The sequence below is a fragment of the Hyphomonas sp. genome (assembly GCF_037969335.1).
GTDB lineage: Bacteria > Pseudomonadota > Alphaproteobacteria > Caulobacterales > Hyphomonadaceae > Hyphomonas.
The window spans coordinates 1-46,430 of sequence record NZ_JBBKXE010000154.1; the positions used below are offsets into that span (position 1 = coordinate 1).

45 protein-coding genes and 1 pseudogene are annotated in these 46,430 nt (G+C 62.4%); 26 read left to right on the forward strand and 20 right to left on the reverse strand.

Annotation, left to right across the window (positions count from 1 at the left end):
• Positions 1-89: 89 nt before the first annotated feature.
• On the forward strand, positions 90-974 hold the full coding sequence (locus AADA04_RS11630) for an SDR family oxidoreductase (RefSeq protein ID WP_340693436.1): 885 nt from the start codon (positions 90-92) through the stop codon (positions 972-974).
• An 87-nt stretch (positions 975-1,061) separates the two neighbouring features.
• Entirely contained in the window at positions 1,062-1,949 is an 888-nt protein-coding gene (locus AADA04_RS11635) for an SDR family NAD(P)-dependent oxidoreductase (RefSeq protein WP_340693437.1), read from the forward strand.
• Here the strand turns inward: AADA04_RS11635 and AADA04_RS11640 are convergent.
• The gene (locus AADA04_RS11640) at positions 1,940-2,224 is read right to left on the reverse strand and encodes a hypothetical protein (RefSeq protein WP_340693438.1); all 285 of its coding nucleotides are present in this window, start codon (positions 2,222-2,224) and stop codon (positions 1,940-1,942) included. The two genes, AADA04_RS11635 and AADA04_RS11640, sit on opposite strands and share 10 nt — an antisense overlap.
• On the opposite strand from AADA04_RS11640, the gene AADA04_RS11645 reads away from it, so the two are divergent.
• Complete coding sequence (locus AADA04_RS11645; protein ID WP_340693439.1) at positions 2,223-3,161, forward strand: DMT family transporter; 939 nt, start codon at positions 2,223-2,225, stop codon at positions 3,159-3,161. The genes AADA04_RS11640 and AADA04_RS11645 overlap by 2 nt on opposite strands.
• A gap of 46 nt (positions 3,162-3,207) precedes the next feature.
• Positions 3,208-4,230 carry an aldehyde reductase gene (locus AADA04_RS11650; RefSeq protein WP_340693440.1) on the forward strand — a complete coding sequence of 341 codons (1,023 nt, stop codon included), beginning with the start codon at positions 3,208-3,210 and terminating at the stop codon, positions 4,228-4,230.
• 13 nt (positions 4,231-4,243) lie between these two features.
• Here the strand turns inward: AADA04_RS11650 and AADA04_RS11655 are convergent, their stop codons facing one another.
• Positions 4,244-4,468, reverse strand: a complete 225-nt coding sequence (locus tag AADA04_RS11655; protein WP_340693441.1) for a DUF1674 domain-containing protein — start codon at positions 4,466-4,468, stop codon at positions 4,244-4,246.
• A gap of 97 nt (positions 4,469-4,565) precedes the next feature.
• Between AADA04_RS11655 and htpX the strand changes: the two genes are divergently transcribed.
• From htpX to purH, 7 genes are all read left to right on the forward strand, one after another.
• Positions 4,566-5,465, forward strand: a complete 900-nt coding sequence (gene htpX, locus AADA04_RS11660) for a zinc metalloprotease HtpX (RefSeq protein ID WP_340693442.1) — start codon at positions 4,566-4,568, stop codon at positions 5,463-5,465.
• A 4-nt stretch (positions 5,466-5,469) separates the two neighbouring features.
• On the forward strand, positions 5,470-6,738 hold the full coding sequence (locus AADA04_RS11665) for an RsmB/NOP family class I SAM-dependent RNA methyltransferase (protein ID WP_340693443.1): 1,269 nt from the start codon (positions 5,470-5,472) through the stop codon (positions 6,736-6,738).
• Between the two features lie 206 nt (positions 6,739-6,944).
• The gene (locus tag AADA04_RS11670) at positions 6,945-7,442 is read left to right on the forward strand and encodes a glycine zipper 2TM domain-containing protein (protein WP_340693444.1); all 498 of its coding nucleotides are present in this window, start codon (positions 6,945-6,947) and stop codon (positions 7,440-7,442) included.
• Between the two features lie 94 nt (positions 7,443-7,536).
• A complete protein-coding gene (rpe, locus tag AADA04_RS11675) occupies positions 7,537-8,205 on the forward strand; it encodes a ribulose-phosphate 3-epimerase (protein WP_340693445.1) in 669 nt (222 codons plus the stop codon).
• Between the two features lie 11 nt (positions 8,206-8,216).
• Complete coding sequence (locus tag AADA04_RS11680) at positions 8,217-9,947, forward strand: heparinase II/III family protein (protein WP_340693446.1); 1,731 nt, start codon at positions 8,217-8,219, stop codon at positions 9,945-9,947.
• Positions 9,944-11,836: a polysaccharide biosynthesis protein gene (locus AADA04_RS11685; protein ID WP_340693447.1), complete on the forward strand. Its 1,893-nt coding sequence runs from the start codon at positions 9,944-9,946 to the stop codon at positions 11,834-11,836. Before AADA04_RS11680 ends, AADA04_RS11685 begins: the two co-directional genes overlap by 4 nt.
• A gap of 60 nt (positions 11,837-11,896) precedes the next feature.
• The gene (gene purH, locus AADA04_RS11690) at positions 11,897-13,501 is read left to right on the forward strand and encodes a bifunctional phosphoribosylaminoimidazolecarboxamide formyltransferase/IMP cyclohydrolase (protein ID WP_340693448.1); all 1,605 of its coding nucleotides are present in this window, start codon (positions 11,897-11,899) and stop codon (positions 13,499-13,501) included.
• 7 nt (positions 13,502-13,508) lie between these two features.
• Here the strand turns inward: purH and AADA04_RS11695 are convergent, their stop codons facing one another.
• From AADA04_RS11695 to AADA04_RS11715, 5 genes are all read right to left on the reverse strand, one after another.
• The gene (locus AADA04_RS11695) at positions 13,509-14,513 is read right to left on the reverse strand and encodes an NAD(P)-dependent alcohol dehydrogenase (protein ID WP_340693449.1); all 1,005 of its coding nucleotides are present in this window, start codon (positions 14,511-14,513) and stop codon (positions 13,509-13,511) included.
• 61 nt (positions 14,514-14,574) lie between these two features.
• Entirely contained in the window at positions 14,575-15,069 is a 495-nt protein-coding gene (locus AADA04_RS11700; protein WP_340693450.1) for a hypothetical protein, read from the reverse strand.
• Complete coding sequence (locus AADA04_RS11705) at positions 15,053-15,706, reverse strand: DUF5671 domain-containing protein (protein WP_340693451.1); 654 nt, start codon at positions 15,704-15,706, stop codon at positions 15,053-15,055. The genes AADA04_RS11700 and AADA04_RS11705 overlap by 17 nt, the downstream gene beginning before the upstream one ends.
• A 64-nt stretch (positions 15,707-15,770) precedes the next feature.
• Positions 15,771-16,736, reverse strand: coding sequence for an alpha/beta hydrolase (locus AADA04_RS11710; RefSeq protein ID WP_340693452.1), 966 nt, complete (start codon positions 16,734-16,736; stop codon positions 15,771-15,773).
• 65 nt (positions 16,737-16,801) lie between these two features.
• Entirely contained in the window at positions 16,802-17,104 is a 303-nt protein-coding gene (locus tag AADA04_RS11715) for an SCP2 sterol-binding domain-containing protein (RefSeq protein WP_340693453.1), read from the reverse strand.
• Positions 17,105-17,348: 244 nt separating this feature from the next.
• Here AADA04_RS11715 and AADA04_RS11720 point away from each other — a divergent pair, with 244 nt between their 5' ends.
• A complete protein-coding gene (locus tag AADA04_RS11720; RefSeq protein ID WP_340693454.1) occupies positions 17,349-18,896 on the forward strand; it encodes a carboxyl transferase domain-containing protein in 1,548 nt (515 codons plus the stop codon).
• Here AADA04_RS11720 and AADA04_RS11725 read toward each other — a convergent pair.
• Positions 18,893-20,155 carry a SulP family inorganic anion transporter gene (locus tag AADA04_RS11725; protein WP_340693455.1) on the reverse strand — a complete coding sequence of 421 codons (1,263 nt, stop codon included), beginning with the start codon at positions 20,153-20,155 and terminating at the stop codon, positions 18,893-18,895. The genes AADA04_RS11720 and AADA04_RS11725 overlap by 4 nt on opposite strands.
• A 161-nt stretch (positions 20,156-20,316) precedes the next feature.
• On the opposite strand from AADA04_RS11725, the gene AADA04_RS11730 reads away from it, so the two are divergent.
• Together AADA04_RS11730 and AADA04_RS11735 are read left to right on the forward strand one after the other, a co-directional pair.
• Complete coding sequence (locus AADA04_RS11730) at positions 20,317-20,691, forward strand: hypothetical protein (RefSeq protein WP_340693456.1); 375 nt, start codon at positions 20,317-20,319, stop codon at positions 20,689-20,691.
• Between the two features lie 157 nt (positions 20,692-20,848).
• Positions 20,849-21,736 (forward strand): DUF4349 domain-containing protein, encoded by an 888-nt coding sequence (locus AADA04_RS11735; RefSeq protein ID WP_340693457.1) that lies wholly within the window; start codon positions 20,849-20,851, stop codon positions 21,734-21,736.
• A 47-nt stretch (positions 21,737-21,783) separates the two neighbouring features.
• Here the strand turns inward: AADA04_RS11735 and gltB are convergent, their stop codons facing one another.
• Both gltB and AADA04_RS11745 read right to left on the reverse strand, forming a co-directional pair.
• Positions 21,784-26,325 carry a glutamate synthase large subunit gene (gene gltB, locus AADA04_RS11740; RefSeq protein ID WP_340693458.1) on the reverse strand — a complete coding sequence of 1,514 codons (4,542 nt, stop codon included), beginning with the start codon at positions 26,323-26,325 and terminating at the stop codon, positions 21,784-21,786.
• A gap of 6 nt (positions 26,326-26,331) precedes the next feature.
• A complete protein-coding gene (locus AADA04_RS11745; protein ID WP_340693459.1) occupies positions 26,332-27,777 on the reverse strand; it encodes an NAD(P)-dependent oxidoreductase in 1,446 nt (481 codons plus the stop codon).
• Positions 27,778-28,030: 253 nt separating this feature from the next.
• Between AADA04_RS11745 and AADA04_RS11750 the strand changes: the two genes are divergently transcribed.
• Together AADA04_RS11750 and AADA04_RS11755 are read left to right on the forward strand one after the other, a co-directional pair.
• Positions 28,031-28,879, forward strand: a complete 849-nt coding sequence (locus tag AADA04_RS11750; RefSeq protein WP_340693460.1) for an undecaprenyl-diphosphate phosphatase — start codon at positions 28,031-28,033, stop codon at positions 28,877-28,879.
• Positions 28,880-28,970: 91 nt separating this feature from the next.
• Positions 28,971-29,531: a DUF2383 domain-containing protein gene (locus AADA04_RS11755; RefSeq protein WP_340693461.1), complete on the forward strand. Its 561-nt coding sequence runs from the start codon at positions 28,971-28,973 to the stop codon at positions 29,529-29,531.
• A gap of 264 nt (positions 29,532-29,795) precedes the next feature.
• Here AADA04_RS11755 and AADA04_RS11760 read toward each other — a convergent pair whose 3' ends face one another.
• Positions 29,796-30,785, reverse strand: coding sequence for a complex I NDUFA9 subunit family protein (locus AADA04_RS11760; RefSeq protein WP_340693462.1), 990 nt, complete (start codon positions 30,783-30,785; stop codon positions 29,796-29,798).
• A gap of 236 nt (positions 30,786-31,021) precedes the next feature.
• Here AADA04_RS11760 and AADA04_RS11765 point away from each other — a divergent pair, with 236 nt between their 5' ends.
• Genes AADA04_RS11765 through AADA04_RS11785 form a run of 5 tightly spaced genes read left to right on the forward strand, consistent with a single transcriptional unit; the run spans position 31,022 to position 35,388 of the window.
• A complete protein-coding gene (locus AADA04_RS11765) occupies positions 31,022-32,299 on the forward strand; it encodes a DsbA family protein (RefSeq protein WP_340693463.1) in 1,278 nt (425 codons plus the stop codon).
• 23 nt (positions 32,300-32,322) lie between these two features.
• Positions 32,323-32,793 (forward strand): DUF1330 domain-containing protein, encoded by a 471-nt coding sequence (locus AADA04_RS11770; protein WP_340693464.1) that lies wholly within the window; start codon positions 32,323-32,325, stop codon positions 32,791-32,793.
• Positions 32,790-33,878, forward strand: a complete 1,089-nt coding sequence (locus AADA04_RS11775; RefSeq protein ID WP_340693465.1) for an MBL fold metallo-hydrolase — start codon at positions 32,790-32,792, stop codon at positions 33,876-33,878. Before AADA04_RS11770 ends, AADA04_RS11775 begins: the two co-directional genes overlap by 4 nt.
• The gene (locus AADA04_RS11780) at positions 33,875-34,489 is read left to right on the forward strand and encodes a TetR/AcrR family transcriptional regulator (RefSeq protein ID WP_340693466.1); all 615 of its coding nucleotides are present in this window, start codon (positions 33,875-33,877) and stop codon (positions 34,487-34,489) included. The genes AADA04_RS11775 and AADA04_RS11780 overlap by 4 nt, the downstream gene beginning before the upstream one ends.
• Positions 34,486-35,388: an SUMF1/EgtB/PvdO family nonheme iron enzyme gene (locus tag AADA04_RS11785; protein WP_340693467.1), complete on the forward strand. Its 903-nt coding sequence runs from the start codon at positions 34,486-34,488 to the stop codon at positions 35,386-35,388. The genes AADA04_RS11780 and AADA04_RS11785 overlap by 4 nt, the downstream gene beginning before the upstream one ends.
• Positions 35,389-35,406: 18 nt before the next feature.
• Here AADA04_RS11785 and AADA04_RS11790 read toward each other — a convergent pair whose 3' ends face one another.
• The 4 genes from AADA04_RS11790 to AADA04_RS11805 are packed head-to-tail and all read right to left on the reverse strand — an operon-like array spanning position 35,407 to position 39,117.
• Positions 35,407-37,071, reverse strand: a complete 1,665-nt coding sequence (locus AADA04_RS11790; protein ID WP_340693468.1) for a sulfatase — start codon at positions 37,069-37,071, stop codon at positions 35,407-35,409.
• 19 nt (positions 37,072-37,090) lie between these two features.
• Entirely contained in the window at positions 37,091-38,116 is a 1,026-nt protein-coding gene (locus AADA04_RS11795) for a glutathione S-transferase (protein WP_340693469.1), read from the reverse strand.
• Between the two features lie 13 nt (positions 38,117-38,129).
• On the reverse strand, positions 38,130-38,465 hold the full coding sequence (locus AADA04_RS11800; protein WP_340693470.1) for a hypothetical protein: 336 nt from the start codon (positions 38,463-38,465) through the stop codon (positions 38,130-38,132).
• The gene (locus AADA04_RS11805) at positions 38,440-39,117 is read right to left on the reverse strand and encodes a haloalkane dehalogenase (protein WP_340693471.1); all 678 of its coding nucleotides are present in this window, start codon (positions 39,115-39,117) and stop codon (positions 38,440-38,442) included. The genes AADA04_RS11800 and AADA04_RS11805 overlap by 26 nt, the downstream gene beginning before the upstream one ends.
• A gap of 160 nt (positions 39,118-39,277) precedes the next feature.
• On the opposite strand from AADA04_RS11805, the gene AADA04_RS11810 reads away from it, so the two are divergent.
• The gene (locus tag AADA04_RS11810; protein ID WP_340693472.1) at positions 39,278-39,667 is read left to right on the forward strand and encodes a DUF4345 family protein; all 390 of its coding nucleotides are present in this window, start codon (positions 39,278-39,280) and stop codon (positions 39,665-39,667) included.
• On the opposite strand, the gene AADA04_RS11815 is transcribed toward AADA04_RS11810, so the two are convergent.
• Together AADA04_RS11815 and AADA04_RS11820 are read right to left on the reverse strand one after the other, a co-directional pair.
• Positions 39,659-41,146, reverse strand: coding sequence for a glycerol-3-phosphate dehydrogenase (locus tag AADA04_RS11815; protein ID WP_340693473.1), 1,488 nt, complete (start codon positions 41,144-41,146; stop codon positions 39,659-39,661). The genes AADA04_RS11810 and AADA04_RS11815 overlap by 9 nt on opposite strands.
• Before the next feature lie 8 nt (positions 41,147-41,154).
• Positions 41,155-41,778 carry a J domain-containing protein gene (locus tag AADA04_RS11820; RefSeq protein WP_340693474.1) on the reverse strand — a complete coding sequence of 208 codons (624 nt, stop codon included), beginning with the start codon at positions 41,776-41,778 and terminating at the stop codon, positions 41,155-41,157.
• A gap of 13 nt (positions 41,779-41,791) precedes the next feature.
• Between AADA04_RS11820 and AADA04_RS11825 the strand changes: the two genes are divergently transcribed.
• Together AADA04_RS11825 and AADA04_RS11830 are read left to right on the forward strand one after the other, a co-directional pair.
• Entirely contained in the window at positions 41,792-42,082 is a 291-nt protein-coding gene (locus AADA04_RS11825; RefSeq protein ID WP_340693475.1) for a BolA family protein, read from the forward strand.
• Between the two features lie 77 nt (positions 42,083-42,159).
• Entirely contained in the window at positions 42,160-42,501 is a 342-nt protein-coding gene (locus AADA04_RS11830) for a hypothetical protein (RefSeq protein ID WP_340693476.1), read from the forward strand.
• Here AADA04_RS11830 and AADA04_RS11835 read toward each other — a convergent pair.
• Genes AADA04_RS11835 through AADA04_RS11845 form a run of 3 tightly spaced genes read right to left on the reverse strand, consistent with a single transcriptional unit; the run spans position 42,481 to position 45,468 of the window.
• Positions 42,481-43,743: an HlyC/CorC family transporter gene (locus tag AADA04_RS11835; protein WP_340693477.1), complete on the reverse strand. Its 1,263-nt coding sequence runs from the start codon at positions 43,741-43,743 to the stop codon at positions 42,481-42,483. The genes AADA04_RS11830 and AADA04_RS11835 overlap by 21 nt on opposite strands.
• Positions 43,744-43,768: 25 nt before the next feature.
• On the reverse strand, positions 43,769-44,899 hold the full coding sequence (gene aroB / locus AADA04_RS11840; RefSeq protein WP_340693478.1) for a 3-dehydroquinate synthase: 1,131 nt from the start codon (positions 44,897-44,899) through the stop codon (positions 43,769-43,771).
• Positions 44,896-45,468: a shikimate kinase gene (locus AADA04_RS11845; protein WP_340693479.1), complete on the reverse strand. Its 573-nt coding sequence runs from the start codon at positions 45,466-45,468 to the stop codon at positions 44,896-44,898. The genes aroB and AADA04_RS11845 overlap by 4 nt, the downstream gene beginning before the upstream one ends.
• Positions 45,469-45,576: 108 nt before the next feature.
• Here AADA04_RS11845 and AADA04_RS11850 point away from each other — a divergent pair, with 108 nt between their 5' ends.
• Both AADA04_RS11850 and AADA04_RS11855 read left to right on the forward strand, forming a co-directional pair.
• On the forward strand, positions 45,577-45,711 hold the full coding sequence (locus AADA04_RS11850) for a hypothetical protein (RefSeq protein ID WP_340693480.1): 135 nt from the start codon (positions 45,577-45,579) through the stop codon (positions 45,709-45,711).
• A pseudogene (locus AADA04_RS11855) lies at positions 45,701-46,430 on the forward strand (hypothetical protein); the annotation flags it as partial. The gene AADA04_RS11850 and the pseudogene AADA04_RS11855, both read left to right, overlap by 11 nt.

The window sequence follows — 46,430 nt, forward strand, 5'->3', positions numbered from 1 at the left end:
CCCCCACGCCACGGCCCCGTTTTCGGGTAATCGAGGGTGGCAAGCAGGCCGCAGACGACTGACCCTTTCCCCCGGACAAGAGGCGACACATGGCACTGGACACGACCCCCACCTCCCTCCGCACGGTTGTCGTGACAGGTGCCTCGACCGGCATCGGTGCCGCAACCGCCCGCCACCTCGCCGCGCAGGGCTGGTGCGTCTTTGCCGGCGTGCGCAAACAGGCCGACGCTGATCAGCTGAAAGACGGCGCCACGGGCGACCTGCGCCCGATCCTGCTCGACGTCACCCAGTCTGGCAGCGTTGAAGCGGCCGTCCAGACCGTTGCCGAAGCGCTTGGCAACGCCCGGCTCGCCGGGCTCGTCAACAATGCCGGTATCGCCAGAATGGGGCCGCTGGCAATCCAGCCATTGGCGGATTTCGAGGCCCACTTTGCCGTCAATGTGTTTGGCATGCTCCGCGTCACACAGGCTTTCGTGCCCCTGCTCGGATCCGACAAGTTCCGGACCGGCCCGCCCGGCCGGATCGTCAATATCACCAGCGTTGGCGGCCGGATCGCGGCCCCCTTTCTCGGTGCCTACACCGCCACCAAACACGCCAATGAAAGCATGACCGACACATTGCGCCGGGAACTCCTGATCTACGGAATCGACGCAATTGCTGTGGGTCCCGGCTCGGTGAAGACGCCGATCTGGGACAAGGCGGAAGCGGCCAATGACGAACAGCCCTATGCCAAAAGCGATTGGGGCGCGCCGCTGAAAACATTCGAGCAGGTCATGCTCAAGGGCGGTCGCTCCGGGTTCGATCCGGTCGAGATCGGCAAGGTCGTCCAGACCGCGCTGGAAGACCCGAAGCCCAAGGCCCGCTACGCGCCCGTGCCCAACAAGCTGACCAATTTCACGATCCCGACCCGCCTGCCAAAACGCTGGCTCGACAGGATCTTCGCCAGCCGGTTCGGCCTGCACAAACCGGACTAGGCGGCCCGGCCCCGAATCTTTTTCACCTTCCCTTGACGTCCCCGGCGGAAGCCCGGCGCATGGTGTAAAAAACGGGAGGATAACATCATGACGGATCTCAGCGGCAAGATCGCCATCATCACAGGCGCCGCCAGCGGCATCGGCCTTGCGGGCGTCGAAGTCTTCGTCGCCGCAGGCGCGAAAGTCATCGCCGGCGACGTGCAGGACGAAAAGGGCAAGGCGCTGGAAACGCGCTTCGGATCAGACAAGGTTCGCTTCACCCATTGCGACGTCACCGACATGGGTCAGCTCGAAGCCCTCATGCAATCCGCCGTCGATGCCTTTGGCGGCCTTGATATCCTTTGGAATAATGCCGGCCATGGCGGCACGCCGACCGGCGTCGAAGACCTCGATCTCGAGGGCTATGACACCACGATGAACCTGCTCCTGAAACAGGTCTTCGCGGGCACCAAGTTTGCCGTGCCGCACATGAAGGCGCGCGGCGCCGGGTCGGTGATCAACACGTCATCGATCAGCGCCGTCTGCGCCGGCTATGCCCCGATCACCTATTCGGTCGCCAAGAAAGGCGTCGCGCATTTCTCGAAACTGGCCGCCGCGGAGCTCGCCAAATACCAGATCCGGGTCAATTCGATCCTGCCGGGCTTCATTGCCACGTCGATCTTCGGCGCCTCCCTCGGCCTGTCGCGGGAACAGGCCGACCAGATGGCCGAAATGGTCGCCCAGAACGGCGGCAAGATGCAGCCCATCGGGCGCGTCGGTCGCGGCAGCGACATTGCCGAAATGGCCGCGTTCCTGGCCTCTGATGCAGCAGGTTTCATCACCGGCGGTGAGTTCCTGGTCGATGGCGGCATGACCGTCGGACCGGTGCACAGCTGGAACGAAGAAGCGGCCGGGCCACTCCTCGAAGCGCTGGGCCTCACGCCCGAACAGGCCGAACAGATGCGGCTTGCCCAGGCGGCCGGCACTCAGTCCTGAACGACGGCGTCCAGACCCGGGACCGCTTCGACGGCCTGCAGCAGGTCAGCCAGCGTCGACGCCCGGAACACGCGGCGGCCATGTTCGTCGGCAAGCACATAGCCCCTGGCCGTCTTGGTCAGGGGAAACCGGCGCCAGTGGGCGCGGGTGCGGAAGATCCAGACCTGTTCGGGCGCCTCACCTGCGGTTGCCCAACCGGTCCACATGTGTTCGATCGGCAGGCACCGCCACAGGCGGTCGATCTCATCAATCTCCGAGGCGGTGAATCGGTTCATGGCAACTAGTCCAAATGTGTCTGCAGCCCGCAAGGATAACCGTCCGCAACGCACGCGCAACCTGGAAGGTGCGTTGTGGATGGCCGCCTCGGGCGCTGTGTTCACCGCCTTCCTGACCCTCTCCAAGCTACAGTCAGCGCACTACGACCCCGGCTTCCTCGCCTTCTGGCGCGCGGCGGTCGCGCTGGCGATCACGCTGCCCGTCATCTTCCACCATGGCCTCGGCATCATGCGCGTGCAGCAGCCGATAATGGTCTTCGTCCGCAGCCTGTTCGGTACCGTCGGTTTCATCCTGAGCTTTTACGCCGTCTCGGATGCTGTTGGCCTGCCCTTGTCGGAATTCAACGCGATCAGCTTTTCGCGCGCCATGTTCATCACTGTCATTGCCGCCTTCATCCTGCGCGAGACGGTCGGCTGGCACCGCTGGGGCGCCACGCTGGCCGGTTTCGTCGGTGTGCTTATCATGACCCAGCCACAATCTGGCGTGAGCCTTGGCACGCTCCTCGCGCTTGGCGCCGCGTTCTGCATGGCCGGCGCGATCACGCTGGTCAAAGTCCTGTCGCGCCTGCACCGCCCGATGACGCTGCTGATCTGGGCCAACCTCCTGTCATCCATCCTCCTGCTGCCCCTCGCCATCTGGAAGTGGCCCGCTGTCGCGCCGTCGCTTCAGGACTGGGGCATGATCGGCGTAATGGGTCTCTGCGGGACGCTGGGGCAGTATCTCTACATTCGCGGCATGAGCATTGGCGACGCCTCCTTCCTCTCCCCCATCGACTATCTGCGCCTGCCAATGGCGGCCCTGGTCGACTGGTTGCTGTTCCATCTCCTGCCGGGTCCCTGGACCTGGGTCGGAACCGCTATCATCATCTCGGCAACCTTCTACATCACCTACCGGGAGCACAGGCTTAACGCCCGCACCCCAACCCCGCCCTTGTGAAAATTGGTGAATTCGTTCATTGTTCACAAAACAGTGGGAGTTTCACATGGCCAAGGTCCTCGTCACAGGCGCTACCGGCTTTATTGCGGGTCATGTCATTCTGCAGCTGATCGAAGCCGGGCATGACGTTCGCGGCACGGCCCGCTCGGCGAGCAGCGCGCCCAAGCTCAACGTAACGCTGAGTAAATACGCAGGCAAGCCCATCCATATCGAGCTTGTCGCCGCCAATCTCGGCAGCGACGAAGGCTGGGCTGAAGCCGTCGCTGGCATGGACTATGTCCAGCACGTTGCATCGCCATTCCCGAGCGGCGTCCCGAAAGACCCGGAAGACCTGATCCGCCCGGCCCGTGATGGCGCCCTGCGTGTCCTCAAGGCAGCGAAGGCCGCCGGCGTGAAACGAGTCGTTATGACGTCATCCATGGCGGCCATAGCCTATGGCTGGGGCGACGCCCGACCGGCCGTCCTGACCGAGGAACACTGGTCAAACCCCGACAACCTGAAAGACAACACCGCCTATACCCGCTCCAAAACCATCGCCGAGCGGGCGGCATGGGACTATGTGAACGGGGAAGGCAAGGGGCTCGAACTTGCCGTCATCAATCCGGCCGCCGTTCTCGGCCCGGTGATGAGCGGCGACCTGTCGACCTCGCTTGAACTCCTGTCCCAGCCCCTGTCAGGCAAGATCCCGGCCGTACCGCGTATCGGCTTCGGGATTGTCGACGTACGCGATGTCGCCGCCGCCCAGGTGGCGGCAATGACCGTCCCTGAAGCCGCCGGTGAGCGCTTCCTCGTCTCCCAGCCTTTCATGTGGTTCTCGGACGTGGGGGACATCCTGCGCGCGAATTTCCCGGCCTACAGCAAAAAGCTTCCCAAGGGCACATTGCCCGATTTCTTGACGAGGGTTTTGTCTGTGTTCAACCCGGCCTTGAAGCTCCTCATTCCAGAACTTGGACGCCAGCGGCAAATCTCCAACGAGAAGGCGCGCAAGGTTCTGGGCTGGAAACCCCGCACAGCAGAACAGGCCATCGTGGATGGCGCGCAAAGCCTGATCGACGCTGGCGTGGTCTGACGCAGATCAACGCTCAGAAATCGTAGGCAATTCCCTTGCGCTCCCAGTCCCCATAGCGGGTCGGTTCGATATTGCGGGGGCCGCCATTCTCATCCTCGGGCAGGGCAGCAGCATCGGCCTCCGCCGCCGCGCGCCGCGCGTCCGCTTCCTCCAACGCCCGGCGTGCCTCGGGGCTCAAGCCCTTGCGGCGTTCGGTCTCGTCCTGACTGCTGTCAGGGTTTGATGATTCTTGGTCCATGTGCCAGCAGACTCCTCAATTCGTTAATGGTCACCATATAGTTGGCAGTACCATCCGTAGAAACATCGAACTGCCGTATTAGTGGAGCACAAGTCCAATGGGGACTGCGAAAACCTTCATCCTGCTTGCCATGCTGACCGCCCTCTTCATGGCGATCGGGTATCTCGTTGGCGGCATGCTCGGCATGACGGTCGCATTCGTCGTCGCTGCGGGCATGAACGCATTTTCGTACTGGAACGCCGACAAGATCGTCCTGAAGATGCAGGGCGCGCGCGAGCTGACGCCAGAAACCATGACACCCATGCTGCGCACCTTCGCGAATGACGTTGCCTCGCTCGCCGAACGGGCTGGCCTGCCCACGCCGAAGGTCTACATCATCGAAACACCCCAGCCGAACGCCTTTGCCACCGGACGTGATCCATCGCATGCCGCCGTCGCCGCAACGACCGGCCTGCTTGGCATGCTGACCCGGGAAGAAGTCTCAGGCGTGATGGCCCACGAACTCGCTCATGTCGGCAACCGCGACACGCTAACCATGACCATCACCGCGACCATTGCAGGCGCGATCGGCATGCTGGCGAATTTCGCGCTCTTCTTCGGGCGCGACCGTAATGGCCTGATCGGCTCACTCGCGATCATGATTATCGCCCCCATCGCCGCTGGACTCGTCCAGATGGCGATCAGCCGCTCGCGCGAATATGTGGCCGATGCCAGGGGCGCTGAAATCTGCGGCAACCCGCTCTGGCTGGCCTCTGCGCTCGAAAAGATTGAACGCGGCGCCCGTGCGTCCGTAAACGTCCAGGCCGAGCGCAACCCCGCCATGGCCCATATGTACATTTCCAACCCGCTCAGCGGCCGGGGCGCCGACAACCTGTTCTCGACCCACCCGACCACAGCCAGCCGGGTTGCCGCCTTGCGCCGTATGGCGGGCGACCAGATGTCCGCCTCGACCGATGACGCCACCCCTGCCCGGCGCGCTGCCGGCCCGTGGGGTTGAGGCCGTGAGCGGAGCCGATATTCGCCGCGCTGCAGCCGACCTGCTGACCCTGACGCTGGACAGCCGTCGCACGCTCGACGATGCGATGGACACGAGCCAGATATTCAACACGCTGGAAGGGTCTGACCGCGGGTTCGCGCGCGCCATTGCCAGCGCCGCCCTGCGCAATCTTGGCCACATTGACGATGCCCTTGCCCCCCTCCTGTCGCGCCCGCTCCCGGCCGTCACCGCGCCCATACGGGCCCTGCTCCGCACCGGCGTCACGCAGCTCTGGCTGATGGATACGCCGCCCCATGCCGCCGTCGGCGAAACCGTGGAAGCCGCCAAGGCCTGGCCTGAAGCGCGCTCCGGCGGAGCCTTCCTCAATGCCGTCCTGCGCCGCGCCGACCGCGAGCGCCCTGATTTCTCGACCATGTCTCCGGTCACGATCTGGCCGGACTGGCTGCAAAAGGCCTTCACCGATGCACTTGGTGAGGACGCGGCAATGGCCCTCGCCAAAGCGCAGCTTTCCGAGCCTGTGCTTTACCTGACACCCAAATCCGACCCCGAAAAAGTCGCCGCCGAGACCGGCGGTGAGCTCGTGCCCGGCGGAGCTGTGCGCGTGCCGGGCGGATCAGTCGAAGACAAGGACGGGTTCGCCGCCGGTGACTGGTGGGTCCAGGACGTCGCGGCCATGATTCCTGCGCGGCTGCTGAACCCGCAAGCGGGCGACACCGTGATCGACCTCTGCGCCGCGCCCGGCGGCAAGACGCTCCAGCTCGCCGCATCCGGCGCCAGTGTCACGGCTGTGGACCGGTCTGCACCGCGCCTGCGGCTTTTGCAGGAAAATCTCGCCCGCACCGGCCTGTCCGCCGACGTGATCGCGGCAAATGCCGACGAATGGCGCCCGGATGCGCCCGTCGCGAAGATTCTGCTCGACGCGCCCTGCTCGGCGCTCGGCACGCTGCGCCGTCACCCGGAAGGCGCATGGATCAAGCGCGACGCCGACGTTGCCCGCTTTCCGGTGGCACAGGCCCGCCTGCTCGAATCAGCCCTCGAAATGCTGCAGCCCGGCGGCACGCTCGTCTATTGCGTCTGCACGCCCCTGCCAGCCGAAGGCGTCGATATTGTCAACGCCGCGATCATGGGGGGCCTCGCCCAGCGGGAACGAGTCAGCGCCGCTGAAATTCCCGGTTTTGAAAACGCGATCACGCCTGATGGAGACATCCTGACCCTGCCCGGCATCGCCGGCGATCATGACACATTCTTCATCGCGCGATTGACCAAGGCCTGATTCGCCTCCGGGTTCCGCACAGAGCGGGCGATTCGGAGGTAAATACGTGTTGACCACAGGTTGCGACATCGCGTCTGAACGGGGAGATCTAGCACTGGCTGCCATTGAATCGCCACCGATCACCCCGAAATTATTCACACGGGTTCATCTGCTATTCAGCTGAATACACGCAAAAAGCGTCCATTCAATGTGCAAGGAGCACTGATATGTCTGCAATTACTTCCTCCCGCGCTGTTCCTGGCAAGATCATGGCTGGCGCCCTCGCCGCGCTCACGCTCGCTCTCGCCGGTTGCGCCAACAATCCCGGCCTCGGAACGACGAGCACGCAGTCCGTCGGCCAGGCGTCGACCGTGTACCAGGGTACCGTGACCTCTGTCCGGGCCGTGACCATCAAGCCCGACCGTTCGATCATCGGCGTTGCAACAGGCGCTGTCCTCGGCGGCCTCGCAGGCTCCGAACTCGGCGGCGGTGACAAGGCCCAGACAGCTGGCGCCATTGGTGGCGCAGTCGTTGGCGGCGTGGCCGGCAACGCGGCCGGCAAGGCCATCGGCACCAAGCAGGGCTATGCCTACATCGTTCGCTTCAGCAATGGCGACGTGAAGGAAATCGTCCAGGGTGCCGACGTCTACATCGCACCCGGCACGCCGGTCGACATCATTGCCGGCGCTGACGGCTGGAAACTGGCGCCACGCGGCGGTTACTGATCCGGCATGCCCGGGTCCGGGCACACGGTTAAAACTTGATTCCCGGACAGCCGGCCGCCTTGTGCGGTCGGCTGTTCCCTTTTAGGGAGAGACGATGAGTAAGGTCCTGATTTCCCCTTCGATTCTCTCGGCGGACTTCGCCTGTCTGGGAGACGAAATTCGCGCGATTGATGCTGCTGGCGCCGATATGATCCACATTGACGTGATGGACGGACATTTCGTGCCGAACCTGACATTCGGACCGCCTGTCATCGAAAAGCTTCGGCCACACACGAAGAAACCCTTCGACGTTCACCTGATGATCGCGCCGGTTGATCCGTTCATTGCCGCCTTTGCCAAGGCAGGCGCCGACATTCTCACCGTCCATCCCGAGGCGGGGCCGCACATTCACCGCACCTTGCAGGCGATCCGAACGGCCGGCATGCGACCGGGCGTGGCGCTCAACCCGGGCACGCCAGCCTCGGTCGTTGAACCCTTGCTCGACAATCTCGACCTGATCCTCGTGATGTCGGTCAATCCGGGCTTCGGCGGGCAGAGCTTCATCGAGAGCCAGTTGCGCAAGGTCGAAGAACTCAGGCACATGATTGACCAGTCAGGCCGTGACATCATCCTGGAAATTGACGGGGGCCTGAACCCGGAAAACGCGCCCCGGGCCGTTTCTGCGGGCGTCACTGCGATTGTTGCAGGCTCCGCCGTTTTCAAGGGTGGACCTTCAGCCTATGGTGACAATATCCGGGCGCTCAGGCCGAGCGTCCAAGTATAGTAGGTTTCAGGATGGGGCGTGCCTTGGGTGGTGGAGACAGCGATTTCCGAGCTGACCGCACGCGTTCCAGCGCTGACGATGCAGCCCTTTGGCGCCGGTTTCGCGGCGTCGCCGGCGAAGACGCGCGAATCGGCGCGCGGCAACGACTGAAACTGACGGGAACGGCCCCCGCGAATTTCGACATCAATCTCCCTGATATCGTTCCGCCTGACACATGGCGCGGCGAAGCCCTGATGCGCGATGTCTGGCGCATCGGCATGGAACGCCTGACACTGGAACACGCTCAGGCACCCTGGTCGGTTCCGCCGCCATCGCGGCACTTCGCCGACCGGCTGCACCGGTTTGACTGGCTGCCTGACCTCCTCTCGCAAGGCCCTTCCGGCGCGAGCCGGGCCGGGGCGTTTATCGATTCCTGGATCGACGCATACGGTACGTTCAACGGCTTCGCATGGCGCGCCGAACCGACCGCAAATCGCATCTGGAACTGGATGCGATGCGCAAACGACATCTTCACCGCAGGCGACAGGCCCGAACGAATGGAATGCCTGGTCCGGCAATTGCGATTCCTGTCGGACGCCCTCGACCAGACGACTGATCCCAAGACCCGCTGGATGGGGTCATGCGTCATGGTCGCCCGTTCTGTTTGCCTTGATGGGGCACACAATCTGGATGAGGCACTGGCGCGGCTGGACGGCGAATGCACCGCACAGATCCTTCCCGATGGCGGCCATGTCAGCCGCAGCCCGTCTCGCCTGTTGGCGGCGCTGCTCAACCTGCTCACGCTCCGCGAGGTCCTGCAGGATGCCGGGCATGTCGTGCCGGAATATTTCGAAAAATGGATTCCGCGCATGGGGGCCATGCTGGCTTTCTTCCAGACCGAAGATGGCGCGCTGAATCCCTTCAATGACGGTGACGAGGGACGACCGGAGGCCGTGAATGCGGCGCTGGCGCGCCTTGGTACGCCACCCCGCCGCTTTACCGTTGCCCCAAAGTCCGGATTCCAGAAACTTCAAAAAGGTCCGGTCCGTCTTATGCTCGATTGTGGCGAAGCCCCGCCGCCACCGTTCGGGGATTTCGCTCATGCCGGCGCGCTCGGCTTCGAATTGTCGGATGGACCCGCCCGTCTGGTCACATCGTGTGGCTATAGCGCGGAAGTGAATCTCGACTGGCAGGCCGCCGTTCGCCGCACCGGTGCGCACTCAACCCTCGTCCTCGCAGGGCGGGACTCGGCCAGTTTCGTGGTCAATGAAGAATCCCGCCTGCTCGCAGCCAAGGGGCCGGAAGGCATCTCGGCCAAGCGGCTCGAGGAGGCCGACGAGACCTGGCTTGACGCGCAACATGGTGGCTACAAGGCCGCTTGCGGCCTCCTGCATCGGCGGCGCCTGTTCATGTCGGGTAACGGCAGCCGCCTGACCGGCGAGGATTCCCTAGTCCGCCCGATTTCTCAATCGCCGTCAGATGATTCCAAGTTCATCAATTTCGAAATCCGGTTCCACCTTCACCCAACGGTCACAGCCATGATGTCGCGCGATGCCATACGCCTTATCTGCGACAATGGTTCCGTCTGGCGGTTCAAGACCAGCCATGAGGGCACACGGCTTGAACGGACCGTCTATCTTGCGCGTGGAATCGTTGAGCAACCCGAACAGATTGTCATGGCTGGCTATGCCGATCCGAACAGTGACGGCAATGAGCCGCCCAACTGTATCCGCTGGGCCTTCCTGAAGGAGCCCGCAGCATGACCCCGCAGCGCGCTGCCCGGAGGGCCATGGTCCTGACTCTGGGATTCGATGTCACCATGGCGGCGATCGCGATGATCATGGCATCCGTTCTCGTCTGGTCGTCAGACGCCGTCACCGGACCGTTTTCGTTTGTGTCTGCCATCACGAGCACCTGCGCTTTCGTCCTCGCCGTCTTCGCCGGATTCGTGATTCGCGGTGTTCAGAAACAGGTCTGGCGCCATATGGGCTGGCCCGATGCCGTGATGACGGTACAGGCCATCGGCCTGTCGGGCCTGATCTACCTGCCGGTCATGCTGTTGCTCAATGGCAGGCTCGTCGCACCGTGGGCAACCTTCCTTGTTGCCACCTTGCTCTGGACGATCCTGCTGTTTGCCGGGCGCATGTTTGCCCTGTCGCGCTCGACGCACATGCCTCTGCAGATATTCAGCCCCGTCTCGCGATCGGGACAGCCTGTTCTACTTGTCGGCGATGCCGAAAATTGTGTCACGGTATTGCGCCGGCTCCAGAATGCGCCGCAGGGCAGCAAGGTGCGCGTACTCGGTGTTGTCGAAACGCGCGGGGCGAATCCCGGCCGCGCCATCCGCGGTGTGCCGATCATGGGGTCTCTGGAAGACCTCGGCAATGTCATCGACGTGCTGGAAGTCCGCTACGGCCAGACACCGTGGCTCGCAGTTACCGGTATCGCGCGATCACGCGAGAACATGCTCCAGATCCTGGAAATTGCATCAAGCCATGGCGCTGAAATCATGGCGCTTGGCGGTGACGAAGCCGCGCAGATACTCGAGCCCGTCCATCCTGCCGATCTTCTCGCCCGGCCAGAACGCCAGCTCGACATCGCGCCCGTTCGCAGCATCGTAACATCCGCCAACGTGCTCGTGACTGGTGGGGGCGGTACAATCGGTGCGGAGCTGACACGCCAGGTTGCCGCGCTCAATCCGGCCTGCCTGACGATTCTCGACGCATCGGAATTCAACCTCTACAGCATCGACATGGCGCTCGGCACCGAAGCGCCTGACGTCCAGATCATGTCGCGTCTGGGTGATGTGCGCGATGTCAGCCGGCTGGCGGATGTTTTCCAGCGCGCTCAGCCAGATCTCGTCATCCATGCGGCTGCGCTCAAGCATGTCCCCCTGATGGAACACAATCTCTGTGAAGCCATACTGACCAATGTCGGCGGGGCCGTGAATGCCGCGCGGGCCGCTGTCGCGGTTGGCGCGCGCCGGTTCGTCTTCATCTCTACCGACAAGGCGGTCGATCCGGACAATGTCATGGGCGCGACAAAGCGACTTGCGGAAATCGCGGTCAGCCGGATAGCGGCCGATTCCCGCATGTCGGCATCCATGGTGCGCTTCGGCAATGTGCTCGGTTCGTCCGGGTCTGTCGTGCCGCTGTTCGAACGACAGATCGCCGCTGGCGGGCCGGTTACGCTTACCGATCCGGGCGTCACGCGCTATTTCATGACCGTCGAGGAGGCATCATCGCTGGTGTTGCAGGCGGCAGGCCTTCAGGCCCTTGAAGGCGCCGCCGAGCTGTTTGTCCTCGATATGGGCGAGCCCATCCCGATCCTGCAACTGGCCGAGACCATGATCCGCCTCAAGGGCCTCGTTCCGGGTGTGGACATCGAGATTGTGACAACCGGCTTGCGGGACGGAGAAAAAATGCACGAAGCGCTGACCTATCGACATGAAGAGGTCAGCCCGACCACGGTCGACGGCGTCAACCGTGTGGCATCACCGAACGGACATGGCGAGTTGTTCGAGAAGCAACTTGCCGCTCTTCTCGAAGCGGCCGGTCGACGGGACCGGGGTGAAGCCCTGCGACTGCTCGGCGTTCTGGTGCCGGAATATGGCGCCAACCGGGCGGTGCGGGACCAACGCCACAGCGCTTGACGCCCCGGCCGGTCGTGCTACCCCGCGCGGTAGTTCAGCCAGCCGCCAGAGGATCCCCCCATGACCGACGCCGCCAGCCGCGGAGCGCCCGTTCGCATCCGCCGAGCCCTCCTGTCCGTTTCCGACAAGACCGGTCTCGTCGACCAGGCTCGCAAGCTTGCCGCCATGGGCGTCGAACTGGTCTCGACCGGCGGCACATCGAAACTGCTGAAAGACGCCGGACTTGCCGTGAAGGACGTCGCCGACCTGACAGGCTTCCCGGAGATGATGGACGGCCGCGTCAAGACACTCCATCCGGCCGTGCATGGCGGCCTGCTTTACCTGCGCGACAACCCGTCCCACGTGAAGGACGCCGAAACCCACGGCATTGGCGCCATCGATCTCATCTACGTGAACCTCTATCCGTTCGAAGCGACCGTTGCCTCTGGTGCAGACTTTGAAACCTGCATCGAGAATATCGATATCGGTGGCCCCGCCATGTTGCGCGCCGCCGCCAAGAACGGGGCGTTCGTGGCCGTCTGCACTGACGGCGGTGACGTCGATACCGTGATTGCAGAAATGGAAGGCCATGACGGCGAAGTGCCTGTCACCCTCTGCCGCAAACTCGCGGCGAAAACCTATGCTCGCACCGCCGCCTACGACGCCGCCATTTCAGGCTGGTACGCTCGCCAGCTCGGCGACACCGCACCCGACTGGGCCGCAATCGGCGGCAAGCTGCACGAAGCCCTGCGCTATGGTGAAAACCCGCACCAGAAGGCCGCCTTCTATGTGACCGGCGAAAAACGCCCGGGCGTCGCGACTGCGAAACAGCTGCAAGGCAAGGCGCTCTCCTACAATAATATCAATGACACCGACGCGGCCTATGAGCTGATCGGTGAACTGGGTGCCGAAACGCCCGCCGTGGCCATCATCAAGCACGCCAACCCGTGTGGCGTCGCCCAGGGCAAGACCATCATCGAGGCCTATCGCGCGGCCCTTGCCTGCGATTCAACCTCGGCATTCGGTGGGATCGTCGCCCTCAACCGTCCGCTGGATGGCGCGACCGCTGACGAGATCAGCCGGGTCTTCACCGAAGTCGTCATCGCACCCGGCGCCGATGCCGACGCCGAGGCGATCTTCGCGAAAAAGAAAAACCTCCGTCTCCTGATCACCGAGGGCTTGCCAGACCCGGCCTCTGCCGGCCATTTCGTCAAGACCGTCGCCGGCGGCTTCCTGATGCAGGACCGTGACTTCGGTCGCATCACGCGTGCCGACCTGAAAATCGTCACCCGTCGTGCCCCGACCGAGGAACAACTCGACGACCTCCTCTTCGCCTGGCGCGTTGCCAAGCATGTGAAGTCGAACACGATTGTCTATGCGAAAGATGGTGCCACGGTGGGCATCGGCGCAGGCCAGATGAGCCGGATCGACTCGGCCCGCATCGCCGCGCGCAAAGCAGAAGATGCCGCCGAAGTGGCCGGCTGGGACGTGCCGAAAACCAAGGGCTGCGTCGCCGCATCCGATGCGTTCTTTCCGTTCGCAGACGGCCTGCTTCAGGCCGCGTCAGCTGGCGCTGTCGCCGTGATCCAGCCCGGCGGATCCATCCGCGACGACGAAGTGATCGCCGCCGCAGATGATGCCGGTCTCGCCATGGTCTTCACGGGCATGCGCCATTTCCGGCACTAGGCCCGGTTCAGATCGAGACGACGATCTTGCCGAAATGCTTTTGCGACGCCTGATGGGCGAACGCGTCGGCAATCTTGTCGAGCGGGAATGTCTGGTCCAGCACAGGCTTGATACCATTGGCCTCGATCGCGGCGATCATGTCTTCCTGCATAGTCGCCGATCCGACCGTAATGCCTGACAGCGTAATGTTCATCGAGAACAGCGCCGCCGTCGGCACTTCGCCGGACACGCCGGTCAGCACGCCGATCAGCGAAATATGCCCACCCATTTTTGACGCCGCGATCGATTGGGCGAGCGTGCCCGGCCCACCGATCTCGACCACTTCATCGACACCGCGTCCGCCGGTCAGGGCCTTGGCTTTCTTGCCCCAGTCCGGCGTGGTCTTGTAATTGATCAGGTGGTCCGCACCGAGCGCCTTCATGCGTTCGAGCTTCTCATCCGATGACGATGTCGAGATAACCCGCGCGCCGGCCGCCTTGGCAAATTGCAGCGCGAAGACCGACACGCCGCCGGTGCCCTGGGTCAGCACCCAGTCGCCGGGCTTGATCTTCGCTTCCACCATCAGCGCACGCCAGGCCGTCAGCGCGGCGCAGGGCAGCGTGGCCGCCTCCTCGAAGGAATAGCCCTCAGGCATGCGCGTGAACGCCGTCTCGGGGGCTGCGACGAGCTCTGCGCCAAACCCGTCGGCACCATCGCCCGGTACGCTGGAAAAGCCGGCCATTTGCGGCGCGCCTGAATACCAGTTCGGGAAGAACAGGCTGAGCACCTTGTCGCCCGGCTTGAACCGGCTGGCGCCTTCACCGACGGAAACGACTTCGCCGGCGCCGTCCGACATCGGGATACGGCCATCGGGTGTCGGGATGCCGCCCATCACGACAACGAAGTCATGATAATTGAGACTGCTGGCTTTCACTCGGACAAGGATCTCGCCCCGGCCCGGTTTCGGGTCCGGGCGGTCTTCGATCACAAGGTTTCCGGGACCTCCGGGCTTTTTGACGGCGGCTGTTTTCATCGGGCGCTTCCTCTTCGCTTTGCCCGAACGTGGGTCGGCGACGCTAGGGAAGTCAAGCAGATCAGTCCGGTGACGCGACAAGATTGACCGTATAGCAAAACCGGCCGGGCTCGGGGCGCGCCGCTGCCAGGTCGATATAGTCCGCGCTGAATCCATAGTAGGACCGCCCGGGCTGGCGGTTTCCCGGCCGGGAGAAAACAGCACAGATTTGCGCTTGCCCATCGTCTACGCGGACGATCTCAAACGGCTCGCCTGAAATCGGATCATCCTGCCATTGCGCATTGCGACAGCCTGTTGCGAGCCGTGCCGCAGACCCGGAATCGTCAATCGCGGCTCGGACGCTCTCTATGTCGTCCGGCAGGGGTCCGATCCCACGGCGATAGCAGTTGAGAGCCATGGCCGTTTCCGCCAGCGCCTCCAGGCGGGCGTCATCCTGCTGCATCTCACGCGCCTGTCCCGGCCCGCCAATGATCGCGAGGCCCGCGACGATCGCGGCAACGGAAACACCAACAAGCGCAAGGGCCAGCCAGTCTCCGGATTCACGGGGTGTCCACATCGCCCTTGTCTCCCTTCTCCGCATCGCCGATGAAATAGGTAAAGATCGCCCCGGCAATCACGGCCACGACCACAGACTTGAGGACAAACCGCACGGTCAGGTCACCGCCGAGGAAATTGTACACGAGCGACATGCCGTCCCCGACCAGCGTGCACCCGGCCACGACTAGGCTGATATAGGTCAGCCATTTGCGAATGCGCGAGCGCTGCATTTGCGGGTTCCGGCGTCGCGCGCCGCGCAGGATATAACCGAGCCAGAGAAAGAGCGGCGTCGCCACCAGCAGGCCCGACACGCCGCTGCGTACCTGCGATTCCAGCCTGAACACACGATAGTCGTTCACGTCGGCCTTGTCGGGGAAGCCGTATTCAATCAGCGCGAACAGCAACGAGCCGAGGCTGAACGAGACAATGCCCAGCAGGATGAAGAAGAGCAGGTAGAAGAAGGCTTCGCGCGCCGACAGGTATGGCTGCGGCCGGGGCACGGCGACCGGGAAGGCGACATCGGAATAGGTCTCCAGCGCGGCATCCACCTCGGCCTTGCGCCAGCCCGCCTTGGTCAGCGCGTCGAGGATGGTACTGCGCGATTGCCCGTGCTCGAGGCTCTGCTTGACGAATTCCACGAGTGTCTTGTCGGCCATCGCGTCCTCACTCCCATGCTGTGGCCGCCAGCATAGCCCGTCTGTTATCCCGTCGCCAGCGGCATCAAATCCCGGCGCGTTGCAGCAGGCGCTGGAAGCCTTCCCAGAATTCGGCCCGGCGTTCGTCCGTTTCCATCAGGATTTCGTGCAGCGCGCCCTCGACCGTCACATGCTCGCAATCGGGAAGGCGGGCGCAGACAGCTTCATGCGACGCATTGTCGACCAGTTTCTCTTCGCCGGCCGACGCGATGAAGACCGGGATGTTCACGGCGTTGAGCGCCTTGGCCTTGCCAAAGGTCGACACGATGTTGAGCGACGCGCCGAGCCAGCCCCAGGTCACCGGCCCAAGTTCCAGTTCCGGCGCCGCATCACACAGGTCGCGCTGCATCTGCCAGCGGCGCTTGTCATGCGTCACGATATTGGTTTCGAACGTCTCCGCCGGGCCCGGCTGCTGCGCATAATTGTCCGAGCGCCCCGTCACGCGCATGGCCCAGACGAGATATCTCATGCCGAGGAACTTTGACTTGAGCCCCCACATCGGCGCGCAAAAGGCGGCAGCTTCGACCTTGACCAGGCCCTGCGCGATGGTCGCCAGCGCAATCGCCCCACCCATCGAATGGGCCAGCGACACGTAAGGGCGCGGCAGCCTGTCGTCGAGCTTCTCCAGCCCCTTGGCGAGCGCGCCCATGAATGTTTCGAACCGGTCGATATGGCCCTTTTTTGTATCGTCCAGCAGGCGCTCCGACAGGCCCTGGCCCGGCCAGTCGATGATGACGACGGCAAAGCCCATGGCCTGCAGCTCGCGGGCGACCTCGAAATACTTTTCGATGAATTCCGTCCGGCCCGGACAGACAATCACCGTGCCCCGCGGATTATTATAGGTCAGCGCCGGGGCAATACAGGCGCGCAGCGAGCGCCCGGCACTGCCCTCGAACCAGACAATCTCGGCGCCGTCGGGCGCAGGATTGCCGGGCACAATGACAAAGTCCTTGCGCTGATCGGCTTTGGCTGGGGCAGTCTTGTCAGGCATGAAAAAAAGCCGCCCTCAGGTTTCCCCGGGGCGGCCCCTTCTGGATTGGTAAGCCGTCGCGGATTCTACGAGAACTTCTGCATCAGGCTCTGCAGTTGCATCGCAACCGACATGTCGCCTTCAACTTTCAGCTTGCCCTGCATGAACGCCATGGTCGGGTCCATCTGGCCGCCGGAAATCTTCTGGAAGTCATCCCAGTCGACCTTGATCGTCGCATCTGCGGCGCCGTCGGAATTATCGACCGTGCCTGCGACGCCGTCGATGAAGAGTTTGCCGACGCTGCCGAAATCAAACTTCACCTTTTTGGTGAAATCGCCGCCCGGCTGGACAGCGGACGAAGCTTTGGATGTAAGTTCTGCAAGATCCATGATGGGTCCTCCTTGGAATGGGTCTGAATAGGATAAAGCAGAGGGACACGGGGAAATGCAAGGAAAGATTGAAGCGGGGCGGAATTGTTCAGCGCCACCGCTCAGGGCGATTATCGCTCCAACCACCTGCCAATGACTGTTTCATCGGCGCAGGGATTCAGTTGCACTTGCCCCAACGGCACCTCACGCCACCCCCCTACGAAGCCCTTGACCGAAGGGGCCTCGACCGCCGATTGATGGACGCATGAGCTGGAAAAAATCGATCGAGGAATTGCGTCGGCGCGAGCGCCTGTCCGAAAAAATGGGCGGCGAAGAGCCGGTCTCGCGCCAGCGTGGGCGCGGCAAGTTGACTGTCCGCGAACGTGTCGCCTTCCTGGTTGACCCCGGCAGCTTCCACGAAATCGGCAAGATTGCCGGCAAGGCCACTTATGGCGCCGATGACGAACTTGAATCCTTCACACCGTCCACATCCGTCACCGGCCGCGCCACGTTGAACGGCAAGCCCACCGTCATCCTGGCAGACGATTTCACCGTGCGGGGCGGCGCGTCGGACGCGGCGATCTGGCAGAAAATGGTCCAGTCGATCAAGATGGCGACCGAATACCGGATGCCGCTGGTCCAGATGATCGACGGCACGGGCGGCGGCGGCTCGGTCAAGAGCCTCGAAAAGGATCCGCGCACCTACATTCCCGAAACGCCCGGCTGGAACGAGATCGTGCATGGCATGACACAGGTGCCCTTCGTCTCACTCGCCCTCGGCCCCTGCGCCGGCATGGGTGCAGGCCGGGTTGCCGCGAGCCATTTCTCGGTCATGGTCAAGGAACTCAGCCAGGTCTTCGTCGCCGGTCCGCCTGTGGCCATCGCGCTTGGCGAGAATGTCACCAAGGAAGAACTCGGCGGCTGGAAAATCCAGGGACAGAACGGCACGGTCGACAATGTGGTCGATACCGAGGCCGACGCTTTTGAAGCGGCGCGGCAATTCCTGTCCTACCTTCCGCCATCGGTTCATGAATTGCCGGAACGCACGCCGCCGACGGACGACCCGAAGCGCAAGGAGGAGTTCCTCCTGTCGATCGTTCCGACCGACGGCAAGACGCCTTACAAGCCCCGCAAGATCGTCGAGGCGACCGTTGACCGGCACAGCTTCTTCGAGATCGGGCATGACTGGGGCCGGGGCATGGTCTGCGGTTTCGCCCGGATTGACGGCCACCCTGTCGGCATACTGGCCGGCGACCCTTTCTTCCTCGATGGCGCCTGGACCGCAGATGTCTGTGACAAGGTCACACGGCATATGGATCTCTGCTCCATGTTCCACCTGCCCGTCGTGCACTTCGTCGACTGCCCCGGCTTTGCCGTCGGCGTGAAGGCGGAAACCGCTGGTGTCACACGCGCGGGTGTGCGCGCCATGACCGCGATCTACCAGGCCAATGTTCCGGTCTGCTCGGTCGTCATCCGCAAGGCGTACGGCCTTGCCGGCTCGACCATGATGAACCAGTCGAAGACCAAGTGGCGCTATTGCTGGCCCAGTGGCGACTGGGGCAGCCTGCCCATGGCGGGCGGCATCGAGGCCGCCTTCCGCAAGGAACTCGCCGAAGCAGAAGACCCCGAAGAACTGAAAGCCGCGCTCTACAAGAAGTTCGAAGCGATCCGCTCACCCTTCCGCACGGCCGAAAGCTTCCTCGCCGAGGAAATCATTGACCCGCGCGACACGCGGCCCCTCCTCGTCGACTTCGTCCAGCACGCGTCGCGCATCGTCGAGACCGGCGAGTTCAGGCACGGCTACCGGCCTTAGCGTTCCGGTGTTTCCCAATCGGCCGAGGGCACGTTCCGGCGCTGCAGGCGGATGGCCAGTCCGACGGACACGCCGACACCAATCGCAATGGTCAGGTCGGCAACTACGGTCAGGACCAGCGTGAGCAGCAAGAGAAATTGGTCAGCCCGGGGCGCCGACAGGTAACCCTTCCACTTGTGCGGTTCGCTCATGTTCCAGGCGGTGAGGATCAGCAACCCGGCCAGCGCCGGCATCGCCAGGTAGCCCGCCAGCGGCGCTGCCACCAGCATCGCGATCAGGATCGTCAGTGCGTGGATGATGCCGGCGACCGGCGTCTTTCCGCCCGCGCGCACATTGGTTGCCGTCCGCGCAATGGCGCCCGTAGCAGGCAGTCCGCCAAACAGCGACGAGCCCACATTCGCGACGCCTTGTGCAATGACTTCCGCATTTGGCCGATGATGGCCACCGGTCATCTTGTCGGCCACCATGGCCGACAGGAGCGATTCGACACCGGCGAGGAAGGCAATCACGAAGGCTGACGGCAGCAATTCCAGAATGCGGTCCATCGACAGGGACGGGAATGATGGCATGGGCAAGTGACTTGGCAGGGCGCCGAACTGCGATTCAATCGTATTCACCGGCAAAGCCATGAAAGCGACGACCGCTGACGTCGCAGCCACAGCGAGGATCAGGCCAGGCGCCCGGGGCGCAGCGCGCCGCAGGCCGACAATCAGGATCATCGTGGCGCCACCGAAGGCCAGTGCGGCCAGGCTCAGCGTGCTCCGCGCCTCCCACAGGGCAGGCAGTTTCTCGAGGAAATCTGCCGGAAGGGCGGTCATGGAAAGGCCCAGCAGGTCCTTCACTTGGCTCGTCGCAATGATCACCGCAATGCCGATCGTGAAGCCGTTCACGACGGCCTCCGGTACGAAGCTGATCAGGTTGCCAACCTTCAGCAAACCCGCGGTGATGAGAATAATGCCGGCCATGAATGTGGCAATCACCAGTCCGTCATAGCCGTGTTCGGCGATGACGCTGAAAACGACAACGATGAAGGCGCCTGTCGGCCCACCGATCTGGACGCGGCTACCGCCGATCAACGAGATCAGGATCCCGCCAACAATTGCAGTGACAATTCCTTTGGCCGGATCGGCGCCAGACGCAATGGCAATCGCGAGGCTGAGCGGCAATGCCACCATCGCAACAGTAATGCCCGCCATCAGGTCAGCGCGGAACAAAGACCAGGAATAAGTTTGGAGTGTTGTGAGGATCTTCGGTTTCATGCCATGCCCGACTGCCAGAGTTGAACTACCCCGCTAGCATAAATGCATGGCTTCGTATCTGCGCGTCTTGCCTCACCTAAGAGAGAGGATGACGGCGATACAACGCCAGATGGAAGACAGCTTATCCACCCCCTCCCGCACCTGGCGTATAATGCGCCGCAATGTTCTCCCTCCTCACCCCCATGCCGGGCCTGCCCTGGTACCTTCTGCCGATCTGGCCGCTGATCTTCTGGCGTATCCAGCGTCTCAAGAAATGGTTCCGCGCGGCAGGCGGCCCCGGCAGTCAGATGCTCTGGGGCGTGATGTGGAATGGCCGCATCGTGGTGTTGCAGCTGTCGGACGATCTCTCCGGGCATCGTTCAGGCATTTTCCGGGCACCTGTCTCGAACAGGCTAGGGCGGGTCCTCTCAGGTGAAGACCCGCTTTCCCCTCTCGGGCGAAAGCCGGGGCCCAGGGCCATACGGGCCGGACTTGAGGCACTGGGTCCCGGCTTTCGCCGGGAAGAGCGGGAGCTGGGAGTGATCCCCGACACCTGACCCATACCTCACCCCCAGCACACCCATACCTCACCCCAAGCGCCCCCTCAGGCGCCGCACGCGTTAACCCTCCTCAAGCCCTCCACATTTCCAGCCTGATATTGCCTTTATTCAGGTTTCATGATGGCTCTCTGTTATCGGTGGAGGGACCAAGATAATGAAGACTCAATCAATCCTGCTAGCGACAGCGGCCATGATTCTGGCCGCCTGTGGCGGCACTGGCGGATACGACAAAAGCGAAATGGCGCCATCGATGGCACCGCCGGCACCTGCCGCAATGATGAGCCAGGACGCCTACAATGAAGAGAGCAATGTCGGCGGCGCGCCAGCCGAAGCGGACGTTCAACAGTACATTGCCTATTCGCATTCGCTCGGCCTGCGCCTGCCGGTCGCCGCAATCGAGCCCGTGATGCAGGGTCATATTGCCAATTGCAATGCTGCCGGCCCCGCCAAGTGTATTGTCACCAATTCCTATCTCAACGCCTGGTCGGAAGATGAAGCGTCGGGCTCACTGAATATCCGGGCCACGCCGGACTGGATCGAAACCTTCATGAACGGCGTCGAGGCCGAGGCTGAAGCTGCCAAGGGTGACGTCACCAGCCGCCAGACCACGGCGGAAGACCTGACCGTGACCATCATTGATACCGATGCCCGGCTGAATGCGCAGCAAGCCCTGCAAAAGCGGATCGAAGACCTGTTGGAGAATCGCCCCGGCGACCTTGGTGACCTGCTCGAAACCGAACGGGAGCTGGCGCGCGTCAACGGCGATATCGATTCGCTGAAATCCAGTATGAAGGCGCTGATGCAGCGCGTGAACATGAGCCAGTTGGCCGTCAGCTACGAGACCAAGCGCAATCCGGTCTCGCGCGGCGCGCTGAGCCCGCTCGGCGACGCCTTTGGCGGCTTCTTCTACAACCTGTCGAGCGCGCTCGCTGCGGTTATCACCGCGTTTGCCGTCGGCCTGCCATGGCTCATCCTGATCGGCGTGTTCCTGTGGTTGTGGCTGAAACTGATCTGGCCACGCATCCGCCGCAACAAGACCTGAGCCCGTCCGACGGGCCTCATCCTGCGAAGGACGAGGCCCGGTCACGGTCAGGCCTTTTCGGCCACCTTCTTCTTCGCCTTGGGCTTGTCCTTTGGCAGGAGAAGGTGGGCGATTTCTTTCGGAACAATCATCAGGATCTGGCTGAGTGCGACATCCCATTCGGCCAGAAGGTCGATGGCCCGGATCGAGCCCGTCCGGTCCGCGTGTTCCTGGACCAGCGCCCGGCATTGCTCGATATGTTCGGTTGGCATGTCGGCCAGCGGATACCAGTCGATACCATCAGGGTTGGCAACCCGTTCGAACCGGCTTTCCGGATCCCAGACAAAAGCAACGCCGCCCGTCATGCCGGCACCGAAATTGTCGCCGACCGGACCAAGGATCACTGCCCGGCCACCGGTCATGTATTCGCAGCCATTGGCCCCGCAGCCTTCGACCACCGTCTTGGCGCCTGAATTGCGCACGGCAAACCGCACGCCTGCCGTCCCTGACGCGAACAGCTTGCCCGCCGTCGCCCCATAAAGGCAGGTATTGCCAACGATCGCATCACCGATCGACGAGCGGCGTTCACGCGGTTTCGGCGCAACAACGATCGTCGCGCCCGACAGGCCCTTGCCGACATAATCGTTGGCATCGCCAACCACTTCGAGCAGCAGGCCCTGCACGCTGAAGGCGCCCAGCGATTGGCCAGCCGACCCCTCCATCCGGATATGAAGGCGGCCTTCTGGCAAGGCACTCATCCCGAACTTCCTTGTGATCGCCGAACTCGACCGCGCGCCGATGGCCCTCATCGTGTTCTGGACATTGTATTCCAGCTGCATCTTCTCGCCGCGCTCGAAGAACGGTTCCGCGTCACGCAGGATCTGTACGTCGAGCGAGTCCGGCACTTCTTCCCGGCGCGTCGGCTGGTAGACGACCGGATGATCCGTATCGACCTGAACGAGCAGCGGGTTGAGATCGAGGTCGTCGAGATGCGATGCACCGCGGCTGACCTGAACCAGCAGGTCCGTCCGGCCAATCGCTTCATCCAGAGATGTCAGGCCGAGCGACGCCAATACTTCCCGCACGTCTTCCGCGATGAAGCTCATCAGGTTGACCACTTTCTCAGGCGTGCCTGTGAAGTGGGCCCGAAGAGCCTCGTCCTGGACGCAAATGCCGACCGGGCACGTATTCGAATGGCACTGACGCACCATGATACAGCCCATGGCAATCAGGCTCGCAGTGCCAATGCCGTATTCCTCGGCACCCAGCATGGCTGCGATAACGATATCGCGTCCGGTCCGCAGGCCGCCATCGGTACGAAGGGTCACCTTGCCGCGCAGATTGTTCAGCGACAGGATCTGGTGGGCCTCGGCCAGGCCAAGCTCCCAGGGCAGGCCGGCATATTTGATCGAGGTCTGCGGGCTCGCGCCGGTGCCGCCGACACCGCCGGCGATCAGGATGATGTCAGCCTTCGCCTTCGCCACGCCGGCCGCAACCGTGCCGACGCCCGATTGGGCGACGAGCTTCACGCAGACCCGGCATTCCGGGTTGATCTGCTTGAGGTCGTAGATCAGCTGGGCGAGGTCTTCGATCGAATAGATGTCATGGTGCGGCGGCGGCGAGATCAGCATCACGCCCGGCGTCGCGTGGCGCAGCTTGGCGATGAATTCGGTCACCTTGAAACCCGGCAACTGGCCGCCTTCACCAGGCTTGGCGCCCTGGGCGATCTTGATTTCGATCTCGCGGCACTGGTTGAGGTATTCCGCCGTCACGCCAAAACGGCCTGAGGCGATCTGCTTGACCGCAGAGTTCATTTTGTCGCCATTCGGCAGCGTCCGGTAACGCGCCTTTTCCTCGCCGCCTTCGCCGGACACCGACTTCGCGCCGATCCGGTTCATGGCGACGTTCAGCGTGCCATGCGCTTCGGGGCTGAGCGCGCCCAGCGACATGCCCGGCGTCACGAAACGCTTGCGGATCTCGTTGATCGACTGGACCTGCGACAGAGGCACCGCCTCTCCGGCCGGTTTGAAATCCAGCAGGTCGCGCAACTGGATCGGGTCACGCGCATGCACGGCTTCGACATATTTGCGGAAGATCGCATAGTCGCCGCGATTACAGGCCGCCTGGAGGGTGTGGATCAGGTTGCCGTCCAGCGCATGCGGCTCTTCGCCGGCCCGCAGGCGATAGAAGCCGCCGACCGGGAGCGAAACAACATCTTCGTCGAACGCCAACTCATGGCGTACCAGCGCATTCTCCTCGAGACCGGCAAGGCCAAGCCCGGAGATACGGCTGCTCATCCCGGGGAAATAGTCGGCCACGAGCGCACGGGAAAGCCCGAGGGCTTCGAAATTATAGCCGCCGCGATAAGAGGAAATCACCGAGATTCCCATCTTCGAGATGATCTTGAGCAGCCCGGCTTCGACCGCGTCCTTGTAGTTCTTGACGCATTGATTCAGCGACATGTCGCCGAACAGGCCGCGCGCATGACGATCCGCGATCACGTCCTGCGCAAGATAGGCGTTGACGCAGGTCGCGCCGACGCCGACCAGAACCGCAAAATAGTGCGTATCCAGGCATTCAGCCGACCGGACAGTTATCGAGCAGAACGTCCGCAAGCCCTGGGCCACGAGATGCGAGTGCACCGCGCCTGTCGCAAGGATCATCGGGATCGCAATCTTGCTCGTCGACTGGTACTGGTCCGTCAGCACGATATGCTCACGCCCCTCACGTACGGCTTCTTCAGCCTCGCGACGAATGCGGCTCAGCGCATCCTTCAGCGCGCCGCCATCCGACGTCGCATCCGCCTCGTTGAACGTACAATCGATCTCGGTCATGCCGACGCCAAGCCGCGTGATCAGGCGTTCGTACATGCCCGTGGTCAGGATCGGGCTTTCAAGCACGAAGACTTCTTGTTGCGACTTGTCCGTGTCGAGCACGTTGCCGAGGTTCTTGAACCGCGTCTTGAGACTCATCACACGCGCTTCGCGCAAGGGGTCGACAGGCGGATTGGTCACCTGGCTGAAATTCTGGCGGAAGAAATGGCTCATCGGCCGATAGGAATAGGACAGGACAGCGGGCGCCGTATCGTCACCCATGGACCCGAGGGCCTCCTTGGCCATCTCCGCCATCGGCGCGAGAATCAGTTCCAGCGTTTCCAGCGAATAGCCGGCCGCCGTCTTCCGCCGCAGGAGCTCTTCCTTGCTGAACAGTTGTGGCTCAGGTCCGGGGCCGATCTCAGGCTCGAGTTCAGTAACGCTCGAAAGCCATTCTTCATATGGATTCTGGGCCGCCAGGAAATCGACCAGTTCACGGTGCTCGTAGAACTTGCCGGTCTGGAGGTCAGCCGCGATCATGCCGCCAGCGGGAATCGAGCCGCGCTTGGCCACTTCGTGATCACCCAGCGGACACATGCCGGCTTCCGAACCGACCGCAAGAATGCCGTCCGTGGTCAGTGCATAGCGCAGCGGGCGAAGGCCGTTGCGGTCAAGGCCTGCGATGGCCCAGCGCCCGTCATAGGCCGCAATCCCGGCCGGCCCGTCCCAGGGCTCCATCACCGAGTTGCAATAATCATACAGCGCGCGGTGCGCTGTCGGCATGACCGAATCGCGCTTCGACCAGGCTTCCGGAATCAGCATCGCCTTCGCCATCGGCGCCGGGCGACCTGACTTGCAGAGAAGTTCGAACACGGAATCGAGCGCGCCGGAATCCGACGATCCGTCGGGGATCACCGGCTTGACGTCATCGACATGCTCGCCGAATGCCTCGGAGACCATGCGGATCTCGTGGCTCTTCATCCAGTTCTTGTTGCCGCGCAGCGTGTTGATCTCGCCATTGTGCGCGATCATCCGGAATGGCTGGGCAAGCGACCATTGCGGGAACGTGTTGGTCGAATAGCGCTGGTGATAGATCGCGAAATTCGAGATGAAGCGCGGATCCTTGAGATCGAGATAGAAATTGTCGATGTCCTCGGCCAGGAACATGCCCTTGTAGATCAGCGAGGCGTGGCTAAGCGAACAGACATAGAAGCCCGGAATCGCCATTTCGCGCGCACGCCGTTCGATGCGCCGACGGCAGATATAAAGCGCCCGCTCAAGGTCTTCCGGCGAGCGTCCCTGCGCATCGCGGAACATGATCTGCTCAATGGCCGGACGCGTGTCCTTGGCTTTCTGGCCGATCACCGACACGTCCACCGGCGGCTGGCGCCAGCCATAGATATAGAAGCCGAAATGCAGCACTTCGGTCTCGACAATCGTACGGGCGGATTCCTGCGCTGCAAAGTCGGTACGTGGCAGGAATATCTGTCCGACGCAGATGGGGTCGTCGGTCGGCGTATGGCCCGTCCGGGTCACGTGCTCACGGAAGAAGTCCTGCGGCACGGCCACGCGGATACCGGCGCCGTCGCCCGTCTTGCCATCGGCGTCAACCGCGCCACGGTGCCAGACATTCTTGAGCGCCATGATGCCCATCTCGACGATCTCACGGCGCGGCTTGCCATCCAGCGCGGCGACAAGGCCGACGCCGCATGCATCATGCTCGTCAGCCGGGTCATAGGCATGACCGTCGACAAGCTTCTGACGGTTGGCTTCGTATTGTTTCACATAATCTGACATCTGATCTTACTCCGCCGCCACTTTCGAGGCTTTTTCAGCCGATTTCATTGCCCGGTGCATCGCCTCGGCTGCATCCCGGCCATCCTTGATCGCCCAGACGACCAGCGACGCGCCACGTACGATATCGCCAGCGGCATAGACGCCTGACAGGCTCGTTTCCATCGTCGCGTAATCGACACGGACCGCGCCCCAGCGGTTCACTGTGAGCGCCGGTTCGCCGAACAGTTCCGGCAGGTCTTCCGGATCGAATCCGAGCGCCTTGATCACCATGTCGGCCTTGATGTCCACCGTGTCGCCGGTCTTGACCGGGCTCTGGCGACCGGACGCATCCGGCTCGCCGAGTTTCATGCGCGCCGCGCGGACCGCCTTGGCCTTGCCCGCCTTGGTGTCGAGGATGGCTTCCGGGGAGGCCAGCCATTCGAACACGACGCTTTCTTCTTCGGCATTGGCCACTTCGCGCTGGCTGCCCGGCATGTTCGCACGGTCGCGGCGGTAGAGGCAGGTCACGGACTTGGCGCCCTGACGCACGGCCGTTCGGACACAGTCCATCGCCGTGTCGCCACCGCCGATGACGACCACGCGCTTGCCCTCGGCATTCAGCGTGCCGTCATCATACGCGGGCACCGCGTCGCCAAAGCTCTTGCGGTTGGATGCCGTCAGGAAGTCGAGCGCCGCGAGGACGCCAGTCGACCCCACGCCCGGGCATTTGAGGTCCTTCGCCTGGTACACGCCAGTGGCGATGAGGACCGTGTCATGCGCCTTGCGCACGTCTTGGAGCGACATGTCCGGACCAATCCGCGTATTGAACTTGAACGTCACACCGCTGTCTTCGAGATGCTTGATGCGCCGCGCAACAATCGGCTTTTCCAGTTTGAACCCGGGAATGCCGTAGACCATCAATCCGCCGCCACGATCATAAGCGTCATAGACGGTCACCTGGTAGCCTTTACGTCGCAGCTGCTCGGCCGCAGCCAGGCCGCCAGGACCCGCGCCGATAATGCCGGCAGACTGGGCGCGCTCGCGCGGTGGTGTGATCGGCTTCACCCAACCTTCTTCCCAGGCTGTGTCGGTGATGAATTTCTCGACTGAGCCGATCGTCACGGTACCGTGGCCCGATTGCTCGATCGTGCAGATGCCCTCGCACAGCCGGTCCTGCGGACAGATACGGCCGCAGATTTCCGGCATGTTGTTGGTTGCAGTAGAGACCTGCCAGGCCTCTTCCAGCCGGCCTTCGGCAGCCAGTTTCAGCCAGTCGGGGATATTGTTCGAGAGCGGGCAGCCCTGCTGGCAAAAAGGCACGCCACATTGCGAGCAGCGCGCCGCTTGCGCACCGGCCGCTTTCAGGCTGAACTCGGAATAGATTTCGTCAAAGTCGTGCGTGCGCGCATCCGGATCGCGCTTGGCCGGCATCGCTCGTTGCACATGCGTAAACTGCAGCATTTTCTCAGCCATTCAGACCTCCACTCATTTGACACTCAATCTACACTGACCAAAAGCAACGCGACAAGCTCAAAGCTCCATATAAGTATTATTATGGTATTCAATAACAAAAAATAGAACAGATTCGCGTTCTGATTTTGGAAAACACGGAACTTTAAAGATCGTTTTGATACTAATCGCTATAGGTGCTCGTTTGACCAAACTGCGATAGACGAAAAACGTCCCGCAAGCGCGCCATCCCGCTGCAAGTCGTGAAGAGGTCACCATGTCCCTGCTCCAACTCATCATAATCGCGACACTTCAGGGCTTTACCGAATGGCTTCCCATTTCGTCATCTGCCCACGTCCTGCTGGCCTCCGACTATTTCGGGCTGGTCGGGCGGGATGAATTGCTCATCAATGCGGTGTCCAATCTCGGCACGCTGGCGGCCATGCTGCTCTATTTCCGCAAGGATGTCATAAGCGCGGTTCTGGGCGGATTTGAACTGGTGGCCGCACCCGTCACGAAGAAACCGCTCTCACCCGGCGCACGCCTGGCGCTTTGCATTCTCGTCGCCACACCCATCGCACTCGTCGTCGCGGCGCTTTACGAAAGCTTCCTGCCGCAGGACATGCAGGATGCCTTGCGAAGTGTTTACACTGTTGCCGGCGCCACCATCGTCTTCGGCGCACTGCTCTGGTGGGCCGACGTCCGGGGGGGCCGTGAGCGCAAGGAAGCCGACATGACGCTTGGGCACGCTTTCCTGATTGGTGCGACACAGGCCATCGCCGCAATCATCCCCGGCACCAGCCGGTCCGGGATCACCATGACCGCCGCACGCGCACTCGGCTACGAGCGCTCCGAAGCTGCGCGCTTCTCGATGCTCATCGGCGCACCCATCCTGGCCGCCGCTGGTCTCTACGGCGCGCTCGGCCTGATGGATGCAACGACAGAAGGGGTTGTGACATTCCAGGACGGGATGATCGTCGCCGCTGTCGCCTTCATCACCGGTCTCGCGTCCATCGCCGCGCTCATGGCGATCCTGCAACGCATGAGTTTCCTGCCCTTTGTGTTGTACCGGTTTGTGCTCGGCATCGCACTGATCCTGACCACGCCCATGATCGGACTACTTTAGACGACCCCGCCACCTGCGCGTCGCCAAAGCGCAACCTTTCCTGCCCCGACGAGTTGGTCCGGTGTCCAACAACTCTGGAAAGGAAACATCTATGAGACTTCACATTTACGCCCTCACGGCCATCGCGGCTCCCTTGGCCCTTGGCGCCTGCGCCAATGCCGGCCTGAACCAATCTGAAACGGCTGCTGCCTCGCAAAGCACGGCCACGGCTGATTATCTGAAGACGGAAGTGTCAGCGCTCAACAAGCTGACGTCGATCTATATCGACGCGGCAGCCCTGTATAAGCAGGCCGCCGACATTCCGGATGAGAACAATGGGCTCAAGGAAATGCTGCTGGAGCTTCACGACTATCGCAATGGCGAGCGCGAAGTGATTCAGGACCGCGTGATTGCGCTAGGCGGACAACCCGCAACCATGGGCGAGGCACTGGGCACAGGCCACCGCACCTTCACTGCTCTGCGCACGGCTGTCGATGACGACACCGAAGTGGCGATAGAGGAAGTGCTGCGCGGCGAGGAATATATTCGCGACGAACTTGCCAAGGTCGCTAAGACGGATCTGACGCCACAAACCGCTGCGCTGATCGGCAAGCTTCAGGTTTCGGTGAACGCAGAAATCGCCAAGCTGACGAAAACTGACAAGGCACTCTGATCTGATTGCACTTGTATGACGGAGTCAGGTCGCCCTTTCATGTAATGCGGGAGGGCGGCTTTTCTTGTGCCAAACAAAGCAACACGCGTCGCAAGGGGTGTGAGCCTCCTGCCGCGTGCTGCCCTCTCGCATCGTGCGTCCCTAACGCCTGCGGAGATGCCCATTTCGGACACCAATCAGGCGCGCAAAACGGCGCCTATCAGGCAATTTGCGGGCATTTTCGTTCGGACTGGGTTCAGGTGCGCCGCGTTAGGCGCCGCTCACTCAGGCGTCAGCCGTCTTGTTGAACTCGCCATACGGACGGAACCGCCAAAGATAAGTCGGCGCAATCGACTCGATGGTCTCCAAACTGGTTAGACCGAGGTCCTGCGCCGTCAGGGCATCGTCAGCCACAACATTGTCCGACTTCAGCATGAGGACCTGGTCACCTGTAATCGGCGGCTTGCCCAGCATCCCCCACGAGAACGGCGGAATGTAGCGCCACACCGCCCCGGCGATATAACCGAGCGGGCGCGCCAGAAAGAACGGAAGCGAAATCTTGAATCGCCGACGGTCCACCTGTCGCAGGATGAAATCGTAAATCTCGTTGAACGTGTAGGTGCGCGGTCCGCCGAGTTCGTAAGTCTTGCCCGCCGCGCCTTCAAGGTCGACCGCTTGGGCAATCGCGTCTGCCACATCGCCCGCATAGATGGGCTGCACCCGCGTCTTGCCGCCGCCGATGGCAGGCAGGGCCGGCGAGAATCGCGTCATCTGGGCGAATTTGTTGAGGAAACCGTCCTCTGGTCCGAAGACGACGGACGGACGCAGGATCGTCGCCGTCGGCAGCGCCGCGCGTATAGCCGCTTCTGCTTCAGCCTTCGTGCGACCATAGTTTGACTTGGATTCCACATCCGCGCCGATAGCTGACACCTGAACGAATGTCTTGATGCCCTTTTCGGCCGCAACCTCAGCCAGAAGCGCCGCGCCGTCACGCTGGGTCGATTCGAAACTCTGCTGGCCGCCCTCGAACAGGATACCGACCAGGTTGACCACCGCGACAGCGCCATCCAGCGCGCGCTCGATCGATTCCCGGTTGCGAATATTTGCCTGCATGATGTCGACCCAGCCAGGCGCCCCGGCCAGCCGCACATCAGCCGCCGTATTTACGTGCCGGCAGGCCACCCGGACCCGGTAGCCCTTTTCCACGAGCGTGCGCGCCGCATAGCGCCCGATAAAGCCCGAACCGCCGAATATCGTCACCAAACCCTTGGTCATGTCACGCTTCTCATCTGCCGGCAGCGCCGGAATTAACGTTGCCGCCTTTGACCATACAGCCTCGCCCATGTCCATGCGGCATGAACGGATCAACGCGCCTGAAACAGGATGCTTTTCCAACCCGTTCCCGGCAAGCCCGCCGCCCAAATCCGATATTCATTGCCCGCGCAGATATGTTATGGCATACATTATGCCATTAGTTATCCTGTATCGGCTAGGAAAGGCGCGAGAAAGACGTGTCACTGAAAACAGCGCTCGTTTCCCGAATAGCGGAACGCCTGACCGGCGAACCGCGTCTGCTTGCCCTGCGCGCAAAGGCCGAACGGCAACGTGTGTCGGACGGCGCGCCGCATGTGGTCGAGTATTTTCATCAGGCCGACGATCCCTATTCCCATCTTGCCGCGCAGGTCCTGTCTGCATTCACCGAGCGCTTCGACATCGATCTCAAGGTCCATCTGGTTGGACCCCCACCCGACTGGGCGGCGCCCGAACGGAGCCGTCTCGAAACCTATTCCCGGCGGGACGCTGATATTCTTGCGAAGAAGGCCATCCTTTCTTTCCGGGACCCCGGCAAACAGAGCGGCGCAGATCAACAACACGCCGCCGAGGCTGCGCTCGCCGCCGCCATCGCTGACGGAACATTCGCCGCGCAAGCGCCCCAGATCGGCAACGCTTTCTGGTCCGGCAGCCTGACGCCATCCGCCACCCCGAATCCGGCAAGCCTGACAGCGGCTGGCGACGCGCGCCGGGCGGAACTCGGCCATTACCTTGGCGCGACGTTCCACTATGGCGGCGAATGGTATTGGGGCATCGACCGGCTCCATTACCTGGAATCCCGCCTGACCGAGCTTGGCGCCCGCACGGTCCCCGGCGACACGCCCCTCTTTGCCCCACCGCTGGTGCCGTCGACCCGCAGCGCGTCAGCCGCGGCGTCCGGCAAGGAATTGCACTACTATCTCTCCTTCCGCAGTCCCTACACATACATCGCCGCCCAGCGGGCAAAGGCACTGGCCGATGCCTATGGCGCCGACCTGAAGCTGCGCTTCGTGCTGCCAATGGTCATGCGCGGCCTGCCGGTACCGCGCATGAAGAGCCGCTACATCGCGTTCGACACCGCCCGCGAGGCGCGCCGCCTCCGCATCCCGTTCGGACGGATCGCCGATCCCCTCGGCCGCCCCGTCGAGCGCGGCTACTCGCTCCTGCCCTGGGCCCGCGAACAGGGGCGTGGCTTCGCGTTCTGCCAGGCCTTTTTCGAAGGCGTCTGGTCACGCGGTGTCGATGCCGGCTCCAACCGGGGCATGAAACAGATCGTCGAGGCAGCGGGCCTCGACTGGCAGGCCGCTCGCGACATCATCGGCAATGATGATTGGCGCGCAGAGGCCGAAGCCAACCGCGCCGAAATGATGGATCTCGGAATCTGGGGCGTGCCCAGTTTCCGGGTCGGAGACGTTTCGATCTGGGGCCAGGACCGGCTCTGGCTCATCGAGGACGCACTCAAACAGCCGCAGAGCTGACGAAAGGGAATAGGGGAAACACAATGCAGGTCATCAACGAAGTCTTCCCGGCGGACCCGTCGCGCATGCAGGCCATGCTGGAGAAAGGCCCTGACGGACCTGTCTTCATGGTCAACCTGCTGAAGTTCAAGGACAAGGCGGAGTATGTAGACGGGCGCGAAACAGACCTCTCGGGACGAGACGCCTACATGATCTACGGACGTGCCGTGACCGACGTTTTGCCGCTATTCGGCGGACGCGGCATCTTCGCGGGCGACGTGACCTTTCTTGCCCTCGGGCAGGTCGAGGAGCTTTGGGACGAGGTCGCGATCGCGATGTATCCGGATCGCGCCGCCATGGTGAGAATGTCGATGTCGCCCGAATGGCAAGAGATATCCGTTCACCGCGCCGCCGGGCTGAAAGGCCAGCTCAACATCGAGACTGTCGCGCCGAATGGCGGCAAGGACTCACCCTTCCTCGCAATGCTCATGGGCGCAAAAGGAGACCAATCATGAAATGGTTCGTACGCAGCCTTGTCGGCATCATCTGTCTCGCCGTTGTAGCCATGCTCGGGTTTCAGCTCCTCAAGACCCAGATTGCCGAGGTCGCATTCAAAAGGGCGGTCGACGCCAATGTCGGCCGCGATGCCAGCGCCGAATTGCCGGATGGACTGCACGTCTTCATGTGCGGCGCCGGCACACCCCTGCCCGACCCATTGCGCGCGGGTCCCTGCCTCGGCGTGATTGCGGGCGATCGTGTGTTTGTTTTCGATGCCGGTTCCGGAGGAACGCGCAACCTGACCCGCATGCGCTTCCCGCTTGGCCGTACCGAACGCGTCTACCTGACCCATTTGCATTCCGATCACATGGACGGCCTCGGTGAATTGCTGATGCAGGTCTGGGTAAACGGCCAACGTGGCGAACCCCTCCCTGTTTCTGGTCCCCGCGGTGTCGATGAAGTCGTCAACGGCTTCAACGCGGCCTACCGGATCGACGGAACATTCCGGACCGCGCATCATGGCACCGGCATTGCCAATCCGGCAGGACGCGGCGGCCTCGGTGAAACCATCACGCTGCCCGCCGGGCCCGGTTCACGCGCTGTCGTCCTTGATGAAAACGGGCTCAAGATCACGGCGTTCTCGGTCAGCCATGCACCCGTCGAACCCGCCTTCGGCTATCGCGTCGATTACATGGGTCGCTCGGTCGTGATCAGCGGTGACACGATTTATGATCCGAACTTGGTTGCCGTTTCCGAAGGCGTGGACATTCTCTTCCATGAAGCCCTGGACCCCGAAATGGTCGGTGCCATGCACGATGCCGCCGCCGCCAAGGGCGCGGATCATCTCGCGAAAATCCTCGACGATATCCTCACCTACCACGCACCGCCTGTCGACGCGGCCCGGGCGGCGACCGAAGCAGGCGCGCGGCAACTCGTTTTCTATCACACCATCCCGCCGCTGCCCTCGCACTTGCTCAACGACTATTACGTGCGCGATGCGAAGAAGGCGTTTGACGGCAAGATCACCGTGTCGGAAGACGGTATGGTGTTCAGCCTCCCGGCGGACAGCGACGCAATCAATCGCCATGACGGGTTCAAATGACCGGATCGAAAATCACGCCCTTTCCCGGTCCGCCGGCCAATGACGATCCCTCTGACGGACGGCGGCAACGCAGCGAGCGCAGCCGGACACAAATCGTCGAAGCCCTGTTCGCGCTGATCCGCGAAGGCGACATGAATCCCAGCGCCGCCCGGGTCGCCGAACGCGCCGCTGTCGGCCAACGCACTGTGTTTCGCCTGTTTGAAGACATGGACAGCCTGTTCGGCGAAATGGCCGAGCAGATACAGGCCGAGATCATGCCAATCGTGCTGGCGCCCTATACCGCCACGGACTGGAAAGAACGGCTGGGCGAAATGGTCCGTCGCCGGGCCGACGTCTATGAGCGGATTTTCCCGGTTCGGGTTTCGGCCAATCTCAGGCGATTCCAGTCGCGGTTCTTGATGGACGAATATCGCCGCAACCTCATTCTCGAGCGTGAGAGCCTGAAGGCCGTGCTGCCGGCGGATCGCGCATCCGACAAGCAGCTTGTCGCGGCGCTGGACGTTGTGACCGGGTTCCAGGCCTGGCGCCGCCTGCGGCAGGATCAGGGCCTGTCTGCCCAAGAGGCTGAAGCAGTGATGCAGTTCATGGTCGATCAATTGATCGCCACATGAACCGATACACCGCAGTCCTGCTCCTGATGTTGGGATCGGCGTGCAGCAAACCCGCTCCCCCGCGCCCGACCGAGATAGCCTGCGGACTGCCCCAAGCCGATATCGGACGATTCGTATCGCTTCCGGGCGGCAGCTTCATGAAAGGCGACAAGCCGCACTATCCGGAAGAAACGCCCCGGCTCTCCCTTCACGTGGACGCGTTCAGCCTCCAGGCCCATGAGGTCACCAACGACCAGTTCGCCGCCTTCGTTCAGGCTACCGGGTACACCACGGACGCCGAGCGAAGCGCCGCGTCTGGCGGCACCGGCGCTGGCTCTGCCGTCTTCGACCTCCCGGAAGCAGGAACCGTGAAGCTTGATCCGTGGCGCCTCGTGCCCGGTGCGACCTGGACAGCGCCGACCGGTCCCGGCTCGTCCATCGCCGGCATGGGCGCATATCCCGTCATCCACGTCTCGGAGCGTGATGCGGCGGCCTATGCCGCATGGGCTGGCGGAAGGCTCCCGACAGAAGTCGAATGGGAATACGCGGCCACGCTGGGCCTCGCGGAGCCAGACGTCTCGACCTCCGGGGCCTACGATACCGCTGGCGCGCCAGTCTCCAATACATGGCAGGGCATTTTTCCGGTCGCAAACACCATGGCCGACGGCTTTGAGGGCGCTGCCCCGGTCGGCTGCTTTCCTGCCAGCCGCGTCGGTCTCTACGACATGATCGGCAATGTCTGGGAATGGACCGATACGCCCTACAGTCCCGGCACGCACACGGTCAAAGGCGGCTCATATCTCTGCGCTGATAATTTCTGCCGCCGTTACAGGCCCGCTGCCCGTCAGCCACAGGATAGCGACTTTTCGTCAATCCACATTGGCTTCCGGATCGCAAAGGACCTGCCAGCGGCAGAGTGACCCTTCATCGGCACCCGCTCAGTTCGGCCACCAGACATATTCGTCATCGGGCCCCACCGCGTCGGCGGCCGTCTTGTCGATCGCGACCGGAGACTCGATCGTATACGGGTAAAGCGGCGCCACCGAATCGGCCAGGTGCGCCTCCAGCAATACCTGCAATTCCGACAACTTGTCCGTTCGCGTCTCGGCGAGGTTCACCTGCTCGGTCGGATCATTGGCGAGATCGAACAACCAGTTCTTCTCCTGTCGTCCATCCACTTGCAGCTTCCAGTCGCCGGCCCGCACGACATGATAGTACCCGCTCTGCCAGAACAGGGCGTCATTCGGGTGAGAGATATCTCCCGTCCCCGTCGCGACCGGCAGCATGTCGCGCCCGTCAATGACGACGCCGTCAGGCAGCGTCGCCCCTGCGGCCGAGGCGAGTGTCGGCATCACGTCAATATGCGCAACCGGCGTATCGACCTGCGTTCCCGGCGTGATCTTCGCGGGCCATTTGACAAACATCGGCACACGGATACCGCCCTCGAACAGCGTGATCTTCCAGCCGCGATAGGGCTGGTTGATCTCCGGCAAGCCGATATAGCCCGCGCCGCCATTGTCGCTGGAAAACACGATGATCGTATTGTCGGCAAGACCCTCGTCTTCCAGCTTCGCCGTGATCTCGCCAACGCTCCGGTCCAGCGCCCGCAGCATTGCTGCATAGACGCGCAAGCGATGCGGTTCGATATCACCCACCGCCTCATAGTCTTCCTTCGTCGCCTGCAGCGGCGTGTGAACGCCCCAATGGGCCAGGTACAGGAAGAAGGGCCGGTTCCGGTTCGCCTCGATCACTTTCAGGCTTTCGTCCGTCCAATAATCCGTCAGGTAGCCACCTGGTGCAAACCAGTCGCCCGAATTGAATGCGGCAGCGAACTGCATCCGCGCCCAGAGGAATGTGTCAATCGGGTCGAAATCGAGCTTGGCATTCACGACATCCGGATCATTCTCAGGCAGGAACAGGCCGCTGGCCATCAACAGGCTTTCATCAAATCCCTGCGCGTTCGGATTTGATTCGGCGCTGCGGCCCAGGTGCCATTTGCCGATATGCACCGTGTGATAGTCTTGCTCCTTGAGCACTTCGGCAATTGTCACTTCCGATCCCGGCAGCCCCATTTCCGCGAACGGCACGGCATTCTCCGCTGCGTCGCGATTGTAATCTACAGGCGGAAGCGCCCCGCGATCCATGTCATTGGCAAACATCGATACGACCTTGCCCATGCCCGGCGGCGTTGGCGTGAACGCAAACCCGGTCCGCGTGGGATAACGCCCCGTCATCAGCATCGCACGCGACGGCGCGCAGGTGCCATTGCCGGCATAGGCCTGCGTGAACAGCGCGCCATCGGCCGCCAGCCTGTCGATATTCGGCGTCGGCACGCGTCCGCCCGCAACACCGCCTCCGAACGTGCTGAGATCGTTGATGCCAAGGTCATCGACCAGGATGAAGACAATGTTCGGCGGGCGGTCAGCAGCCGGCAGCGCTGCCACATCGGGTCCCTTGTCCCACACGATCGGCACATTCGGCGCCACCTCGGTCCGGCCACTATGGGTCGCCACATAGAGGATCACCGTCTTGCGATTCAGGAAGCCGATCACACCGGCGCCCAACAGCACGACTACCAGTCCTATAGCGAGTTTCTTCCACATCGGTGCAGGCTCCCCGGCCTTAGTCAAAAAGTGTTTCGCAACCCGTTCCGGATAAAAGGGCGTCGACGGAGCCCCGTTCATTTCCGGACAGGGCTTCATATCCCTCGCGCAACCATTTCAGGCACTTGGCCTGATAGGGAAAGCTGGGTTGTGTCCAGGCACGGCCGTCAATCTCGGTCTCGAAACTTTTCTCGCCCGCCATGACGGCCTTGGCATTGGCGATCAGGAAAGGCGCATAGACACGGCCGATCTCCGCCAGGAGCGGTGCCAGTGCCTCGCGGGCCTCATCGGCGCCGAACCAGTCGCCTTCCTGCGGATCAAGACCGGACAGATCTTCCATGAGATCGACCCAGGCCCTGACGCGCGGCGAGCGGGCTACGGTAATCGCCGCAGATGTTGGCTCGACGATCGCAAGCTGGGTCAGCTGGCCAAAGATCGCAAAATCTGCCGAAGACGGGCGCCCGCCCAGCACGAAACCCCTCTTCTGCAATAGCTCATCCAAAATCCCGATCAGGCGGGAATAGGAGGATTCAATCGTCTTCGCCGTGACATCATTCGACCCGACGACATAGAGCCGGTCGAACTGCCGTTTGGAAATCGCGTCCGACACCTTGTCCGCGCTCTCGGCATCCAGCGTGTTCTGGGACCAATAGATCAGCAGCGGTCCGGCATTGTCATAATCGGCCTTATGGGCCCATCGAAAATGGAACATCGCCTTGGTCAGCCATTCGTCGGCATAATCCTCGATCAGGTCATTCAGGAAGGACAGGACAGGATCGGACGGGATAACCGAACGCCCCGCATGTTCGGATTCCAGCCGGCGTATGATCGGCGTCGAATCCGTGACGGCCGTCATGCCGCCTTCGCCGTCTGGATAGTAGAACGTCGGCAACAAAGGCACTTTCGGTACGGGATAGCCCGGCTTCGGGGGCCGCCCCGCCGCCCAGCTCACCTGGTAGGGAATGCGGCGATAGCGCAGCAGCGCGACCATCTTGCGGGTATACGGAGAGCCCGGTGCGCCCATCAGTTCCAGCGGTGCAGTCATGGTCACGGCGTCCTCATGTTTCCTGGATGAAAGCGATAATTTCCCTGGAGAGCGCGTCTGGCTGGTCTTCCTGCAGGAAGTGGCCAGCGCCCTCGATCGTGACGTTCTTCACATTCCCAAGGCGTTTGATAAAGGCCTGCTCGCCGCCTTTCGTCACCGGGTCGCCATCGCTGAAGGCTGTCAGCACAGGAAAGTTTCGCGCTTCCAGCACGGCCCACGCGGCGTCACCGGCAATCCGGTCGGCCTTGTGTTCCGGCAGCAGCGGAACGCAGGACGGGAATTTCCGGGCGCCCGCCACGTAATTCTCATCCGGGAATGGCGCCTCATATCCGTCCAGCAACCGCAGCATCGGAAATATTGGACAGGAGTCCGAAGACGTCGCGCACCGAAAAGTCCGGCGCCTCGGCGCAATACTTTATCCAGTAGAGAAAGGCGCCGGGCGTGCCGCCGGAAAACTGTTCCTGGACCATCGCAGCGGTCGGAACAGGGACCATCGGATACATCTTCCCCATCATGTTCGAGATATCGTCTGTCAGCGTCGTCGTATTGGGCAGGCCGGTATTTGCAATCACGAGGCGCTTGAACCGGTCCGGCTGGTCGCCGACGGCGCGCAGGCCGAGCAATCCGCCCCAGTCCTGGCACATCAGGGTCAGGCCAGTCAGGTCGAGACCAGCAAGGAACTGGTTCATCCAGTCGACATGGCCAGCATAGGTGTAATCGTCGATCGATGTCGGCTTGTCGGACTTGCCAAAGCCGACCAGGTCCGGCGCGATGACCCGGTATCCCGCACCTGTGAGGATCGGGATCATCTTGCGGTACAGATAGCTCCAGCTGGGCTGGCCGTGCAGGCAGAGGATGATCTCGCCATCGCGCGGCCCCTCATCGACATAGTGCATGCGCAATTCGGTGCCGTCCGGCGCTTTGACGACATGATAATGCGCGGCGAACGCATAGTCTTTCAATTGCGCGAAACGGGTTTCCGGCGTTCTCAGAACATCCACGGCAGGGCCTCCCTTTTCGCTAGACATATTTTATTGGCAGCAATACTGTCAATATATTGAATTGGGGCGGGGACGCACGCGGCCTGTACATCGGGCCTGAATGCATACTCAATGTTCAGAGAAGCGGGCCAAAAGCACGAGCCTGCGCTGGGAGGACAAGATGATCTGGATTGCACGGGTGGGCGTTACGCTTGCCGGACTATTTTCGCTGGCCATGGGCCTTCTGTTCTGGGCGGACCCGATGAAGGCCGGCGCGATTCTCGGCCTGACCAGTATCGACGCCCTCGGCACGAATTCACTGCGGGCAGATCTGGCGGCCTTTTTCCTCGTCAACTTCATCGCCTGCGCGCTCGCATTGTTCCGCGGCAAGGCCCATTGGCTCTATGGATCGGCGCTCGTCTTCGGTCTGGCCGTATCCGGTCGCTTCATCGGCGTCATCATTGACGGCGCCCCGGCCGGAATCGCGCAACCCGTGATTATCGAACTCGTGCTTGTCGGCCTGCTCGTCTTCGGCGCACGCCAGCTCGGTCCGCGCACTGCCTCAAGCTGACACCTGGCGCTCCAGCCAGGTCGCAAGGCTCGCCTGCTCTGACTCGCTCAGGTGCAGGCGCAGCTTGCTGCGGCGCCAGAGAATGTCTTCTGCCGTATGCGCGAATTCATGCCGCATCAGGTAGGTGACTTCGGCTTCGTGCAGGCCACCGCCAAAGTCGCGGCCAAGCTCGACCGTGCTTTTGGCCGTGCCGAGCAGCGCGTCGACCCGCGTGCCATAGGCGCGCGCCAGCCGCCGCAGGAGGCGCTGTTCCATCCAGGGATGGCGCAGTGACAGGCCGCGCAGGAAGTCCTCGAAATCAGCACCCGGGATATCGCCGCCCGGCAGGCTCGCCGATTTCGTCCACGGCTTCGTCATGCCCGGAAAGTCCGGCCCGAGTTCCTTGAGCGCGTGTTCGGCGAGTTCGCGATAGGTGGTGATCTTGCCGCCGAAGACGGACAGGACAGGCGCGCCGCCCGTCCGGTCGCAATTCAGCACATAATCACGGGTCACTTTCGACGCGTTCGCTGCATGGTCGTCATAAAGCGGGCGCACACCGGAATAGGTCGCCACGACATCCGCCGGCGTGATCGACCGTTTGTAATATTCGCTGGCCCCGGCGCAGAGATACTCGATCTCGTCCTGGCTGATCTCGACCTTGTCCTTGTCGGCCTCGTAGGGAACATCCGTCGTCCCGATCAGCGTGAATTCGCCCCGCTCATAGGGAATCGCGAACATGATCCGCCCGTCGCCATTCTGGAAGAAATAGGCATAGTCGCCTTCATACCATCGCGGCACGATAATGTGGCTGCCCTTCACGAGGCGCAGGTTCTGCTGACGCGTCCCCGGCTCGGCCAGTCCGAGAATCTCGTCGACCCAGCCGCCCGCCGCATTGACCACGGCGCGGGCCATCACGGTCTTCTCGCCATCCGGCCCCCGCAGGGTCGCTTCCCAATGATCGGCATGGCGCGCCAGGCCGATACAGGCGGTTTGCGTCAGGATTTCCGCCCCGCGCTCCTGCGCATCGACGGCGTTCAGCACGACAAGCCGCGAATCCTCGACCCAGCAGTCGGAATATTCGAAAGCCAGCCGGAATTCCTCGCGCAAGGGATCCAGCCGATCGGTCTTGTTCCGCCGCAGCGTCCGGGTCGGCGGAAGCATCTTGCGCCCGCCCATATGGTCATACAGGAACAGGCCCAGCCGGATCAGCCAGGCGGGCCGCAAATCCTTGTCATAAGGCAGCACGAACCGCATCGGCCAGATAATGTGCGGCGCCGCACGCAACAGGATTTCCCGCTCGATCAGCGCTTTGCGCACCAGCGCGAAGTCATACATTTCGAGATAGCGCAGACCGCCATGGATCAGCTTCGTACTCGCTGAACTCGTATGAGCGGCCAGGTCGTCCTTCTCGCAGAGGAGAACTTTCAGGCCCCGGCCAGCCGCATCGCGCGCAATGCCGGCCCCGTTGATACCGCCGCCAATGACCAGGAGATCGTGCACGCTCCGGCCTAGTCCTTCATCAACCCGCCCGCCTTGAGCAGCTTGCCGGCCCGGATCACCCGTTGCAGCTTGTGCTCAGACGACCGGTCACCCTTGTTGGAATCGGGGTGGAAGCGGCGGACATATTCGGCATAACGCGCGCGGATCTCGGCCGGCGTGGATGTCGCCTCGAGATCGAGTTCGTTCAACGCACGGACCTGCAGCGCCGACCGGCGCGCCTTTGCGCCGCCCTCGGCATTGCCCGCATCATCGACATTGAAGAAGCCCCGGCCCGCCCAGTTGCGCGGATCATGGCTTGTCGCCGCCTTCTTGCCGGCCATCGGCCCGGTCCCGAATTTCCAGGTCCGTTTGTGGCCGTAGCGTTCCGAGCGCGTGAACGAGGCGGCCTCGGCCTGCGACATGCCCTCGAAGAAGTTGAAGGCACGATTGTACTCGGTGATGTGGGCCTGGCAAAAATAGAGCTTGCCCTTGCCGCCGCGCTTGGGCGCCGGGAAGGCGCCCTCGAGCTCACATTCCGGGTGTTCGCACACACGCGTCTTGCGCGCACGCGCCTTCGACGTCTCCTCGGCAGGAGGCTTTATCCGAATGTCGGTAAACTTGACGCGGTAGCTGAAGGGGTCTGAATCTGACATAGCGGGGCATAATATGGAGATGATCGTAAACATGCCACAACCAAGTGACAGAACTTCGCGGATTCGTGATCTTTTAACCGCGGCTTTTGAGCCCGAACACCTCAAGATCACCGATGATAGCGCCCGTCATGCGGGTCATGCGGGTGCCGCACCGGGCGGAGAAACCCACTATAATATAGAGATTACGTCAAATGCCTTCGCCGGACTCTCTCGCGTCCAGATCCAGCGCACCGTCATGCTCGCACTGCAAAAAGAATTCGATTCAGGCCTCCATGCGCTCTCGCTTCAGGCGAAAACGCCATGATTGACCTTATTTAATCCATCAGGGAACCGGATTTCGAATCAATCGTTTCCTCTTCGAACCGTCGAGGAGAACGGGTGATGGTACTGAAACGAGTTATACTGGGCGCCGCTTGCCTTTTCGCCAGCGGAATGGCCTCAGCAGAGAACGCACGTGGCGAGCTGGATATGCCGCTGCTGCAAAACATCCAGCAAACCGTCTGCGCCGGCGACAGCGAAATAGTCTTCGTGCCGGTCTCGCACGATCTTTCAGCGTTCCGCACGACCTACGCGGTGATCGCCTTGAGCAATCCGGATCCGGATTCAGCGAACATCGTCTCGGAACGCGAAAGGCTCTGGCTGAACGTCAATGGCTGCAATGAACCGCGCAGCGACGCGGTCTATGCCTCCGGCGAAACGGCCTCAGGCGGTTTCAATTTCTGAAATATTCAGACCCGTCACCTGGTTACGCTGCCGCCGCAGGATATTGAAACGGTAGCCGTGGAACACGAAACTCTGTCCGGGTTCCGGAATTGTCTGCGCTTCGTGGATGACCAGGCCCGCTACCGTCACGGCTTCATCGTCCGGCAGGTGCCACCCCGTGGCCCGGTTAAGGTCACGCACCGGCACCCAGCCATCGACATTGACCGTTCCATCGGCCTGCGGACGCACACCCTGAACAGCCACGTCATGCTCGTCATTGATCGAGCCGACAATTTCTTCCAGGATATCTTCCAGCGTGATCAGGCCCTGCAGCTCGCCATACTCGTCCACAACCAAAGCAAAATGACCGCGCTTGGCCAGGAACAGGTCCAGCTGGTCCTGCACCGGCGTCGTCTCCGGTACGAACCAGGGCTTTCGCAGGATGCCTTCCAGGTCGAGCGACGCCAGGTCGCCGCCGAGCGGTAGCGCCGCACGCAACAGGTCCTTGGCGTGCAGGATGCCGACGATCTCTTCTTTCTCCCCGCGATACAGCGGCAGGCGTGTATGCGGGCTGGCCAGGGCCTTCATCACGATCTGGCGCGGTTCGAGGTCGGCGTTCAGCATCTGGATATTACGCCGGTGGATCATCACGTCCTCGACCGTCAGATCCTTCAGGTCGAGCGCGCCGACAAGGCGCAGCCGGTCGGCCGCATCAACCGTGCCCTCAGAGGCATGCAGGTCGATCGCACCGCGGATTTCTTCTGCGGCAGACAAGGCGTCGGCTGGTGTCGCGAGGCCCAGCAATTTCAGCGTGGCCATGACAATCATCTGGATCAGCTTGACGATCCACGAGGCAGAGATGACGAGCAGGCCAATCGGCCGCGCCACACCCATCGCCATCGAGTCGGTTCGCGTGATTGCATACGTCTTCGGCAGCACTTCCGAGAACACGAGCACGAGAACTGTCATCACGCCCGTTGCCATGGCCAGCGCCAGGCCGCCCTGTCCGAACAGGGCCGTGAACAGGGATGTCGCCAGCACAGACGCAAGAATGTTGACCAGGTTATTGCCAAGCAGGATCGATCCGATCAGGCGTTCCCGGTCCGAGATCAGGCGGTTCACGGCAGCCGCGCGCTTGTCACCCTCTTTTTCAAGCTGGTGCATGCGGGCGCGTGACGCAGCCGTCAGCGCTGTCTCTGATCCTGAAAAGAATGCCGACATGCCGAGCAATACAAGGATCGCGATGATGTATCCGGCTATCATAGTGTTCCGAGTTCGGTGATGACCCTCACGCCTTTTCCAGTTCGCCCATCAGGAACGCCGCAACAGACTTCAGGTCGGCGTCGGGGTGAATATAGGACTGGCCGATCGCTCGCGCCAGAATTAGCGGAACTTCTCCGCCCCGCGCCTTCTTGTCCTGTTTCATCAGGTCCGCAAGTTCTGTCGCCTCGTACGGACCACCCGGCATGTTGCCGAGTTCCACAGGCAAGCCAGACGCCGCGATCACCCGCGCCACTTTCGCGGCCATGTCCGGCGACGTGATCCCTTCGGCGGCGCCATAGCGGAACGCGAGCACCATGCCGAGCGCAACGGCTTCGCCGTGCAGCACATCGGGCCGATACTGGTTGGCCGCCTCGACCGCATGGCCGAACGTATGGCCCAGATTCAACAATGCACGCACACCGCCTTCCGTCTCGTCCTCGGCGACAATCGCCGCCTTGGCCCGGCACGAGGTGGCCACGGCAATCTGGATCGCATCCGGCGCCAGCGCCAACACATCGGCGCCATGCGTTTCCAGCCAGTCAAAGAAGGCCGCATCATTGATCAGGCCATACTTCAGAACTTCGGCATAACCGGCACGCAGGTCGCGCGCTGGCAGGGTGGCGAGCAGCGCCGTATCGGCAATCACGAAACGCGGCTGGTAGAAGGCGCCGATCATGTTCTTGCCGCGCGGCGTATTCACCGCCGTCTTGCCGCCGACCGAACTGTCGACCTGTGACAGCAATGTTGTTGGCACCTGCACGAAGCCCATGCCGCGCTTCATCAGGCTCGCCGACAATCCGGCAATGTCTCCGATGACCCCGCCGCCAAAGGCGACCAGGATGTCGCTGCGGTCGGCGCCGGCACCCAGCAGCCAGTCCAGGATACGCTCCAGGTTGGCAAAGGATTTCGATTGTTCGCCCGGCGCCAGCGCCAGCACCTCGGTCGTGATGCCGCTTGGGCGGAGCGCCGCGTCCAGCGCGTCCATGTGAAGGCGCGCGACTGATTCGTCGGTCAGCACAAAAACGCGCTTTCGCTTCAGCAGCGGCGTCAGGCGGGCGCCCAATTGGGACAACGCGCCATGCCCGACGACGATGTCATAACTGCGGTCGCCGAGACTGACACGGACGATTTCCAGCTCTGGTGAAATCTTGCTCATGCCGGCTCCCACGTCTTTAGCGCCTTGATAATCGCGTTCACTGTCGACCCATGCGGGCCGTCCTTGCTGTGCACGATCAGGTCTGCCTTTGAATAGACGGGCTCCCGTTCCAGCAAAAGGGTCTGCAGCACCTGTTTCGCATCGCTGCGCTTCAGCAAGGGGCGCGTGTTCTTTTTCTGTACCCGGCGCCACAAGGTCTCGAGATCGGCGCTCAGCCAGATCGTCACGGCTTTCTCGCGGAGCAGGTTGCGCGTGTCTTCGTTCATATAGGCACCGCCACCGGTCGCCAGCACGTGTGGCTCTTCGCCCAGCAGCCGTTCGAGCACTTTCTGCTCGCCGCGCCGGAAGTCTGCTTCGCCGTGCATCGTGAAAATATCGGCGACGGAAAGCCCGGCCGCTTTCTCGATCTCATGGTCGCTATCATAGAACTTGCGGCCCAGTTTCTCGGCCAGGCGCCGCCCGACCGTCGATTTGCCGGCGCCCATCAGCCCCACAAGCGCGATCGTCCGGGACGCAAAGGCAGGCGCCGGATCGGTTATTTGCGCGGGACTGTCGCTGTCAGCGGGCATTGCAGGCTTTCATTCACTATTCAGACCAATTCCTATAGAGACGGAACTGTGTGAGCAATCGGTCAACGGCCGATGCAAAAGTGAATTCGACCCAGGGGTGCTAATCATATGCGCAAATTTCTCATCATTCTCGGCATTCTGGTCATTCTCGGCCTTGTTGGCGCCTGGTGGCTCGGACAGCAGGCCGTCAAGAACAAGCCGGCCGCTGGCGAAGTGCGTATGGAGGTAGAGGGTGTCCTCTAGGTCCTGGCCGGCGGTTTTCGCCGCCGCCTCAGCCCTTTGCCTCTCCGCGAGCGCCCAGATCGAAGATTCCGGCCTGCAAATGGTCGATCCCTGGGGCATGGGCTTCCTCGAGGCTGGCGAACCGGCCCTGCCGGCATCCATGTGGCGCGCCTCGAGCACGGAAACCCTGTTGCCCATGATGCGCGCTGTCCGCACGCAGGGCCTGACGCCCGGTGAGCGTACGCTCATGCGCCGCATGGCCCTGTCGCCCGCGACCGCGCCACAGGGCGACCAGTCTCCCGCCCTTCTCGCCGAACGCGCCCGCATCCTGTTCGAACTCGGCGAAGCCCGCCCGGCTGCCAGCCTCATGGCCCGGCTGGAAATATCACCGCCTGGTCTCGACAGCGACGAGATCGCCACCGACCTGAACCTCGCCCTCGGCAACGAAGCCATGGCTTGCGCCGAGAATACCAGCGCACTGCGCGACGGTGCCTATTGGGCCAAGCTGCGCGCCGTGTGCGCGGCATTGCGCGACAATACGGCTGGCGCGGAACTCGCCATCGAAATGGCCAGCAGTCAGGGCGTCAATGACAGCTGGCTCACATCAGCCGTCTTCGCGGCCTCCGGCGACCTGCCGAATCCCCCTAAGGCGAAATATGACAGCGGTATCGCGCTCGCCATCTCGTCCAAGGCGGGCCTTGCCCCGCCTGACACACCCCACTTGCCCACCCGGCCAGACC

Bases quoted from the DNA above. Each gene is read 5' to 3' on its own strand.
- AADA04_RS11630 (WP_340693436.1), top strand. From the start codon at position 90: ATGGCACTGGACACGACCCCCACCTCCCTCCGCACGGTTGTCGTGACA.
- AADA04_RS11635 (WP_340693437.1), top strand. From the start codon at position 1,062: ATGACGGATCTCAGCGGCAAGATCGCCATCATCACAGGCGCCGCCAGC.
- AADA04_RS11645 (WP_340693439.1), top strand. From the start codon at position 2,223: ATGGCAACTAGTCCAAATGTGTCTGCAGCCCGCAAGGATAACCGTCCG.
- AADA04_RS11640 (WP_340693438.1), bottom strand. From the start codon at position 2,224: ATGAACCGATTCACCGCCTCGGAGATTGATGAGATCGACCGCCTGTGG.
- AADA04_RS11650 (WP_340693440.1), top strand. From the start codon at position 3,208: ATGGCCAAGGTCCTCGTCACAGGCGCTACCGGCTTTATTGCGGGTCAT.
- AADA04_RS11655 (WP_340693441.1), bottom strand. From the start codon at position 4,468: ATGGACCAAGAATCATCAAACCCTGACAGCAGTCAGGACGAGACCGAA.
- htpX (WP_340693442.1), top strand. From the start codon at position 4,566: ATGGGGACTGCGAAAACCTTCATCCTGCTTGCCATGCTGACCGCCCTC.
- AADA04_RS11670 (WP_340693444.1), top strand. From the start codon at position 6,945: ATGTCTGCAATTACTTCCTCCCGCGCTGTTCCTGGCAAGATCATGGCT.
- rpe (WP_340693445.1), top strand. From the start codon at position 7,537: ATGAGTAAGGTCCTGATTTCCCCTTCGATTCTCTCGGCGGACTTCGCC.
- AADA04_RS11680 (WP_340693446.1), top strand. From the start codon at position 8,217: ATGGGGCGTGCCTTGGGTGGTGGAGACAGCGATTTCCGAGCTGACCGC.
- AADA04_RS11685 (WP_340693447.1), top strand. From the start codon at position 9,944: ATGACCCCGCAGCGCGCTGCCCGGAGGGCCATGGTCCTGACTCTGGGA.
- purH (WP_340693448.1), top strand. From the start codon at position 11,897: ATGACCGACGCCGCCAGCCGCGGAGCGCCCGTTCGCATCCGCCGAGCC.
- AADA04_RS11695 (WP_340693449.1), bottom strand. From the start codon at position 14,513: ATGAAAACAGCCGCCGTCAAAAAGCCCGGAGGTCCCGGAAACCTTGTG.
- AADA04_RS11700 (WP_340693450.1), bottom strand. From the start codon at position 15,069: ATGTGGACACCCCGTGAATCCGGAGACTGGCTGGCCCTTGCGCTTGTT.
- AADA04_RS11705 (WP_340693451.1), bottom strand. From the start codon at position 15,706: ATGGCCGACAAGACACTCGTGGAATTCGTCAAGCAGAGCCTCGAGCAC.
- AADA04_RS11710 (WP_340693452.1), bottom strand. From the start codon at position 16,736: ATGCCTGACAAGACTGCCCCAGCCAAAGCCGATCAGCGCAAGGACTTT.
- AADA04_RS11715 (WP_340693453.1), bottom strand. From the start codon at position 17,104: ATGGATCTTGCAGAACTTACATCCAAAGCTTCGTCCGCTGTCCAGCCG.
- AADA04_RS11720 (WP_340693454.1), top strand. From the start codon at position 17,349: ATGAGCTGGAAAAAATCGATCGAGGAATTGCGTCGGCGCGAGCGCCTG.
- AADA04_RS11725 (WP_340693455.1), bottom strand. From the start codon at position 20,155: ATGAAACCGAAGATCCTCACAACACTCCAAACTTATTCCTGGTCTTTG.
- AADA04_RS11730 (WP_340693456.1), top strand. From the start codon at position 20,317: ATGTTCTCCCTCCTCACCCCCATGCCGGGCCTGCCCTGGTACCTTCTG.
- AADA04_RS11735 (WP_340693457.1), top strand. From the start codon at position 20,849: ATGAAGACTCAATCAATCCTGCTAGCGACAGCGGCCATGATTCTGGCC.
- gltB (WP_340693458.1), bottom strand. From the start codon at position 26,325: ATGTCAGATTATGTGAAACAATACGAAGCCAACCGTCAGAAGCTTGTC.
- AADA04_RS11745 (WP_340693459.1), bottom strand. From the start codon at position 27,777: ATGGCTGAGAAAATGCTGCAGTTTACGCATGTGCAACGAGCGATGCCG.
- AADA04_RS11750 (WP_340693460.1), top strand. From the start codon at position 28,031: ATGTCCCTGCTCCAACTCATCATAATCGCGACACTTCAGGGCTTTACC.
- AADA04_RS11755 (WP_340693461.1), top strand. From the start codon at position 28,971: ATGAGACTTCACATTTACGCCCTCACGGCCATCGCGGCTCCCTTGGCC.
- AADA04_RS11760 (WP_340693462.1), bottom strand. From the start codon at position 30,785: ATGACCAAGGGTTTGGTGACGATATTCGGCGGTTCGGGCTTTATCGGG.
- AADA04_RS11770 (WP_340693464.1), top strand. From the start codon at position 32,323: ATGCAGGTCATCAACGAAGTCTTCCCGGCGGACCCGTCGCGCATGCAG.
- AADA04_RS11775 (WP_340693465.1), top strand. From the start codon at position 32,790: ATGAAATGGTTCGTACGCAGCCTTGTCGGCATCATCTGTCTCGCCGTT.
- AADA04_RS11780 (WP_340693466.1), top strand. From the start codon at position 33,875: ATGACCGGATCGAAAATCACGCCCTTTCCCGGTCCGCCGGCCAATGAC.
- AADA04_RS11785 (WP_340693467.1), top strand. From the start codon at position 34,486: ATGAACCGATACACCGCAGTCCTGCTCCTGATGTTGGGATCGGCGTGC.
- AADA04_RS11790 (WP_340693468.1), bottom strand. From the start codon at position 37,071: ATGTGGAAGAAACTCGCTATAGGACTGGTAGTCGTGCTGTTGGGCGCC.
- AADA04_RS11795 (WP_340693469.1), bottom strand. From the start codon at position 38,116: ATGACTGCACCGCTGGAACTGATGGGCGCACCGGGCTCTCCGTATACC.
- AADA04_RS11800 (WP_340693470.1), bottom strand. From the start codon at position 38,465: ATGCTGCGGTTGCTGGACGGATATGAGGCGCCATTCCCGGATGAGAAT.
- AADA04_RS11810 (WP_340693472.1), top strand. From the start codon at position 39,278: ATGATCTGGATTGCACGGGTGGGCGTTACGCTTGCCGGACTATTTTCG.
- AADA04_RS11820 (WP_340693474.1), bottom strand. From the start codon at position 41,778: ATGTCAGATTCAGACCCCTTCAGCTACCGCGTCAAGTTTACCGACATT.
- AADA04_RS11825 (WP_340693475.1), top strand. From the start codon at position 41,792: ATGGAGATGATCGTAAACATGCCACAACCAAGTGACAGAACTTCGCGG.
- AADA04_RS11830 (WP_340693476.1), top strand. From the start codon at position 42,160: ATGGTACTGAAACGAGTTATACTGGGCGCCGCTTGCCTTTTCGCCAGC.
- AADA04_RS11835 (WP_340693477.1), bottom strand. From the start codon at position 43,743: ATGATAGCCGGATACATCATCGCGATCCTTGTATTGCTCGGCATGTCG.
- aroB (WP_340693478.1), bottom strand. From the start codon at position 44,899: ATGAGCAAGATTTCACCAGAGCTGGAAATCGTCCGTGTCAGTCTCGGC.
- AADA04_RS11845 (WP_340693479.1), bottom strand. From the start codon at position 45,468: ATGCCCGCTGACAGCGACAGTCCCGCGCAAATAACCGATCCGGCGCCT.
- AADA04_RS11850 (WP_340693480.1), top strand. From the start codon at position 45,577: ATGCGCAAATTTCTCATCATTCTCGGCATTCTGGTCATTCTCGGCCTT.